We start from the raw sequence: 57,671 nt of genomic DNA, 5'->3' as shown, positions 1-57,671 counted from the left end.
CATTTATTTTATCTAAATGTTTTAACAATTTTTCTGATTTATTTTCTACATCTCCAAAATCTATTAATAGCAATATTTTTTCATCTCCCCATAAATCACAATGCGATTCATAAGAAAAATAGTCATTTTCATAGAAATCTTTTATATTTTTGTCGTTCATAAAATACCTTCGCAATTTGAAATTATTAATTCATTATAAATATAATAATATATTTCGTAATTTTCAACATATTATTATTTTTTTTTATGTCCTATTGCCTCTATTATTATTTGGCATATATCCTCATCTGTAAAATATCCGCTGTCTAATGTAAGATTATAATTTGTCATATTTCCCCAATCTTCTCCAGTATAATATTTATAATAATTAGCTCTGTATTTATCAGTATTTTTTAACACAGTTTCTGCCTGATCCAATTTAACTCCATACTGACTAGTTATTCTTTCTATTCTGCTTTTATCTGGGGCATGTACAAAAATATTAAAACAATTATATAAATCTTTTAATACAAAACTAGCACATCTTCCTATTATTACGCATTCTTCTTTGGAGGCTATGTTTTTTATTACTTCGCTTTGAATTTCAAACATCTTATCCAACGTAGAATATGTAGCTTTAGATGAAAATGGGCTTGAAAAATGATCTTTATGGAATGCACTGAAAAATAGATTATCACTTGTAAATTTTTCTTCTTTTGCCTCAAGATACTCTTTATTTATTCCAGTTTTTTCAGCAACAACATCTATTAATTCCTTATCATAGAAATTAATATTTAATTTTTTTGCCAGCATTTCTCCAATAAACCTGCCTCCGCTTCCATATTGTCTGCTAATAGTTATAATTTTTCTGCTCATATTTTTACCGCAATTAATATATAATTTTTTATTATAATATAAAAAAAAATTTAGTCTATACAATTATGTTTACATATTTTGATAGTTTTTTAAAAAATAGTTTGATTTTTTTTTAACAAATTGATATTATTTAGTCATAATTATTATTATTGTTTATAATAATAATTGTTAGTAAAATCATATTTATTGAGATTTCTTTAATTTTTATTTTGAACATTAAAAAATTATTATTAATTGGAGGGATAATTATGGCTGCTAAAACATTAGAAGAAGTTTTATATTCAATATTTCAAGGTGAATCAAATGCTGCAAATAGATATAGTATGTTTGGAAAAGCATCTAATAATAAAGCTATTCAAAAAGTTTTTTCTACTACATCATTAGCTGAGAAAATACATGCTGAAAAAATGAGAAAACTTGCTTTAAGAAGCGGATTAGACATGAATAAATTTGTACCAGAGATAAATCCTGTAACACCTGGAAGCGACAGAGATAATCTAGAAGCAGGTATAAAGGGTGAGGTTTATGAATCTACAATACTTTATCCTCAATTGGCACAAGTTGCAGTAGAGCAGAAAAATAAATTAGTCAGCGATACAGTAAATTCATTGGGAAAAGTTGAAACAGAACATGCAAAGTTGTTTCAGGATATAATAGATAATTTCTTAAATAAAGATGGAGAAGTTACTTTTTATCTTTGCCCAAGCTGCGGTAATATATACAGGGATAAAGCTCCTGATACATGTGAAACTTGCGGCGGTTCGGGTAAGATGTTCCAAAAATATTAATTAAATTATAAAACTACAAATTTTATTTATTCTTTTATAAATAATGTTATTGACTTTATAATGAAATTATGTTATGTTAATACATAAGTATTGTTTTGTTAAATATTTAATACTGAATAACGGGGTGAATAATGAATATAGGTATAACAATCATCTCCGTTGTAGTTGCTTTTGTTTTTGGATATATAACCCGTTTTGTTATAGCTAAGATAAAGCTTAACTCTACGGAAATAATAACACATAAGTTGCTTCAGAGTGCAAGAGAACAGGCAGATAATGAGAGGAAAACTATGCTTTCTGAGGCTAATTCTGAAATACAAAAAGAGCGTAATAGATTAGAAAGTGAGAATAGAGATAGAAAGGCTGAAATTCAGAAATTAGAAAATAGAGTGCTACAACGAGAGGCTAATCTTGATAAAAAATCTCAATATTTGGAAAATAAAGAACATAATATTGAGAATAAGATGAAAAAGATAAAAGAGCAGGAAGAGAAATTAGAGCATCTTATAGAGGAAGAGGAAAAAGAGTTAGAGAGAATAGCTGGACTTACAAAAGAGGAAGCGAAATCTAATTTAATAAGCGATATAGAGGAAGATGCTAAGAAATCTGCTGCTAAAATAGTTGACAATATAGAGAAGAATGCCATAGAAACAGGGGAAAGAAAAGCAAGAGAAATTATAGTGCAAACTATACAGCGTCTTTCCAGCGAGGTAGCTCAGGAATCTTCTGTTACATCAGTGTCTTTGCCTAGTGAGGAAATGAAAGGCAGAATCATAGGCAGAGAGGGAAGAAACATTAGAATGCTTGAAACACTTACAGGGGTTGATATCATTATAGATGATACTCCTGAAGCAGTTGTAATATCTTGTTTTGATCCTGTTAGAAAGCATATAGCAAAAGTTTCATTAGAGAAACTTATTTTGGATGGAAGAATACATCCTGCTAGAATAGAGGAAGTTGTTGAAAGAACTAGAAGGGAAGTAGAAGATTCTATAATGGAAGCTGGAGAAAATGCTATTGTAGATTTAAATCTAACTACTATGCATCATGAACTTATAAGGCACATGGGAAGGCTTCAATATAGAACTAGTTATGGTCAAAATATGCTTCTTCATAGTAAAGAGGTTGCTAATATTGCGGCAATGATAGCTGCTGAGATAGGTGCTAATGTTGATTTAGCCAAAAGAAGTGCATTTTTGCATGATATAGGAAAGGCTATAGAAACAGAGGGTGAAGGATCTCATGCTATGAGCGGTGCCGATTTGGCCAAAAGATGCGGAGAAAAAGAAGAAGTTGTAAATGCTATAAGAGCTCATCATAATGATGTTGATACTCAGACAGTTGAGGCTGTTATAGTTAAAGCTGCCGATGCTATTAGTGCGGCAAGACCTGGTGCTAGAAGAGAATCTTTTGAAAGCTATATAAAACGTTTGGATAATTTAGAAAAAATTGCTGATAGTATTGAAGGGGTTGAAAAATCATTTGCAATACAGGCTGGCAGAGAACTTAGGGTTATGGCTAAAAGCGATATAGTAGATGATGTTCAGGCTAAACAAATAGCTAGAGATATTGCTAAGAGAATAGAAGATGAACTTAAATATCCGGGAATAATAAGAGTTACTGTTATTAGAGAAACTAGAGCAGTTGAGGTTGCTAGATAATTTATTTTAAAGGGTAAATGTGAAAAATGTCTATAAAGAATATCTTGTGTCTTGGTGATATAGTCGGAGTTACTGGCCGTTATGCTGTAAGAAGGCATTTAGAAGAGATAAAATTAGAGAATGATATAGATTTTGTTATAGCTAATGGGGAGAATGCTGCTAACGGTATAGGTATCACTAGAGATACAGCAAATGAATTGTTTGATTCTGGAATAGATGTACTCACTTCAGGCAATCATATATGGAATAATAGAGATGTTTTTGCTCTAATAGGCAATGAACATAGGCTTATTAGACCATATAATTATCCTAATGATGCTCCTGGACTTGGATATTATATATATGATATGTTGGATTGTAAGATTGGAGTTTTAAATCTTATGGGCAGAACTTTTATGGATCCTTTGGACTGTCCTTTTAAAAAGGCTAATCTTGCAATTAAGCATATTAAAGAAAGAACGAATATTATATTTATAGATTTTCATGCAGAAGCTACAGCTGAAAAAATAGCATTTTCATATTATCTTGAAGGTCAGGTTTCATGCATATTCGGTACTCATACACATGTTCAGACTGCAGATGAGAAGGTATTGTCATCTCATACGGCTTATATATCTGATTTAGGTATGTGCGGAAGCTATAATTCTGTTATAGGAATGAAAAAAGAGCCTGCTATAGCAAGATTTGTTACAAGAATGCCTCATAGATTTGAAGTGGAAACTACAAGCCCTATGATTAATGGTATAGTTGTTCAGGTGGATAGTGCTACAGGAAAGGCTAGTTCTATAAAAAGAATAAATATAGTATATCATAATGATCAGGTAGAAAGACAGGAAAAATAGTTTTCAGAGTTTATAATTATGGATGATAATAATAGTCCTAGAATATTTATTAGGCATTTTATAATATTCTATATTGAAGTTGCAGTTATTCATACTTTTACTTATATAATTTTTGGTATTATATTTTCAAATTTCTTAGATTACAGTACCATTTACAGCAATAGTATTGTTTCAAATTTTATGAGAGGTTTTGAATCTCCATTAACTGTTATAGGTCCGTTTTTACAGCCTATAAGGTCAATATTTATAGCTATAGCTTTGTATCCGATGAGAAAAATTATAGCAACTAGATTTGGATGGTTTATATTATGGCTTATATTTGTATGTATTGGTATAATATCATCACCTGCCGCAGCACCTTCGTCTATAGAGGGTATTATATATACTCAGCTTCCAATAGAGTTTCATCTTATAAACTTACCAGAATTGCTTTTACAAACTCTTAGTTTTTCTATAATATTATGGATTGCAGAGCTTTTACCTCATAGAGAAAAGGAATTTTCAAATAGGGTTTTTTTACTAAAAATTTTCTTTTCTATACTTTTAACTATGATAGGTATATTTTTAACTTCAGTTTCTGGAATAATATTAATGAATTTTCTGGAATTGGATTTTGCTAATGCTAAGCTGGATAGAGGTACAGTGTCGTATCTTACAGCAATATCAATACTAACAATAATAGTTTCTTATGCATTTGGAGATAAGGTTTGTAAAAATAGATTATGGCTTCTTCTTACAATTCCTATGCTTCTGCTTATATATATAGGGTTTCCTTATGGATATAATTATTTATTCAATACAGTTTATAATACAGAGATGGCATTAGTTCCTTATGGTTTATCATCTGTAATAGTATGTATAGTTTATTATTTTATATTTGCAGTACTATATAGAAAAATAAGATGCAGAAATAAGATTGATAATTCTAATGATGAGGGTATAAGTGATGATACAAAACCTGCTGAATTAACAGATAGTGAAAATTCTAATAAATACAATGAATATAATGCAGATGATACAGAAAATAAAAACAATATAGAAAATACAGATAATACAGATAATAACAATTCAAATTAAAATGATTTCTTACATAATCATAAGAAGACATAATAATTAAAATGTTCATTAATTAAGCAACAATAATTATAAAATGTTGTTAAATTTGTATAAAATGTTGTTTAAATTTAATAGAGTAGCTCATTTTTTATTAATTTAACGTAAATTTATTATTAAACTATAAAACAGCATATTTACTTATATGTTTTTTAATATATTATTAATATTAATAATAAAATATTAGAAGATGTGCTTATGATTAATAGATTTATTTTTTACACATTAGTTATATCAGTATTATTTAGCATTACTCCTTTATTTTCAGAAAATGGTGTAGAGAGAGCATCAGATAACCCTAATTTCAGTGCTTCAAAATTTAATAATTGGCTTTTAGTGGCTTCTTTTGATGGAAACAATATTCCTAGTTTTAAATTTATAGAGAAGACTGAAGATAAATATTGGGAATTAAAAAATTCTGAAACTAAAGAGTATACTTATAAAGGTAAAAATTCGAATGCTGGTATATTTTTTATATCAAGCATGCAGTATTATCAATACAGAGGATATAATCCTTTATATACCAAAAAAAGGAACAGAGAAAATGCTGATGCTATAAAACGTTTTTACTTCTATAGATTTACAGGAAAAGGCGGCGGAATAATATCATTAGATAATACTTTGGTGGCAATAGATACACGTACAAAATATGTATATATATATGGTGTTCCAGTAGAGGAGGATAAAGTATTTGGAGTTGAAGTGCCTTTGAAATGGGGACCTTCAGATACTGTTTATTATAAAAATTCACTTCTTCCTTTTTATGAATATGATCCTGTTGGTCATGTAAATGAAGATGGTACGGTTGTTTTATATCCTTCATATCAGAATTCTTTTTTAGATAAAGAGAATCGTTATCAGCCTTTCTATAATAAGAAATATATTTATAGATAATTCATAAATTGAAAAGTTTTATTAACATTAAAGCTATCACTTTAACGTGATAGCTTTTTTATTTTTATCAAAAATCAAAAGTTAATGGATCGCTTCCTATTCTATCTCCATTTTCCAAATTATTTATATTTTCAATATCCTCTCTATCAAGTTTGAAATCGAATATATTTATGTTTTCTTCTATTCTTTCTTTAGTTTTAGATTTTGGAATGACTGATATATTACTTTCTATATTCCATCTTAATATAATTTGAGATGGTGTTTTATTATATTTTTCAGCGATTTTTTTTATTGTTTCATTATTTAATAATTTTCCTCTGGCAAGCGGGGACCATGCCTCTACAACCATATTATGTTTTTGACAAAATTCTATCAGTTCTTTTCTAATTAGATTAGGATGTCTTTCTATTTGATTTAAAACAGGTGCTATATTACAATGAGCAAATATATCATTTAGATGTTTTATTTCAAAATTACTTAATCCTATAGATACAGCTTTTTTACTTTGGCATATATTTTCTAATGCCCTATATGTGTCTAAATATCTTTCTTTATTTTGACCAGGCCAATGAATTAAAAGCAGATCCACGTAATCCATATTAAGTTTTTTAAGACTTTCTTCAAATGATTTTCTTGTAGAATTGTATCCCTGTTTTGTATTCCATATTTTAGTTGTTATAAATATTTCCTCTCTTTTTATGCCTGTTTTTCTTATAGCATTGCCAAGTTCTTCCTCATTATCATAGAATTGTGCAGTATCAAATTTTCTATATCCAGCATCTATTGCCCATTTTACAGCATTTTCAAGCTCTTCTCTGTCAGTCATCTTGTATATGCCAAGTCCTAATATAGGCATTTCTACTGAATTATTAAATTTAAGCTTAATCATATTTATCTATCCTTTTATCAATAGTATTGTTTTACTAATTATATATAAAATTTATAAAAAATTCTAAATTAATTTATCATTATCATACTATTTTTTTATTTTATATAATGTATAATAGTTATGGGGATAACAAAAAATGTTTTATTGTTTTTACCATTTTCCGATAATATTTATATAATTAACATAATATTATATTTGGGGGTTTCAATTGGCTATTAGCAATGGTTACGAAAAATATAAAAAGGTTGATGTAAGCACAGCCTCACAAAATAAACTTATTATTATGCTGTATGACGGTGCTATTAAATTTTTAGAAACAGCTTGTTCTGCTATGGATAAAAAACATGGTACTGAAGAGGCACATAATAATATATTGAAAGCACAAGAGATAATATATGAACTGTTAGCATCATTAAATTATGAAGCTGGAGAAATAGCTGACAGATTAGCATCTATATACACATATATGAATCAAAAACTTACAGAAGGTAATATATCTAAAACCAAACCGCCTCTATTAGAAGTTATAAGATATCTTAAAGAACTTAAAACAGCTTGGGAAGGTGTGGAAGCTCAGTTGTCTAAGGGTAATACTTCAGCATCAGCTCCTAAAAAAGATGAAGATTCTTCAAATACAGAAAGTAAATTAAATATAACAGGTTAAGTAACTATAATGAAAAGAGTAAGTAAATTAATATTATTTTTTGCAGCTTTATTTGCTGTTCTTATATCATGCGGAAATAAAGATTATGAAACTATGGAACAGTATGAAGCTAGAATGAACCGCATGGAGATTCTTAATTATTATAATATACAGGATGTTATGGCTCCGCGTGTAGTGGATGACGGAGTGTTATTTACATTTGCTGAGAATTATGATTCTGTAGAGGTTTCAGGAGATTTTAATAATTGGGAAGACAGCATACCTTTGATTAAAAGCTCTTATGGCGTTTTTTACTATTTATGGCAGACTCCTTTGAAAGCAGGTAAATATTCATATAGATACAGGGTTAACGGAGTTTGGATTAATGATCCTTTGAATTTGGATGTAGATTATGATAATAATAATCAGGCTGTAAGCTACTTTGTATTAACTAATGATATTGGTTTTTATGAGAAAAATCCTATATATAATTCTGACGGTACTGTTACTTTCTTCTACAGTAATAATAATGCTAAAGAGGTAATGTTTACTTCTGATAAATTAGGTTTTGACAGTTTAAGATATCCTATGACATACTCTAATAATTTGTGGGTTATTACTTTAAGGGCTGAAGAAGGTAATTATTATTACAATTTTGTAGTTGATAGAATATGGGAGGTTGATCCTCTTAATATGAATGTTTATAAAGGAAATGACGGCAGACTTCATTCATATACTATGATAAATTACAATCAAACTAACAGAGTAAAATATTAATTAAAAATACATAAATAGAAATAAAGAGATGCTTTTATAAATTGAAAGTATCTCTTTTTTATTGATTATCATTTTCTTTATTATTAGGGTTATTTAATTCATGCAGTCTTTCTCTGATTTCAGAAGTAGTTTTTAAAGGGTCTTTCTCTTTCATTTTTGGCTGTTTGAATACAGAAAGAGTTTGATTTAAAATATTTTTGAAACTATCATCTACAATATTATTTTTTGAATTGATATACATCATTTTTATTTGATCTTTTGTTTCTTTATCTTCTATTTTTGAAAGCAAATTAATATTATGATCTGATATAGAAATCAAATACATGTCATCAACAATTTCTATTATAGAGATATATCTGTTAGCAGCAACAGGAGTGGTGGCAAGTACATTTATAATTTCGCTTGAACCTGATACTTTTCTTGATTTGTTTTTTAAGTACATAAATACTAAATATATGCCTACTAAAGTAACAATAAAACCTATAATAGCTTTAAAAAACATCCAGCCATTACTTACTTCTGCTCTGTTTTCAATATTTCTTATATCCTGAAGTATAGCAGGCTCATTTATATTATTAGTATTTTCTAATTGAGCATTAAAAAAGTTAGTTGCTGTATTTTCTTCATTTGCTGTATTATTTATAGTATTTGTATTAGTTATTTCTGTATTGTTTGTTTCTTGAGTAAAAGCTATATTAAATATGATTAAAGATATAAGAAAAAGTTTTTTTATCATATATAAACCGAATACGGAGAGAGCGGGATTCGAACCCGCGGTAGGGGTTGCCTACGACAGTTTAGCAAACTGCTCCCTTCGGCCTCTCGGGCATCTCTCCAATTATATATTTTTTCAAATAGTTTGGTTATGATAACATAAATATTATTTTTAGTCAAGCATATATATTATTAATTTTATACTATATGTTTTTATATTAAAAAAGGCATAATAATATTGATTTTTCTTAGCATTTGTTTATAATTAAATTAAGATTGTTATTTATGAATTTAAAATCTATATTATGCTAAAATTATGTGATATATTTTTTTAATTACATCTTTTTTATAATTTTATTAAAGGAATAGAGTATAATGAATAATGATGAAATAAAATTAAATTTATTAATTTTGGGAAAAACAGGTACAGGTAAAAGCAGTTTGCTTAATTCATTAGTAGGTAAGCAGGTAGAGGAAACAGGAATAGGCAAACCAGTAACAAAAAGAGGAATTTTTCCGCATGAAACTTCTATTGGAGGTAAAGATGTTGTAATATACGATAGCTGGGGACTTGAAGTAGATAAATCTCAAGAATGGGAAAAAATAATCAAAAATGAATTGGAACAAAGAGGGGTAGATAAAGATATAAAAGATTGGTTCCATAGTGTTACTTACTGCATACAGGCTGGAGGAAATAGAATAGAAGATTTTGATAAAAAAATTATTAAACAGTTTACTGATAAAAAATATAATGTCGTTATAGCATTAACTAAATCTGATCAAATTAGTGAAGAAAAGACTATAGAATTTATTAATATCATTAAAAAAGAAACAAATGTAGAAACTGTCATATCTGTTAGTGCAGCTCCTGAAAAAACAAGATTTATGACAGAAACTCCTGAACCTTTTGGTCTTTCAGAATATCAAGATGCTATATTAGCATCTTGGAAAAAAATATTTCTTGACAGAGTACCTATTTCTATAATTGAAAGATTGAAAAAATATGTAATGGATAAGGGAAAATTCGAATTAAATTATAAATTTAAAGACTGTAATACCATAGGCGATAATTTTCAAGATATTGTATTAAATGAATTTCAAAAATTAATTGAAGAAGAAGCTAATAGATACTTACAGGAATATATAGGCAAATATTATAACATATACGTTGATATAATGTCTTTAAATGTTCATCTTTTCAGAACCTATCATCCAAAAATGGCGTTTCCATTCATGCCTTTTCCTACTGTTGGTGTTTTAATAGCTACTACTATTACTGCTCCTACTATTGCTGATATTCTTTTTAAGCTTATAGCACAGCAAGTAAGATCTTTATTCGCTAAAAAAATTAAAGAAGATACAATCGAAGAAATTGCAAAATTATTATATGAAAAATTATCTGATAAAGATAGAGAAAATTATATAAGAGAAACTTTAAATAAGGTATTAGATGATATAGACAATATAACTTTAAATAATCAATAAATATTTAGGAATAAAATATGTCGGAAAATAATCAGAAGTTTAATTTACTAATTTTGGGACAAAGAGGAGTTGGAAAAAGCAGTTTAATAAATGCTTTAGTAGGTCATGAAGTTGAAATAACTGGTACGGGAAAACCTATAGCTGCAAGAGGTATATTTCCGTATGAAACTTCTATTGACGGTAAAGATGTTGTAATATATAACAGTTATGGGCTTGAAGTAGATAAAATCGAAGAATGGGAAAGAATAATAAGAAATGAATTATATATAAGATGTAATGACATTAAAGATAGATTTCATAGCGTTACCTATTGTATACAGGCCGGAGGATTTAAAATACAGTATTTTGATATAAAAATTATTAAACAATTTATAGAAAATCAATATGATGTTGTAATAGCATTGACAAAGGCAGATCAAATAGAAGAATCTCTTAGAAAAGAATTCATTGATATAATAAAAGAAGAAACAGGTGTTGAACAAGTAATACCAATTGCAGCTTCTCCAGATAAATTAAGAGGTATGACAGAAACTCCTTCTCCTTTTGGTTTGGAAGAGTATAAAAGAACAATTTTCAGAATATGTAAACGTAATGCATTAGAAAATTATATTGAATTAAATATGCTTATACTTGGACAAACAGGAGTAGGAAAAAGCAGTTTAATAAATGTTTTGGTAGGGTATGAAGTTGAAAAAACAGGTGTTGGAAAACCTATAACTAAAAGAGGTATATTTCCGCATGAAACTTCTATTAATGGAAAAGATGTTGTAATATATGACAGTTGGGGGCTTGAAGTTGGAAAGGATAAAGAATGGGAACAAATAATCAAAGATGAACTGAAGCGAAGAGGGGTAGATAAAGATATAAAAGACTGGTTTCATAGTGTAACTTATTGTATAAATGCTGGAGGAGATAAAATACAAGATTTCGATATAAACATTATTAAACAGTTTATTGAAGAGAAATATGATGTTGTAATAGCATTGACAAAAGCAGATCAGATTAGTGAAGATAAAGAAAAAGAGTTTATTGAAATAATCAAAAATGTAACAGGGGTTAAAAAAGTAATACCAATTGCAGCTTCTCCAGATAAATTAAGAGGTATGACAGAAACTCCTTCTCCTTTGGGACTTGATGATTATCAAATTGCTGTATTAGAATCTTGGAAACAGATGTTCATTGAGAGAGTTCCTATTTATATATCTGAAAAAATAAAAAATGATTTAGAAAATAAAAGATATGAACTTATTAATAAATATAAAAAATACAATCTAAATGATAATGTATTAAAAAGCAGTATTACTGAAGAGATAGAGCAGTTTTTTAAAGATGAAATTTTACTATATATTAAAGATACTATAAAAGCATATTATAATATTCAAATAGATATAGTATCTCTTAACAGCGGTATGTTAATTAATAATGCTAGATATAATTTTCATCAATATAGTTTTTACAAAGATAATTTTTTTAATATGGATTTTGAAAATATTTTTGATTTATTATTTAATATTGGATTTTTTAAATTTTTATTTACACTTGGTATATTTTTGCCATTCATAGGATTGCCTTTAGCAATAGTAGGAGGAATATTTACTATATTTGGAGGAAAAATAAAAGAAGCTCAGAGAGAGAAATTCATTAATGAGCTTATAGATAAACTTAAATATCAAATTGTTGGGAAAGATTATATTTTGAATATTAAGAATGCAATTATAAAATGTTTAGAAGAAACAGATAAAAAACTTTCTGAATATTCTCAAAATTAACATAAAAGGAATTAAATATGTCGGAAAATAATCAAAAATTAAATTTATTAATTTTAGGTCAACATGCTTCAGGTAAAAGTGCATTGATTAATTCTTTTGTTGGAAATAATATTAAGGCTTCAGATAATCCTATAGAAGTAAAAGTTGATAATAGAGATGTTGTTATATTTGAAAGTAATACAAATTTTCAAATCTTTTTGGAAAGTGCTGATAAAAATTCATTTGTTATTACTTACTGTGTATCTTCAAATTCAATAGGAATATCTGATGAAGATGCATCAATGATAAAAAAAATTATCATTGATGAATATAGTGTTATAATAGCATTAACTAAATCAGATTTATCAGTAAAAGAACAATTAACGGAATTGGTAAAAAATATAAAAGAAAAAACAAAATGTTACAGAATAGTTACAATATCAAATATTGAAGCAAATAATTATTTCGGCGTTGAAGAATATAAAAAAGCAGTATTTAGAGCATTCAAAAGAAATAATACAGAAAATTATATAGAATTAAATTTATTGGTTTTAGGACAGACAGGTGTAGGAAAAAGTTCTTTACTTAATGCTTTAGTAGGTAAGAAAATAGAAGAAACAGGCATTGGAAAACCTTGTACTCCTGAAGGTATATTTCCTCATGAAGAAACTATAGATGGAAAAGATGTAGTAATATACGACAGCTGGGGACTTGAAGTAGGTAAATCTGATAAATGGTATAATATGATAAAAGAAGAATTAAAATACCGTTCTGTAGACAAAGATATGAAAGACTGGTATCATAGTGTAACTTACTGTATACAGGCTGGAGGAGCTAAGATACAGGATTTTGATATAAATATTATTAAACAGTTTTTAGAAGATAAATATAATGTTATAGTAGCTCTCACAAAGGCAGATCAGCTAAGTGAAGAGAAAGAGAAAGAGTTTATTGAAATAATCAAAAATGAAACAGGTGTTGAAACTGTTATAGCCGTAGGGGCAGCACCTGAAATAAAAAGAGGTATGAAAGAAACTCCTAAGCCTTTCGGATTAGAAGAGTACAAATATTCAATATTAGCCTCTTGGAGAAAAATATTTATTGACAGAATACCTTTGCATATAATAGAAAAGATAAAAATTGATATAAATAAAAAAAGAGATGAATTAAAAAAGAAAGATTTTAAAGAAAATGATTTGAAAAAATTATCTGATTCTATAAAAGAAGAATTTGATACATTAGTAAAAAATAATATGCAAGAATATGTTAAAACAAGCATACAAAAATATTATAAGGTTTCGGAAACATTATATAGTATAAATAAAGATATTGATATATTTTCTGGAAATGATCATGAAATTTATGGTTTTTATTCTTTTGTTGTTGATTTATTTTCTCATCTTCTTATTAGTGATGTAGTTATTGATATAGGGGATGTAATAGGAAGCATTTTAGCAACAATCATCGTATCTCCTGTTGTAATTCTTGCTACGGTGATTGGAGGTTTATTTGATATAGGAAGGCTGATTCATTATAATTTATCTGGAAAAAAAGAAGATATTAATTATTTTATAGATAGGGTTGCTGACGGCATTATAGAAAATATCTCAAGTGAAGAAAATAAAAAATTTGAAAATAATTTGAGAGATGCAATTAATGAAATTTTAGAAAAATCAGACGAAGAACTTAAAAATAGATTAGAAAATAATAAAAAGGAGTAATATTATGTCAATAGAAGAACAAATTAATCAAAAAATTTTAGAAGAATTTGAAAAGTTTAAGAAAGGTGTTAAAAAGCCTAATATACTTTTGGCAGGCGGTACTGGCGTAGGTAAAAGCAGCTTAATAAATAAAATATTTGGTCAAGAATTAGCAAAAACAGGAATGGGAAAGCCTGTAACTGATTCTATAGAGAAGTATGAAGATTATGATGCTGGTGTTGTATTGTTTGACAGTCCGGGTTATGAAGTAGGCACTGAAAAAGCAAAAAAATTTGAAGATGATGTTATTAATACAAAAGAAAATATTCATTTAGTTTGGTATTGTATAGCTTCTTCAGGTCATAAAGTAACTGATTTTGATATTAATACTATTAAAAGATTTAGAGAAAATGGTTTAATAGTAAGTATTTTATTTACAAAATGCGATTTAGTTTCAGAAGATACTATTTTAAAATTAAAAGAAACAGTAAATAAAGAAATCGAGAATATCAATATATATGAAACTTCTTCAATATCTAATGACAGTTTATTTAAAAATGAACTTAATAAGCTTATTACTGATTCAATAAAAAAATTGCCTGACATATTACAGGACGGCTTTATATCAGCACAAAAAGTTTCATTAAAAGAAAAATGGAACAGAGCACATGGAGTTATATTACAGCATTTAGGTTTGGCATTTGGGGTTGGATTTATTCCTGTGCCTTTTGCGGATGCTCCTGCTTTAGTTCTTAATCAAATGGGAATGATAGCTAGAATATTATATATTTATGATTTAAAAGGTTTAGAAAATATTCTTACTTCTGGTACAGGCGGAGGAATTATAGGACAAATAATGACTGTATTAGGAAAATCAGCTGTAGGTCAGTTGTTAAAATTTATACCGGGGTTAAATATCTTTGGAGGAGTTATTAATGGAAGTGTAGCTTCTTTATTAACTTCTGCTTTAGGGGAGGCTGTTAGTGCTGCATGTTATAAATTATATGAAGCTATACTTAATGGTAATACTGATATTGAGGAACAAGTAAAATCATTTGCTGATATAGTATTTAAATATGCTAAAGAATCTATTGAAGCCAAAAAAGATAAAGATGATTATAAATTACCAGAATAATTAATAATACTTTTTATAAAATTAAAGCGGTAATATATTTTTGTAGATATATTACCGCTTTTTATTTCACAAATTAATAATTAAGCATGTGTTACCCATTCATGGTCATAATTATACTCTTTGTAGTTTCCTTTAAATACCACACCTTTTACTATTAGGTTTTCATCTAGTATAACTAAGTCAGCAATATATCCTTCTTTTATTCTGCCGTATTTATCATCTATCCCCATGACCTGAGCAGGGTAGAGTGATGCCATTTTCAAAGCCTCTTCTACAGCAGCACCAACCTGATTAACCACATTTCTAACTGACTGACTCATAGTTATTGCTGAGCCTCCTAAAGTTCCATTATCATCGATAAGTCTGTTGCCGTCCCTATGTATTTTTTTTCCAGCCCAAATATACTCTTTTATCTCTGGTGCAGCAGCAGGAGCTATGGCATCAGTAACTATGCATATATGACCTGTTTTCAATTTGTATGCAAGCTCCACCGAAGCAAAATCGCAATGTACTCCGTCGCATATTAAACCAGCATACATGTCTTTAGTTTCAAGTACCGCTCCAACAGCACCAGGCTCTCTTGAACCCCAAGGACGCATAGCATTAAATAAGTGTGTGGCAAAAGTTATTCCATAAGGTATTTTCTCTTTTATCTCATTGTATGTTCCATTAGTATGACCTACAGACACTACTTTTCCAGCCATAGCAAAATCCTCTATAACCTCTCCTGATACCATTTCAGGAGCAACTGTAACCATTACGCATTTTGAGGCATTGATTTTTTCTATCATATCTTTATTAGGTTCTCTTATAAACTTTTCATTGTGTATGCCTCTTTTTTCATGAGAAATATAAGGACCTTCAAAATGTATTCCAAGAACACCTATTACTGATAAATCTTCTATATTATTAAATAAATCTATGATTTTTATCATATATTCATCGCTGTTTGTAATTACTGTAGGCAAATATGAAGTGCATCCGTATCTTTGACAAACTTCATTCATATTTTTTAATGTTTCTACTGTAGGAGTTGCATTAATATCATATCCGCCTATACCGTTAACCTGCAAATCTATGTATCCAGGGGCAACTATTTTTCCTCCTAAATCTATTCTTGTAATAACAGCATCAACATCTATTTCTTTTTCAACGCTTTTAATAACATTATTTTCTATAACAATACAATGTCCGTCTATAAACTTTTCACCGTCAAATATTTTAATGTTAGTAAGTGCATAATAAGATTTATAAAGCCCTTTAATAAGTTCTTTAGGATGAAGACTTTTGCTTTCCAAACTTTTAGCATATTTATAGGTTTTTACTTTTAAATCGCTGCTGGACTCTTCATCGGCAACAATTATAAGTTTTTTATGTTCCTGAAGTACAGAAGTAGGGTAGAATTGACTTATAGCTCCTTCCACACAATGTGCCAAAGCATCCGATACATCATATCCGTTAGCCATTACAAGTACGTATTTGGCATTGAATGCCTCTTCAAAGCCTAATGTAAATCCTTCTTTTGGGAACATCTCTATAGGCATATTAAATTTTTTTGACTCATAGCTTCTTATAATTTCGCTTATCTTTTTATCTCTTACGCTTCCATCTAATGATGAGCTTGGTGTGTTAAGTAAGAAACTTCCGTCTTCAGCCAATGTATCTATTAATAATGTTATATTTCCCAATTCTTTTATTATATTAGACATTCTCCTAGCTTCTTCCTTTCTATTTGCTACATTTCCGTCAAATAAATGTATATTCTCTTTTGGTATATCTATATATTTTAAGAAATTATCCTCTAAATATTTCTGGGATATATTTGAATCTATATATTCTCCTGATGATACTATATGTATATTTTTAAATGATACTATATTGTCATTATAAAAAGATAGTAGCTTTTGATAATATGTTTTATTTACATGTCTTAAAGGAAAAGACAGTACAAACGGCTTGTTATCTGAATAATCCAATATACATTTTACTGTATAATATGCTGCCCATTCATAAACGCTTTCATTTGTAATAATTATTCTCATGTATATTCTCCTATATTTTTATATGTTCTTTTGTATCTTCATAAATACTGTTTGACTTGATAATCTCAAGGATGATTCATAATCAGCTATTACAGTAACATCTCTATGCTTTTGTAATTTACTTAAAGGCGATGAGTTGCTTATACCATGTTCTAAACAATCTCTTAAAGAACAAGACTTCTCTATTCCAGATGATGTTAATAATACCGTATCAACTATATCAATAAATCCCATTCCCATACTAAATACAGTTGTAGGTACTTCATCATTATTATTTTCAAATCTGCTTTTTATCTCGCTTATAGTGTGTTCGCTTAATGTTTTTATTCTGAATAATGATGATAATGATGACATTCTTTCATTGCCTGCTGAAGTAGAGTCTGCTGTAAGAGAATACCATATAACATCAAATCTTCCTATATTGTTTATGATATCCTGTTGTTTCTGCATTTGGGATTCATCTTTGCTTCCGTCAAATAGAAATATATTTTCTTCTGGTATATCAATCTTTGAAATTAAATTTTCTTTTAGGAAGTATGCTTTACTATTTATATTATTTTGAGTAAGACCTATATATTCTGACTGCTGAAATATAAATATGTTTTTAAAATTAATTTTATAATTTTTTATGTTTTCTATTATAGCTTTATAAATATCTTTTGTATCGTATTCACTTGAAACAGATATATATAATTTGTCCTTCATTTCCTGTTTTTTTTCCAAGAAACGAAGAATATGATTAGCTGTAAAAGAAGTATAGTCTTTATATGAATCGGCAATATATATATTCATTAAATAAGTCCTTAAACTAAATTAATCCGAACTTATTATAACATTTTCCCTATTTTCTGTATATACTATATTGTTTATTTTATTTGTGCTGTCATCATTATCTGTGTTGTTATTTATATTAATGTAGTATTGTTTGTATCCAGATGTAAAATTCAAGTTAGTACTTGTAAAGTTATTTACAGATATATTAGTATTTATAATATTTCTTTTCATACCAATAGGAACATTATTTTTAGGAATAGTAGTTATCATAATCCAAGGTTCAAATTTCTTGATATTTTCTTTTGTAGTAACTTCAGCACTGTAAAGAGCAGTTTGTCCTATATTAGTTTGAATTATATTATAATAAAGTTCATCCTTTGATAAAACGTTTATATATGTATATGAATAATTTCCATCTATTATAAATTGATTATTTTCACTGTCGAATGTAATTGGAAGTTTAGAGTTCACATTCCATTTATATTTATATCCGTAAATATGATATTCTTTTGTTATATCTGGAAGAGCCTCTATATCCTCTTTTATTATTAATATATTAGGCTTAAGATAATAGAATCTTCTGTCATAGTTTTTTAATGTTAAAGAATATGTATATTTTTGATTTGCCTGAGCATGAGCATAAAACATTTTATAATAGTTTGTCGTACTTGCTATATAAGAATAACTGCCTGCACTTTCTTCTATTTTATAATTATCTATAGAAATATTATTATGAAAATCAGAATCAGCAAATGCATTATATTCATTAGTATCAAAATTATATCCTAATTCATCTATAATGAAATCCCCATAATTATAGTATACGAAACTCATTCTGTCATTATGATTTAGCCCAAAAGATGAATGAGCATTTAAGCCTTTAGCATATACTGCAATATAAGGTTCATTTAAAGTTTTTATATTTTCATTATAAATAGCTGTTTGTATTTTCTTAAATAAGCATGTTTCAAATTGGAAAGTAGGGTTAGAAGGTACATTATCTCTAAGATAATAATTGTTCCAAATTAAAACATAAGGCAAATATTTAGTATTAACAGCCTCGCTTTGAGCAAATACTGCATAATTTTTATAAAGCGGATTCATATAAATTTTACTTAATAATTCCATAACAGCATTTCTAGCACCAGTATCAAATCTAAGTTTGCTTCTGTTGTATATAGCTGTATATCCTATAGGCAAAGTATATCCTGAAGGATAACCTACCACAGATAAATATTTTCCTATATTTGAAAATGATTCCAAACTAAATGCATCGAATATGCCTACATTTCTTAATGATAAAGCATAAGTCATTATAGGAAGTATAGTATCAAATGCTTCGCTTATTGAAGATTTAAAACTTCCGTCTTTTTCAAACATAGAGAATATCATTCCATTTGCATAATTCATTGAGAAATAATGCCAATTTAGTATTTGGTCTTGATTTACATTTTCATTAAGCATATTAATGGCTATTAAGCCTAATGTTGTTATATATTTAATGCTGCTTTTGTTTTTATATTCTGAAGGATTTTCTATTATATAATTATATAAAACCTCTCCGTATTTTATGAATTTTTGCTTCATAAGTACTATTTCTTCAGGAGAAAATTCATCATACATCAAATCAAAAGGCATTAACAATGAATTAGCAAGTATATTAACAGCTTCAATATGGCTGTAATTTTCTATATTTGTTTCATCTAATTCTACTATATCTCTTATCATCTGTTTTATTTCATATTTTAGTAAATTATTATTTGGTTCAAATGCACCTTTCAAAGACATAAGCATGCTATGAGAAGGCAGATTTTCAAAATATAATTTATTAGTATCATCAGTATTTGTATATGCTATATTATTAATAGACCATTTTCCCATATTTGATGAAGTGTACAATTTGAATGCATTTATATTTCTAAGCAGAGTTGATGCCTGAAGTCTGTTTTGTGAGTATAGTAAATTATATAAAATTTCAAATGTCTGTTTATCTATAAATACAAAAGGTCTTTTTATATTAAACGTTTTATTTGTAATAGGTATTATTTTTGTACTGGAATTATTTATAAAGAAATTAAATACTCTTCTTAAGTTTGTATCTCCATTTTCATCAAAAGCAATATACCATTTTCCGTTTTCTAATTCATTTGTCATAGAAAAGAAACTGCTGTTTCTTAATGTATATTCATATCTTGATGTAAATGAGGGTTCTTTTGATATTGATACTCTAACTAATGGAGATTTTTTATTTATCATAATAAAAGGAGGATTGCTTTTAGCTGTATGTCCGCTTTCTGGAAGTATCAATGCTATATTTTCTCTCATCCTATTTCTTTCTACATATTCAGAAATAGCCACTTTTACAGTATCTTTTGTATCAGCATTCCCAACAGTTTCTATACTTATAGATAATTCTCTTATTTTATTTTTTTCCAAAGGCGGATTAAAGTTTGTAGCATATAATGTAAGATTTATATTTCTATTAACTAAAGGATTTTCTATTGTTAATCTTTTTTTTACATTATTTTCTTCTGTTTCTATATTTAGCTGCATAGGTATATTATCAGTATCTATGTTGTATGTGAGTGATATGCCGTTATCTACTTTTACAGCTTTCCCATATTTAAGTTTTATAAATTTAGGATACTGCTTGTTATATTCAGGATATGAAATAGTATATGAATTATCACTTTTATCATAAACAGCTTCAATTTCTATATCTGTTATTTTCTTTTTTGAGCATGATAAAATAGGTATTATCATTAATATGCATACTATTTTTATAAAACTTTTCATTATAATATTTACTGTCCTGCAATAATTATTATTCCATTCTAACTCTATGCAAACCTCTTAAGTAGTAAGTAATATCCTGTATATTTTTATCTATCATTTGTTTGTATTCATCAGGTATATTTTGATCTCTTATAAGTTTAAACATTTCAAGTCCTTCCTGAAGGTTGCCGAATAAACTTATTCTAGCGGCATTTCTTAGTATCTTTTTATATTTAGAGTAATAAGTATTTTCAGGCATATTATCAAAACCGTAAGTGATAACAAGTTTCTTCTCATAATCATCAATATCATCTAAGAGCTTCATTCTCATAGTAGGAGTTTCGCTTGCAGGTTTTAATTGAGTTTCAGGTTTAGCCAATTTAGCACTTTCTTTAGGAGCTTCTACTTTTACAGTTATATTAGGCTGCTGTCCTTGAGCCTGCTGAGGTGTTTGCTGTGCATCCTGAGGGGCTGCAGCTATAGTTTGACCGCCTGCTGGAGGAGTGTAGCCTTCATTAATTTCTACGCGGCTGTTTTCTATTTTATCAATAATAGTAAATGGTCTTTTTCCTAAATTTTCATCTTTTGTACTGTCAGAATCTTCCAATCTGTTTTCAACTAAGTTTTCTAATTGTTCGGATGCTTTATTTAATCTGTCTTCGCCTTCAGAAATTATAGGTTTTACTTCAGCTTCTACTTCTTCATCTGCTTCATTAGCTTTTTCTAATTCTTCTCTTTCTTTTTCTTTCTGTTCTCTGTAATCATCCATAGCCGCACATAAAAGAGTAGCCAATTTTGTTATGCCTTCTTCTGTTTTGGCATCCATATTAGAAAGCAAATCGCCTCCGGATTCTGATTCAATATCATCATCATCAGAAGCAACATAGCTCTTTTTCATTGTTGATGCTATATCTTTAGCAGAACTTTTTATATCGCCTCTTATTTCTTTTAACTTTTCTTCCTCTTTTTTTAAGAGTTCTCTTTTTTTATCTAATGCTTTTGATTCTTTTTCTATTTGTTTTAATATTCTTAAATTTTCTTTGTATTGTTCTTTATCTTCTTTTGACAATTTGTTAGTATTTTTTTGAGCATTTTTTAAATCTGCTACAGCTTCTTTTAATTTTGCTTTTAATTCTTTCTTTTCCTGCTCTGATTCTAATAACTGCTGTTTTAATTCTTTTATTTCTTTTAATGATTCTTTATCAGTTTTAATAGTTTTAGCAGTGCTTTCATTTTTGGCTTTTAATGCTTCTTTTGTTTTTTGTTTTAATTCTTCATTTTTTAATTCTATTTTTCTTTTTTCTTCTTCCAATTTTTGATTAGTTTTCTCTAATTTTTCTAATCTTTTTTGAAGTTTAGTAATTTCTGCATTATTGGATGCTGATGATGTTTTTGCTGGGATTGATTTTTTTGATTCTAAATCTTCTATAATTTTTTTATATTTATCTTCTATTTTTTTCTTTTGTATATCTACTACTTTTTTATATTTTTGATTAAGTTCTGCAATCTTTTCTTCAGACTGCTGCAATTTTAATTTTAACTCTTCAGATAATTCTTTGTATGATATTCTTCCCATTTTAGCATCATCCGTTTTAGTTTTTTTTTCATTTGTTTTTGTATCTATTTTTGTTTTTTTAGTTGCCATATAAATTGTCCGCCATATATTATAATCCTTATGAGTATTAACGGAAATATTTAAAAATACAGTAATAAAAAATATTTTTGTATTTTTATATAATAACATATATTTGTAAAAATAAAATAAAATTATATATTTACATATAGCTTAATTTATATTAAAATATTTATCTAATAGGGGGTAAGATTAATTATGAAAAATATTTTTAATAAAATCAATGTTAATAATCCTAATAAATCGATTATACAGGCTATAGATGAATTACTTAGGAGAATATCAAATTTGGTGGCTATAGCAGGCTCCATATTTGCAATATTCGTTCTTCTTATGCAGATAAGACAAATAAGCATTTATAATTTTTACATATATAATTATGATAAAATTATAAATGTAATAACAGTATTTTTCGTACTTATTCTTATAGACCAAATAAGGATAGCACCAAGAAAATTATACATAATAGTTCCAATAATACAAATAGTAGGTCTTCTGCTTCTTAATTTTTTCAGTAAAAAATATTATGATTTATATTCACATAGGATAATATGGACAATATCAGGATCAATACTATTCTTTTTGATTATAGTTATAAACTGGCTTAGATTGTCATATTCTAAATTTACGTTATATCAGATGATTATAGCATCATTTATATTTGTAATAACATTGGGCAGCTTGCTTTTGTATCTTCCTTTAAGTACTGTAGGAGGAAGACTATCTTTTGTTGATGCTTTATTTACAGCTACAAGTGCTGTATGTGTTACAGGGCTTAGCGTTATAGATATATCTAAAGAGTTTACTCTATTTGGGCAGATAGTATTGATAACGCTTATACAGATAGGAGGACTAGGCATTATGTCCATTTCGGCTATAGTGCTTTTATTTTCTGTGAATAAGGGAAGCGTTCAGGATAGGGTTAGAACTTTAGAGATGTTTAATACTCAGAACAAGGATATTATACAATCTACTGTAAAAGTCATTTTTTTATCTACATTTATTATAGAACTGCTTGGAGCTGTTTCTCTTTTTATAGTTATGGATACTAATGATAAATTGTCGATGCGTATATTCTCTTCTGTGTTTCACTCTATAAGTGCTTTTTGTAATGCTGGATTTTCACTTTATACCGACAGCCTCCATAGATATTCAGGAAATATTACGATTAATGTTACTATCATGCTTCTTATAATATTAGGAGGTATAGGCTATCCTGTAATGCTTACAGTATCAAGGGCTTTTATTAATAAAATAAAGGGTAAAAGATATGTATTTGATGTTCAGGCTAGAATAGTTATATATACAAGTGTTTTGCTTATTATAGTAGGAAGCGTATTCATATTTTTCAATGAATATTCCAATGCTTTAAAAGATTTAACATTGAAGGAAAAGATATTAGCTTCCTTGTTTCAGAGTGTAAGCCCTAGAACAGCTGGATTTGAAACAATAGCGTACAATTCTATGAGCAGTGTTACAATAGGAGTAGTAATATTTTTAATGTTTGTTGGGGCCTCTCCTAACAGTACAGGAGGCGGAGTAAAGACTACTACATTGTTTGTATTTGTGTTCTCGGTTATAACAGCAATTTTGAATAGACCGTATATTGTAGTGAATGGCAGGAAGATAAAGGATATTACAGTTAATAAATCTGTTGCTATAGTTACTCTTGCCATATTTATTTCTGTTTTATCTGCATTTATTATTTTTTATATAGAAAAATCTGCAAGCATGCTTCCTATATTATTTGAGGTTATATCTGCTATAAGTACGGTTGGTCTTACTTTAGGAATAACGCCTACTGTTACAGTATGGAGTAAATTAATACTTATAGTTTTAATGTTTATAGGACGTGTAGGCTATCTTACATTATTTATGAGTATAGGCTCTATAGATCAGGGTAAATATGGTATAATAGATTTACCTACAAGCGAAGTTACTATAGGTTAAAATAATTTTATATTTAATTAATAATTAGAAAAATAATAAAAATATTATTAATATATATTATTTTATTTGCAATTTAATATTAAAATTACTATAATGTATAATAACATCTATAAAATAAAAAGGAAAATTTATGAATAGAAGATATATTAAAATAAAAAATTTTAGGAATATAGGAATATCTGATAAATCTCAATCTAAAGAACAAGAACAATTATTATATTTAAATAATTCTCTTGATAAAAAAGATATGGGTGAATTGATAATTATTGTCGGTGAAAATAATGTAGGAAAATCCAATATACTTGATTTAATTGAAAGATTTAAATCTGAAAAATTATTAAATGATATTCCTGATTTTATAGATTATGATAATGAATTGCCTGAAATACAGTTAGTATACAGAGAAAATGAGCATAAAAATTCTTCAAAAGATAAGATACAATTTGATAAAGAATATTTTTATAGATTAAAGCTTGATAATGATAAAGTAAATACAAAACCAGACATTGATTGTATTCCAAAAGATAGTAAAAATACTAATGAAAATAATGTTGAAAAAGAAATCAAATATGATGTATTGAACTTATCTATTCAAGAAGTAAAAAATAAATTAGGTTATATTAGGCATGAAATAAACAGAAACAGTCTTTTTAAAATACTGCCAGAAGAATATATTAAAAAAATTGAAAATATAGAAAAAGACTATAATGATTTAATATCTTCAAATAAGGATGAGGTTGCTAAGTATTCTGAAATAAAAGATATTTATTCTTCTTTAAAACAAATATATGATGACATTAATGTATTTTTACAAAATATTTATTGTCATCAAATTACTTTAACGTTCGATTTTAAGGATTTAGATAAAATTGATATTGAAAATAATAAAAAATTAAATGATAAAGAAGTTAGTACTAAATATAATTCAAATGGCGAAGAAATAAAAAATTATATTAAGGAAAAATATGGTATAAATATGATTCCTAATATATTTTATTATAAAGATAATATTATAAAAAAAGAAGATTTAACAGTAAAAAAAGAAGATATAGCAAAGTCAGAATTTTTCAAATCTTTATTGAATTCTATAGATGAAGAAATAGATATTATAAATGATGCTTATGAAAAATCAAAAAGAAATCCTGCTATAAGAGAACAATATCAAAATAGAATCAATGAAAAAATAAAAAATGTAGTTAATAAAAAATTTAATGAGTTATATTATAATTTAGATAAGAATAATCAGATATATTGTTTTAATATAGCGTTAGGTGATATAGATGTTTCTCTATATACATATAAATATATAGATGATGAAAAGCAGGCTATAGATTTGGATAAGCAGTCTTTAGGTTTTAAATGGTTCTTTAATTTATTTTTTAATTTCCTGCATAAAGATTTACTCAATGCAGGTGATATAGTTTTAATGGATGAACCAGATGCACATTTATCGCTTCCTGCAAGAAGAGATTTAAGGAAGTTTTTAAAGGATTTTGCAAGACTGCATGGCGTTACATTTGTTGTAGCTACTCATAATCCTTCGCTTATAGATGTTAATTTTTTAGATGAGATAAGAATAATAAAGCATAAGGAAAAAGGGGTTGGAGTAGAGATAATCAATGAATTTACTTCTATAAGTAATTCTAGAGAAGATATCGATAAAGTAGATACATTGGAAGATATTATAAATGGATTTGGTGTTCTTCATAGGGATATAATTACAAATCCTAATAATAAAGTTATATTTGTTGAAGGAATTACAGATTATAATTATTTGACTGCATTTAAAATACTTAGGGAATATGAAGAAAATAGAAATATTAATTTAGTTTTCTTACCTATAAATGGACTTGGAAAGGAAAAGAAAAAAGAATCTGATAATTATGTAAAACTTATGAAAAATACAATAAAAAAATTATCTAAGTTCAAAAATGCTGTTATACTTACAGATGGGGATTATGCAGGGGAAAAATTTAATGAATTGAATACTAATTATAATTTAATTTCTATTCAATTAAGTGAAATAATTGATGGTGTAAAAATAATAGAAGATTTATTTTCAGATAATGATAAAAATAATAATAGTAATATAGGAAATAAACTTTTGAGGGCTTCGTCTTTATTAAAAAATACAATTATTCAAAATAAAGACAATATAGATTTAGAAACAAAAAATAATTTCTATAAGATATTTGATTATTTTTTGAAATATAATAGGAATAGTTATAACAATCATAATATTCAAAATAAACAAAATAATAAGCAAAATGATTCAAATAAGCAAAATGATAAGAAAAATGAAGATGATAAAGATAAAAATATTAATATAAATTAAAATTAATCGCAAATATTATTTATATTGTTAATATTGATGTTGTGAAAGTGTAGTAGTTATTTTTTAATGTTTGTATTCTTTATTTTTATTTGCTTTATAATTTTAGTATTATACTTGTTTCAAAAGTATTTTACATATTATATAAAAATTATTTAAAATTATAAATGTAACATTTTATATGTTGTATAAATTATTATTTCAGTATATAAACATGCCGTCCTTCACGCACAGACTGAGGGCTTCTTTTTGTGGAACGACTGGCTAGTGCCATCAATAATAAATAAAATTAGTTTTAAAACAAGTTAATGAACTGTATGTACATTATACTTGTTCATTTCCTACATAATTATAGTCTGATTATATTTGGTAAAATTGAAAGTTATAAAAATTAAATTGTTATTAATAAAATTTATGATATAATATAATGGGATTAATTATGTATAAGAAATTAAAAAATAGAGATGAATTAAATATTATATTGGATGATTTTAGAAAAAACAAGAAAATAATAGTATTTACAAATGGATGTTTTGATATACTTCATCGCGGACATGTTGAGTATTTGCAAAAGGCTAGAGAATTGGGGGACTTGTTGATTCTAGGATTAAACAGCGATTCTTCTGTAAAAAGATTAAAAGGAAATGGCAGACCTATCAATAATGAAATTGACAGAGCCATTGTATTATCTGCTTTAGAATGCATTACTTATATATCTATATTTGATGAAGATACTCCGCTTGAATTAATAAAGATAGTTAAGCCTGACATTTTAGTTAAAGGCGGAGATTATAAAATAGAGGATGTGGTTGGAAGAGAATATTCCAAAGAAACGGTATTAATTGATTTTGTAGATGGATATTCTACTACCAATATAATAAAAAAGATAAATAATTAAATTTAGGAGTTTTATATGATTATTGTAACTGGAGGAGCTGGTTTTATAGGTTCTAATATAGTTAGGGGATTAAATAATTTAGGTATTGATGATATATTAATAGTTGATAATTTGAAAAACGCTTCTAAACATAAAAATTTAAATAGAATTAATTTTAAAGATTATATAGATAAAGAAGATTTCAATTTAGAGATTATTAAAGATATGAAAGCAGATGCTGTATTTCATCAAGGTGCATGTTCTGATACTATGGAAATGGATGGTAAGTACATGATGAAAAATAATTATGAATATACAAAAAATCTTTTTCATTTTTGTTTGGATAGGAAGATAAGATTTTTATATGCTTCAAGTGCTTCTGTATATGGAAACGGAGAAAATGGTTTTGAGGAAAATGAAAAAAATGAGTATCCTCTTAATGTGTATGCTTTTTCTAAGTATCAGTTTGACAGATATGTTAATAAATTATTTAGAGAAAATAGGATTAAGAGCCAAGTAGTTGGGCTTAGATATTTTAATGTTTATGGTCCTCAGGAAAATCATAAAGGAAGAATGGCATCAGTTGCTTTTCATTTATTTAATCAAATAAAAGCTGGTGAAAAAATGAAAATATTTGAAGGAAGTGAGAATTTTTTAAGGGATTTTATACATATTGATGATGTTGTATCTGTTAATAATTTCTTTTTTAATAATGAAAATAAGTCAGGAATATTTAACTGCGGTACTGGTAAGGCTGAAAGTTTTGTTGAGATAGCTAAGGCTTTGAAAGAGGTTTATACTTCTGCTGAGATAGAATATATAGAGTTTCCTGATGCTTTAAAAGGAAAGTATCAGAAATTTACACAGGCTGATTTGAAAAAATTAAAAGATATGGGATATGATAAGCCTTTTATGAATGTTAATACTGGTGTAAAAAAATATGCTGAAGTTTTGGAAAAAAGCGGAGGATATTATTATTAATTTTATAGTACAAGTTTTATCATACTGCGAATTTATAATCGTGCGTTAATAAAAATTATAAATTTAATAAAAGCTAGGGTGGGTGTGCTTTTGTAATTAGGCAGTAAAATTAATTAGAATTCTATTTTTAATAAAAGCAGGGAATTTATAAGGGCGGGGTATGTTATAAGATTTTAAAATTTATTTTCATTTTCCCATACTCTATATTTTCTGCTTTAATATCTTATTTCTGTATTATTTTTCTTTTGGGTTAAAATAGTCATAGCACTGCCCGCCCAAGCATTTTTTTAATTTATTATCAACTCACCACACGCTTAATTGATTTGTGATTATGAATTGAGTAGTATAATTTTGCCTATACATGAAGCGGTATTAACCATGCGTTATATAAATTTTTAATTTACTTACATTCCCCACCCTTGAGATTTAAAATCTAATTTGTTATTTCTGTGGTATTTTTCTTTTTAGTTAAAAATAGTTATAGCACTACCCACCCAAGAATTTTTTAAATTTATTGTCAACTCACCGCACGATTAATTTATTTGTGATTATGAATGAATTAATTATTAGAATTTTATTTATGTATAAAGTGTATTTACCGTGCGTTAAATAAATTTTGAATTTAATTTCCCACCCTTTATATTTTCTGCTTTAATCTGTAATTTCTGAGTTCTTTTTATTTTTAGTTTAAAATAGTTATAGCACTACCCACCCAAGTATTTTTTAAATTTATTGCTAACTCCACGCACGCAGAACGAAGTTAAAAATATATAATTATTTTCAATTCAAATTTATGTTATATTAAAAATTTGGTTTATCGTGCGTTAATGAAAATTCAAAATTTAATAAAAGCTAGGGATGGTGTGCTTTTGTAATTAGGCAGTAAAATTAATTATAATGCGACTTTTAGTAGAAGCAAGAAATTTATAAGGGTTGGGTATGTAACCAAATTCAAAAAATTTACTTACATTTTCCCACCCTTTATATTTTCTGCTTTAATCTGTAATTTCTGAGTTATTTTTATTTTTGGTTAAAAATAGTTAAAGCACTACCCACCCAAGCGTTTTTTTAATTTATAGTTAACTAACCGCACGCAGAATAAAGTTAAAAATATATAATTATTTGCAATTCAAATTTATTTATATTAAAAACTAAGTTCAGCGTGCGTTAATGAAAATTCAAAATTTAATAAAAGCTAGGGATGGTGTGCTTTTGTAATTAGGCAGTAAAATTAATTATAATGCGACTTTTAGTAGAAGCAAGAAATTTATAAGGGTTGGGTATGTAACCAAATTCAAAAAATTTACTTACATTTTCCCACCCTTTATATTTTCTGCCTTAATCTGTAATTTATGTGTTATTTTTATTTTTGGTTAAAAATAGTTATAGCATTGCCCACCCAAGCATTTTTTAAATTTATAGCCAACTCACCGCACGCAGAATAAAGTTAAAAATATATAATTATTTGCAATTCAAATTTATTTATATTAAAAACTGAGTTCAGCGTGCGTTAATGAAAATTCAAAATTTAATAAAAGCTAGGGCGGGTATGCTTTTGTAATTAGTATTGTTATCATTATTATGAGTTAGGTTAAAGCTTTAATCATGGTAATTTTTTATCGTTTTTTCATTAGCTTGCTTCCTCTCATTTATTATCAATACTTTGTCATAATCTTTTTTTATGCCTTTGTCTATTGCTCTGACAAGTGCCTCAATTTTTACCGAAGGCACTCCTATGGCGTATTTGACAAAATATTATCAATGCTGAATAAATTATTTTCACCGACGCTCTGCGTTCCGTAGGCAAGGTGCCTTTCGGCAAAGAAATATTTTAATATTCTTTTTGCTGTATCAAATAAGCTAAGCATAACTACAGTATAAAATCAAACAATGAAAAAAGATTTATACTATAGTTAGTTTATCGCTGTTTAATATTTTTTTACTTTTGTATTGACTTATCATAAAACTTTGTTAAACTAAATATATAGAGTTAGTACGAATGGTAGAAAATCGTGCTCGACTGCCGCTTACTTGACTTTCAAGTACTGCGATGGAGGGGATATGCGTCCTCCTGTTCTAGTTCTTTTTAAGTTTTTTTAGACTTTTTTATTTAATCTATAAAAATGTACTATTTCATAATTTTTTTATTTATTTTCTTCCATATCTGTTATTTTATCAAGTACGATTTTTTTTGAATATAACCCAACACTCATATCATTTTCCTGAGCATGTTTTTTTAAAAGCTCATTTTCTTCATCGCTTATTCTAAAAAATATAACATGAGTATTTTTTTTGTTCTCTTTTTTCTTTCTGCCAGCACCTGCTCTAGCACCGCCGTGCGTGTTTTTTACTTCATTATCCATTTTTTATCACCCATATAATTAATGATACAGCAATAATTAACTGACTAATAGATATTATTAAATCACAAATGATATGCAATTTTTTTGAGTTTTCTTTGTTATACATATTGACCTCCATAATTTTTTATTCTTTGCTTTCTATTCTATTTATTATCATTTGCTTTAAATATTGGCTTATAGTTTGATTTTCGCTTTCAGCAATATTTTCTAATTTATCATATAGTTCATTTTCTAATCTTACATAAACTACTTTTGATATTGGTTTAGCTTTATTTTCAGGGGCAATTTTTTTACGTCCTGCACCCTCTCTTGCTCCGCCTCTTGACATAATATTATCCTTTAATTATAAAAGCTACTGATAAAATTATTACAGATAAAGATAATATAATAAAACTAGCAAATCTTATATTCTCAATTATTTTGTTATTCATATATTGACCTTCATTTATATCGTTATTTTTGCTTAGATGTTTTTATAATCATAATTAAATTTATTATGCTTAAAATTAAAGCTGAAATTGATATTATATAAGTAATAGTTTTTAACATTTTTAATCCTGATATTAGTAATTATTTATATTGTATATTATTTTTCTATAATGTTAATAGCATATTAAAGAAAAGTTATATTATGTGTATAGGCATTATTATATATATTACGATTAATATTCTTTTTTATTAATATTAATTTTTTGTATTTTTTTGCTGATAAAAATAGATATTTTGTTATATTTATAAAATAAAGAATAAATTTATAAAAATCATTTACTAAAAAATCATTTTATTGTATAATATTTGCAACAAATTTTTATAAGGAGTAATATTCATGAAGGTTGAAGATTTAAAACATGAGAAGCTAAAAGCTTGGATTAAAGAAGTAGCAGATATGTGTCAGCCAAAAGATATATATGTATGTGACGGAACTAAAGAAGAATATGACAGCTGCATGAACGGCTTAGTAGAATTAGGTTTAGCAAAACCTTTAACTAAAAGACCTCATAGCCACTCTTTCAGAAGCGATCCTTCTGACGTAGCACGTGTTGAAGATAGAACTTTTATCAGTTATCCAGATAAAGAAGATGCAGGTCCTACTAATCACTGGATGGCTCCAGATGAATTAAAAGGCACTATGAAAGAATTATACAAAGGCTGTATGAAAAACAGAACTATGTATGTAATTCCTTTCTCTATGGGACCTGTTGGTTCTCCTATTGCTAAAATAGGTGTAGAAATTACTGACAGCCCTTATGTTGTTTGTAATATGCATATAATGACTAGAGTAGGTACTAAAGTATTAGAAGTATTAGGTTCTAACGGCGAGTTTATACCTTGCTTACACTCTGTAGGTGCTCCTCTAGCTGACGGTCAAAAAGATACTAAATGGCCTTGTGCTCCAATAGAGAAAAAATATATTTCTCACTTCCCTGATGAGAATTTAATTTGGTCTTATGGTTCTGGTTACGGCGGAAACGCTTTGCTTGGTAAAAAATGTTTTGCTTTACGTATAGCTTCTGCTATGGCTAGAAGAGAAGGATGGATGGCAGAACACATGCTTATCTTACGTCTTACTAACCCAGAAGGTAAAAGATTCCATATCGCTGCTGCATTCCCAAGTGCCTGCGGTAAAACTAACCTTGCAATGTTGCAGCCTACAATCAAAGGTTGGAAATGTGAAACTATAGGTGATGATATTGCTTGGATGAAAATTAATCCAGATGACGGAAGACTTTATGCTATTAACCCAGAAGCTGGTTTCTTCGGAGTAGCACCTGGTACTTCTTATGATTCTAACCCTATGGCTATGGAATCTATAAAAGAAAATACAATATTTACTAACTGTGTAGAAACAGATAACGGTGATGTATGGTGGGAAGGTATGGGACCAGCACCTAAACATGGTATAGATTGGAAAGGTAATGACTGGAGTCCAGAAAGCGGAGAAAAAGGTGCTCACCCTAATGCTAGATTTACTGCTCCTGCTAGACAATGTCCTGTAATTTGTCCAGATTGGGAAGACCCTAAAGGTGTACCTATAGATATATTCATCTTCGGAGGAAGAAGAGCTTCTGTTATGCCTTTAGTACATGAATCTTATAACTGGGACCATGGTGTATTTATGGGTTCTACTGCTGCTAGTGAAACTACTGCTGCTAATATCGGTGCTGTTGGTGCTTTAAGATTTGATCCATTTGCTATGCTTCCATTTGCTGGATACAATATGGGCGATTATATGAATCACTGGCTTGAAATGGGAGATAAATTAGGTAATAAAGCTCCTAGAATCTTCTATGTAAACTGGTTCAGAAAAGATGCTGATGGTAAATGGTTATGGCCTGGATTCGGTGATAACTCAAGAGTATTAAAATGGATGTGTGAAAGAGTTGAAGGTAAAATTGATGCTGTTGACACTCCTATTGGTAAAATGCCTAAAGAAGGCGATTTAGACCTTACTGGTTTAGATATTCCTGAAGCTGATTTCAAAGAACTTATGAGAGTTGATGTTGAAGCTTGGAAAGATCAGGCTAAACAAATAGAAGATCATTATGCTAAATTCGGTTCAAGACTTCCAGCTAGACTTAAAAAACAATTAGAAGAATTAAGAGCTAGATTAAGCAAATAATTTTAGTTAATAGTTTTTCTTAAAAGAATATAAGCCGATAGTTTAATTAATATTAAGCTATTGGCTTTTTTATTGTTATTAAAACTATATATAAGTTTATAATAATTGACTTTTATATTTATTGAATTTATAATAAATAACAATTTTATAATTTACTATAATGGGGTTTATGAGATTATTATTATAGTATTCAAAATAATAATACGAATGAGAAAATAAATTTAATAAATAATATAAACAGTAAAATAGACAAAATATTAGAAAATAATTTAATATCAAATTTAATTATTATTGCTATAGGTTTTGCTGCAGCATTATCAATTAATACATATTCTTTTATAAAGATTGTTAACTTAATTAATAATATTAATTTTTTAGTAATTTTATAATTAGGTTTTGCTTTTATACATTTTATTTTTTCTATTTTAGTTTGATATTCAATATTAATTCAAAGTTTAATTAAAAAAATATTTTTATAATATTTTATCTTTTTTTATCATTTTAGGCACTGTTTTATTTGATTTATTTTATGTTACAATTTTTAATATTGGATACATATATGCATATTCGCAGTTTTATAATATAAAATATATATTTTCTGTTATCACATTTTTTATAATAATGGCTTTATCATATAATGGTTTTCAAGTATTAAATTCCAAAAGCATTTCAGAGTTTTTTGCCTTTTCTGCTAATATATCTATATTTTCTATTTTAATATTAGTTATACTATTAAGATCATTTGGAAAATATATAGCAATAATTGTATTTTTTATCAAATTTACTATTGGTAGATCATATGATGATATTATATTCTTAATTATTAATATCTTTTTTAAGTTCAATATTTTCTTTTTTGCTGTATATATATTAATAGGAAGATTAAAATTAATATTTCTATATATTTATCAAGAATATTAATGTTTTTTAGTTTATTATTTAATTTGAATAATAAAAAAATACATTTATAACTTTTTCTCTATTTTTGATTATAGGCATTCTTAGTGTTCTTATGCCTTCCTCGGAATTTACATTTAAAGATATAATGTCCGCTGATAATAATTTTATTTTTTTGTTTATACTATTTTAAATAAAAATCTATTTTTAGATATTATATTTTTTATAATGACTGCTTTATAATTTAATGAATATAAAAAATAAAAATTATAAAAATATTTCTGAAGTATTTACTTTCTCTGCCAATATGATTATATAGATCAAAATGATTTAGAAGAATTAGATGATAATTTTGAGATTGACTCTATATATCAAGATATATCTCTTGTAATTGATCAATTATCTTATATTATAGAAAAGATAAATAGTATAGTTTATTATTGTAATGAAGAAGAGTTAATTTCTTCTATAGAAAACAGCTATGATATATGGGAATTTTTTGGAGATGCTTTGCAAAATAATGATTATTATAAATCTTCTGACAAAAGATATGGAGATGATTATATACCTGATTATGATATGGATGCAATAGATATAATTTTTGATAGAGATTTTAAATAAAAAGTTTTAATAAACTATTAATTATATGATAGTTTAATTAATTTTAAACTGTCGGTTTTTTTATGGTTTATATAATTTATTATTTAATGATATTGAATAAAATGCATTAATATGTTAGTATTAAAAACTATTATATTTTTTAGGAGTGTTTTTTATGTTAAATATACAGGAAAAATTTATAAACCTTATGATTGATTTAAAAGTTATATCAGAAGAATCTGAGATTGATAGTTCAAATATAGAATCTTTAGAAAATATTATAAGAGAAACGAAATTATTAATACCTGTTGTAGGTGATTTTAGTTCAGGTAAAAGTACTCTTTTAAATAAATTTATAGGTAAAAATATATTGGCTGTTAATGTATTGCCAGAAACTTCTATTCCTGCTGAACTATATTATAGTGAAAGAGAATACAATATTGCTGTTGATAAAGATGGTAATGAAATAGAAATAGATGATCTAAGTACCGAGAATATACAGAAATATTCTTATGTAAGAAGATATATAAATAGTGATAATTTGAAAAAATAGATCCTATTATATTGGTAGATATGCCGGGGTTTGATTCTCCTTTAGAAAATCACAATAAATCTATAATGAGTTATTTAGATAAAGGTGTTTATTATACGGTGCTTTCAGCTATAGATGCTGGTACTATAAGCAAATCATTGATGACGCAGATAAAAAATATTAGAGGATTTAAAAAAGATTTCTCAATGTTTATAACTAAATCAGAACTTAGAAGTAAAGAAGATTTTAATTCTATTAAAGAAGAAATGATAAAAACTTTAAAACAGGTTTCTTATGATAAAGATATATATAGTATAAGCAGTAAGGATATAAATTTATTTAATGAAGTTATTACTAAATTAGACCCTGAAAATATATGTAAATCTATTTATATTGATTCAATAAAAGAGTTAATATATGAATTAAAATCTTCAATTAATGTTAGAATATCAGCTTTGAAAAAAGATAAAAAAGCAAATGATAAAATTATAGATGATTTAAAAGAGGCTATAAATAAAATAGAATTGAAAAGGGCAAGATTGATAGAAGATGAAAAAAATAAAAACTATGATTCTGAAGTAAATAGTATAGTGCAGGAAGTAGGAAAAGAACTTAATAATAATTTGGATTCATTGGTTAATGCTGCTATGAGAGGAGATTCAGAAGGTTTAAAAGAAGAGATGCTTAATATAATACAGCCTATTATTATAGAAAAAACAAATATTGCTTTGGATAATATTAATGTTAATATAAGCAGAGAAATTTCAGCAGATGTTAAAAGTTTAGATTCTATATTATCAGAATATAATATACCTAATTTTATTCAGAAAATAGAATACAATATAGAGAAATACAAAGATAAAATAAAAATTCCTAAATTAAAAAACACAGGCACAAGTTCAAATACCGTATATAAAACTGTTATGACTACTGCAGCAATATTAACAAGTGTTGTAAATCCGATTATAGAGATTTTAGTAGTATTTTTACCAGAAATAATCAATGTGTGCTTTGGATTTTTAAAAGAAAGACAGCAAAAAGAAGAAATTAAAAATCAGATTATAAGTCAGATTACACATATAAAAAGAGAGCTTAAAGTACAGATAACACAGATATTTAAAGAAAATGCTTCAAAATCTATAGAGGCTATATCAGAATCTTTTGATGAAGAATTAAATAAGAAAAAAGAAGAAATAGAACAAGCTCAGGAAGAATTATCAAGTAAAAAAGATTTAGATGCTTTAATATCTAAACTTCAGGATAATTTGAAAAAAATAGATGAAGTATCAAATGTATTATATAATGAATAAAAAAATTAGGAGTTAATATTATGAATGATATTATTCAAGCAAAAAATAAAATTATAGATATTAAGAAGGCAATAGATAAATTGGCTGATAAGCATAGTGATGACATAGAGTTCGTAGATACTATAAAAAATATAGCAAATGAATGTAAATTTGGAAGTATAGAATCTATAGAGAATGATTTTAATGATACAGTTAATATGGATAGAACTTTAAGAGTAGGTATTGTAGGAAGAGTAAAAGCAGGTAAGTCATCTCTTCTTAATTCTTTATTATTTGACGGAAAAGATATTTTACCTAAAGCAGCTACTCCTATGACAGCAGCTCTTACATATATGCAGTATTCTGATAAAAATTATATTGAAGTGGAATTTGTTACAGAAGATGATATTAAAAACTATAAAAAAGTGCATGATAAATTTGAAGAGCTGCTTAAAGATAGAATCAATAAATTAAAAAATGAATTTAATCAAAATTATATTTCAAATAGTTATTCTTCTGATGAAACTAATATTGAGGAAAGAGCCAGAGAAGAACTTATGCAAGAGAATGGATATTTGGCATCAGGGTATGATAATTATAATGATATAGCAAATACAAGTAAAAGTATATATAATGAAGTTTTATCTAAAGGGGTTGAAAAAATTGATTTTAATAATGTTGAGGATATAGCAGGAAAACTTCAGGATTATGTAGGGGTGGCTGGTAAATATACGCATTTTGTAAAAAGTTTAAATTTGCATATAAAGATAGAAGAGTTAAAAGAGGTGAGTGTTCTTGATACTCCGGGTTTCAATGATCCTGTTGAATCAAGAAATAGAAAAGCGTCAGAACTTCTGCAAAAATGCGAAGTAATATTTATATTAATGCCTTCCACACAAGCATTTACAGCTACAGATAAAGATGTAATTAATAAGATATTAAAAAAAGAGGGTATACAGGAAATATATGTTATTTTAAGCAAGATAGATGATACTTTAAATGGTTCCGATAATTCATATAAGGCAAACGGTGATTTAGAAAAAGCGGTAAAATCTCTGCTTACAAGTCAGTATCAGTATATAAAAAAGAATTTTAAAGATATGGCAGCAAATAATAATGATACTTTTGACTGTATAATAAAAGATATTGAAAACAGAGTATTATATTCTTCAGGTATATGCGACAGTCTTGTAAAAAAATGGGGTAATTGGTCTCAAAATGAAGATACTGTTTTTAAAAATTTTTCAGAGTCTTATCCAGATTATTTTAGCAAATCTGAAAAAGAAACAAGCATACATTGGCTTAATTATTTAGCAAATATTGATAAAGTAAAATCTATATTAAAATCAGTTGCAGATAGAAAAGAAGATATATTAAAGGCTGCTTTAGATAAGTTTGAAGAAAAATATATGAATAATGCTGAAGAGATAAAATCAGAATTAAAAGAATATGTTAAAACAAGAGAAAGAAGATTAAATACTATGGATATAGATGTATTATCTAAGCAGATAAGAGATTTAGAAAAAAAATGCGTAAACTTAGAATCAGATATAAATTATGTGGCTAAAAATACTATTGATACTTGGAAATACGAAGCTATTGACAACGGATTAAGAATATTAAATGATTTTTTTAATGAGGCAAGCGGTAAAATAGAAGGTGCTAAAGGAGAAGAAACTAGATCATGGACTACTGGTATCTTGTGGTGGAAAAAAACTCATTATGATACATATGCAACTGTTAATACAAATCAGGTAATTAATTCTATAAACCTATATAAAAATAAATTTAATGAGCAGATGTATATAACTTTAGGTAATATGTATATTGAGTTTAGAGAGTTAATTATAAGTAAGATATACAATGTTTTTGCAGATAATGGTTTGGAAATGAGAGAAAGTGATATATCCAGATCTGTAAGTGCTATAATCAATGAATATTTAGATAAAAAAGTTACATATACTGAAAATACGCCTCTTGCTCCAAATGGAACTGTATCAGGATATTCTGCAGAGCAATTTATAGCTGAAGCTGACAGATATTTGCAGAAAATGAGAGAAGATTTCAGAACTGTATTTGCTGATGAAAATATCAGCAGTTTGGCTAATAAATTAAAATCCATTGATTTTGGTAAAGAAACTTTAGAAAAACAAAAGTCTGAATTGGAAACTAAAAAAGATGAGGTTCAAAATAAAAAAAGAGCCGAAGAAAAGTGGATTATAATAAAATCTGAAATAGTAAAATTATTTTAAATTAGGATACTCTATATATGAATAATATAATATATATATTTTCTGCTGTAATAATATTTTTGTTAATATTATTGGTATTTTTTTCATTGAAGATGAGAAAATTATCATATTTGAATAATTTAATATCTCAATTAAATAATGATTTAGAAACTAAAAATAAAGAGATTAGTAATTTAAATGCTGATATAGAAAATAAAAGTCAGGATATTGCTAATCTTAATGCTAATTTGGAAAGCAAGAATAAAGAGATTAGTGATTTAAATGCTGATATAGAAAATAAAAGTCAGGACATTGCTAATCTTAATTCCAATTTAGAAAATAAAGATAAAGAGATTAGTAATTTAAATGCTGATATAGAAAATAAAAGTCAGGATATTGCTAATCTTAATTCCAGTTTAGAAAATAAAGATAAAGAGATTAATGATTTAAATGAGGAATTAGAAAATAAAAAGAAAAGTATTCATCAGCTGAATGAAGATTTAGAAGATTTGGAGAATGAAAAAAATAAGTATAAAAAAAATGTTAAAGAATTAAATAGCAAAATTTCAGAATTAGATACAGAAAAACAATCTTTTGATGAAAAATTAAAGAAGGCAGAGAGAGAGTTAGACGATACCAAAGATGAATTAACAGAAGAAAAGAAAGAAAAAGAGAGTATTGGAAATATATTTAAATCTGTATTAAGTATTTTGAATTCCAAATCAGAAGAGAATAAATACTTAAATGAGTTTAGAAATCTAATTGCAAAACCTGATTATAAAAATATGGGTTTGCTATTTTATGAATTAAAAGATATAGAAAATGAATTAGATGAGATAGCAAAAAATCCTATTTTATATACAAGAAATATAGTTTCTATAGGAGGGGCTTTTAGTTCAGGTAAATCATCATTTATAAATACACTGTTTAGCAATGGTAATTATTTTACTTTACCTACAGGAGATGTTCCTGTTACTTCTATACCTGCATATATAATTCACAGTGAAGAAAGCTATATAGAGTGTTTAACTTTAGATAATAAAAAATCAAAGGTTGATAAATCTATATTTGATTTTATATCTGTAAAAAATAGCGTAAGTGAAAATATTGAAACCAGTTTTAATCCTAAAAATGTGATAAAGTATTTTTATATTAATGATAAACTTAAAGTGAGTGTACGTAATATATGTTTTGTTGATACACCAGGATATAATCCTCCCAATGAATCTAAAGAAGATAGAGAAATATCTAAAAAACATATTGTAAATACAAATACACTTATATGGCTGATAAATGTAACAGAAGGAACTATAACAAAAACTGATATACAGTTTTTAAAAGAAATATTATCTATTAATCCTAAAATTAAAATGTTTATTATTATTAACCGTTCTGATACTAGAGATGATAAACAAATAAAAGAAATATGTAATCAAGTTGATAAAGAATTACAAAAGCATAAAATAAGCGTTGTAGGAATATCACCTTATACTTCGCATTATAAGAAATTAGAATCCAATGAGCATTATTACCATAATTTTAAATATGGTATATCATTACCTGATTTTTTGAAAGATTTAAATAAAAAAAATAATGATAAATATGAATCTATTAAAAACAATATTGATAATATTTTTATTAATTATAGAGAGAAATTTCAATATGATATAGAAATATTAAATAATTATAAAAAGGAATTATTATCTGTGAATAATAAATATATATCAAATATGTCTTATGTAAAAAGTTTAGTTTCTAAATATAGAGGTTTAGTTCCTTATGAACGTATAAAAAATGATAAAGGCATTGACACTAATATTAGAGAAAACACTAAAGATATTAATGAAAATATTAATAATATCAAAAAAAATGTAGAAAATAAAATTAAAGAGTATGAATTGTATATAAATAATTCCTATAAAATTTATTATGATATAATAAAATGTATAAATAATATATTTTCTATTAAATCATAATTTTTTCTTATAATATTTTTTTACTATATTAATCATTTTTTTATCATGCATAGCTTCAGCATATTCTAAAACATTGTAGCTTTCTTTTATACTTCTGCCATAGTCATTATCAGGTTTCATTTTTATATTTAAATCAACACCATTTTTAAATAAATATTCAGCAACTTCATAAGAGCCTTGATCTATAGCATGATATATTGCAGTGTAGTTCATATCATTAGGATAATAGTTCACATCAGCACCATTTTCAACTAATGCCTTAACTATTTCTAAATTACCAACGCTTGCAGCAATTGCTATAGGAGGATCATCATCAGCAAATTTTGTATCCAAATCAGCACCATTATCTTTTAAAAGTTTAACTACTTTAGGAACAGAGCCTGCAAGTATAGTAGCAGGAGCAACTCCGCTGTTATTTGTAGCATTTACATCGGCACCATTTTCTATTAAAAGTTTTGAAGCTTCATAAGGATTTTGTCCTGTAACAGCCCAAAGTAATGGAGTATCCCCATTATCATCGGCTTTTCCATTAACATCTATTCCGTTATCTATTAAATATTGCATTATATTAATATTGCCTTTTTCAGAAGCATAAATAAGTGCAGATGCTCCCCAAGACGATTTTTCATTTATATCTGCATTATTTTCTAGTAATAGATTAAACATTTCTTCATTGCCATTTTCGCATGCAATCATAATCATATTTTTGCCGTCTTTATTTTTTATATTTATATCAGAATTATTTTCTATTAATAATTTTGCTATCTCTATATTATCAGTTCTTACAGATTCCATTAAAGCATTAAATCCGTCGCCTGCTCTTAAATTAACCAAAGCCCCATTATCAATCAATGCTTTTGCTATATCATAATGCCCATATGATGAGGCTATCATTAAAGGAGTTGTATTAGTATAATGTGTAATATTGCCTATGAGAATTTCATCTTTTGACTGAGCATTTATACCGCCGTCATTTATTAATTCAATTATCTCAGCGATGCCTGTTTTATTTTTATTCTTTTCTAATAGTTTTGATAATTCATCACTTGGCATTCTTATTTCATTTGTCATTGATGTGTTTTTTAATTGTATATTATCTTTTATTTTGTCATTATTGCTTTCATTTATTTGATTTGAATATAGTGATGTAATTACTGTCAATAATATAATTATAATTTTATTTTTCATTTTAAACCTCTTAAAAATATAGAGTATTATAATATCATAAAACTTATAATTATCAATAGGGATATATGGTATAATAGACTTGTTTCATAATTAATTTTTTGAGTAAATATTTTAAATTTTTTAGCCATGATATGAAGCTTTATACAAATTATTCTGTATACAATATCTATGTGTAATCGTTATAAGAATAACAAACATTGCATATTATTATGAAACAAATCTAGTATCCTTAATTATAAAGCTGCATTTAAAGAATCTATATCGAATACAGGGAATGTTTCAATATCAGGAGTTATTTTTTTACTCATTCCTATTAATACCTTACCAGGACCGCATTCATATATTTTTGTAATGCCTTGTTTTTGCATATTAATCATGCTGTCATACCATCTTACAGTTGAAAACATTTGTTTATATAGATTATCTTTTATTGAATCAAACACATGCACTTCAGCTGTAACATTAGACATTACTTTATTATCATTATTATGAAACTCTATTTTTTCTAAAAATTCTTTTAGGCTTTCAGCTGCAGGCTTCATAAATGGAGAGTGAAAAGCCCCAGAAACTTTTAGAGGCATAACTCTTTTAGCACCAGCTTCCTGAAGTTTTGGAGTAACAGCCTCTATAGCACTTAATAAACCAGATATAACTATTTGATCTTTTAAATTGTAATTAGCAGCAACAACCTCTTTATTTTCAGGCATACATTTAGCAACGTCATCATAACTTAATCCAAGTACTGCGGCCATTCCGTAAGGAGCATCCGCACCTGCTTTAGCCATTAAAAGTCCTCTAGTTCTTGCAATCTTTACTGCATCTTCAAATGATATATATCCTGCAGCAGATAGAGCAGTAATTTCTCCTAAACTATGTCCTGCAAATAGATTTCCTTTTACTCCTTTTGATTTTAATGCCTCATAAGCAGCCATACCTACTGTTACTAGAGCAGGCTGAGTATTTTCTGTTTTTTTAAGATCTTCTTCGCTGCCTTCAAAACATAATGCTTTTATATCAACATCATCTAAAATATTAGCAGCTTTATCAAATATTGCTTTGGATTCAGATACATTATCATATAAAGACTTTCCCATACCTACGCATTGAGAACCTTGACCTGGAAATAGAAATGCTGTATTTGACATATTTATTCTCCTTTTTTATACTATATTTTTTAATTAACTTAGTTAACAGAATATTAACAAAAAAGTTAAGTTTTATCAAGTATTTAATTTTATTTTGATGAAGCGAATATAAGTTATATAATTTTATTAAAAGTTACAATATTCTAATCTGTAAACAACAATTTATATTTGAATGATTGACATTTTATTTTAAATTCATTATCCTTTTGCAGTAAAAATTAAATAGTTTGGGGTAATAAAATGAATATCAGTAATGAAAAAAAATCTAAATATATGATAATAGAAGGAATAGTATCTGTTATTATAAATGTATTATTATTTGCTTTTAAATATATAGTAGGACTTTTGACAGGTTCATTATCTATTATGGCTGATGCTTGGCATTCATTAAGCGACTGTATAAGCAGCATTATTGTTATAATAGGCGGTATTTTTTCAAAAAGACCTCCAGATAAAGAACATCCTTTTGGACATGGAAGAATAGAATTGATAACTAGCTTTATAGTGGGTATTATGCTTGTATTTATTGGATACAGTTTTTTCTCTGAAGCTGTAAAAAATATTATGAATAAAAAAACAGCTTCATTTACTATGATAGCTATAATTGCTATGATAGTTTCTATTTTGATTAAAGAAATCTTAGCTCAGTATTCATTTTGGGGTTATAGAAAATCAGGTTCTAAATCTTTATATGCTGACGGATGGCATCATAGAAGCGACAGTGTTACATCTATAATAATATTAGTCGGAATATTGTTTGGAAAAAGTTTTTGGTGGATTGATGGGGTTCTAAGTATATTGGTTTCGCTTGTAATATTTTATGCTGCTTTTGATGTTATAAAGTCTAGTATAAAACCTCTTATAGGGGAGTATCCTTCAGAAGATGTAATTAAAAATATTAATGATATAGCAAAAGAACTTAATATTAATAATGATTCTATTAATTTACATCACTTTCATATACATACTTACGGAGATCATAGCGAAATAACTTTTCACATGCGTTTCCCAAAAGACATGACTGTTTTTGATGCACATGAAAAAGTTACAGTTTTTGAAAATGCTATAAGAACTAAATTGGGAATAGAACCCACTATACATATAGAGGCTTATAGATAATTTTTATTATATTGGTCTTTAATAGTACTATTCTTCTATATCATAATTAAATAATTTTTGTGTTATAAATAATATATTTTTTATTTATAATACAAAATTGTTTAATTAAAACATATAAAAAAATATATAAAAATCATGTCTAGTTAACATACTTAATAAATTTATAATACAAACTTTCGATAATATTCTTATATAATTTTTAATATATTTACAAAGGCTTTATTATGTATAATGATACTTCTGTTAAAAACAAATTTTCTGATTTTCTTGAAGAGTTTTGTGATTATTTGCAGACTTTAAATTTTGCGGCACATACTATTAACAGCTATAATAAAGATTTAAAAGAATATGTGAAATTTTTGGAAATTAAGAATATATCAATAGAAGAAGCGGATCATTATGCAGTAAGAGATTATTTGAGATTTTTAAAAAATAAAGGATTAACTAATTCAACTACTTCAAGACACTTATCTTCTATAAAGAAGTTTTATAAATATTTAATAAGAAACGGATTTTCTGACAAAAGAAGAATAGTTGATATGAAAAGTCCCAAGAGGGAAGAGCATATAGCAAAATTTTTATCTATATCAGATATAGATAGTATATTAAATATAGATGATAATGGAGAGTTTACGCTGCTAAGAGATAAAATGATGGCGTTATTTATGTATACTATAGGATTAAGGGTATCTGAATTGGCTTCTTTAAGACTTAGTATGATAAAAAAAGGCTCTGAAACTTTAAGAGTATGCGGCAAAGGCTCTAAGGTTAGGGATATTCCTCTTCTTCCAATAATATACGAAAATTGGGATATATATATGGAAAAAAGAAGAGTGATTCAAAAAGAATATGGTGAAACTAATGATTATATATTTATAAACAGATTCGGAAAACCTATAAGTGATAGAAGTATAAGAACATCTATGAAACGCTTAATTAGAAATTCTAATATATCAATAGATTTTTCTCCTCATACATTAAGACATACATTCGCTACACATCTGCTTAATAATGATGCTGAAATTAGAGGTGTTCAGGAATTATTAGGGCATGAAACAATAGCAACTACCCAAAGATATACTCATGTTACTAATTCAAGATTATTTGAAGTTTATAATAAATTTCATCCTCATTCAAATAATTAAGTATAATTAATTATTTTTATACTTTTTTTGATTTTTAATACTTCTAAGATGAAGATAAACAGTGTGATGGGATATATGCAAATAATTCGATACAATCTGCACAGCTTCTTTAAACTCAAATATTCCCTGACTGAATAATTTTTTTATTATTGTTTTATTATAAACAGAAACTCCAACTTCTTCTCTGTCTACTCCTATAATAACCTTTTTTATAGCTTCTAATATTATTTCTTCAGATCTATTATTAGATTTCTCTTTACTTGTGCTTATATTTTCTGGTATGAATGCATTAAATATATTAATTACAGATATGTCAAAATGCCAATTAATGCACATCATCCCAATAGGTACTCCATAACTATTTTTTACTATTGTGTAATTTAATTTATTGCATTCTCCAGTTACTGATTGTATGAAATTGTTTTTATAATTTTCATTACTTGATAGTATTTCAAGCATTACGGTTTTATCAATATCAGATATTTGAGAGCCGACTCTTTTATTTGATAGATGTTCATTTACTATATGAATAATACTGCATTGTTCATTTTCAAAAGAGTATAAGATAATTTCTACATTTGCACCTAAATAACTAGCTAAAGACTGAGATAATATTTTATAAGAGTTAAGTATAGCAAGATCTTCTTTGGTGTATTCGTAGTTGTTATCCATCTTTCCTCCGCTTTCTTTAAATATATTACTATCCATATTTATAAATATAATAATTTTTTTGGTTTTTCCAACATTTTTTACTGTAAAATCTTTCATTTATTCTATTTATTATATATAATATCAAATAGAATGGATTTATTATATTTACGGATTATTTATGGAAATAAATTTAGATAATTATTCGGAAATAGAATTAGAAAAACTTAAAAATTATAAAGAATTATTTTTCAAAGATAAAATAGAAATAATTTCTAAAAATGAGAATGGTGTTATAAGTGTAATACCATATAATAAAATAGACTTTATTTTTGATAATGACATTCAAAATAATATTTTATTTAATAATTCAAAATATTATATATACAGTTCATATCTTGAAATGATAAAATTTTTTATAAATCCTTCAGAACTTAATAATAAAGATTATTTTTATTCTATTTTCACAAACTGCAAAGATTCTATAAAGGAAGTTTCGGATAAAGAAGGTGCAATGATAGAAGAGATTTTATCAATTACGCCTTATGAAAGAGTTGAACATATAAAGAAGTTAATAAAATCTCTTGAAGCAGAAGAATCTAGAGAGAAATTTACATGCAAGGCTGCTGGAATTATAGGTGAGATATTAATAAAATTGGGATTGATAAATAGGATAAATGTTATTGGGGATATTAATAATGATTCTAAATTTGACAGTAAGGTATATAATATAAATTATGAAGATTTAATAAGAAGTGCGGCTGAAAGTGTTTTTGTTATGCTTAATAAGAATTATGAAAAGGATAATATATTTAGAGATGTTATCGGATTTACTGGATATAATATAATAGATCACAGCAATAGACTTTTTATTAACACTATGGAATTTATGATATTTTATAATAAAAATATCAATATGGGAATGCTTTCAAAAATAAGAGCAAAATGGAAAAATGAGTTTATGCCTTATTATCTTAAAATCGCAAAAAAATATAAATTTATTAAAGATATCAGCAAATTAGATAATATATTTAAATTGGGAATAAGACAGTTTGATAATATGGAAATAATCAATATGTCAATAGCCGCATTACTGCATGATATTACTTTAACTGAAACAGTTAATTATTTGCCTATAGAAAGTTTTAATATTAATAATGAATTATATTCGCATTCAATAAAATCATATAACTATCTAAAATATTCTATATCTCATAATCAGGATATAAATTTATCTGTTGGAGTTCATCATGAATATTATGGATACGGATATGGTTTGGCTATGACTTTATATGAAGCAATGAAATCTAAAAGACCTAATTTTGAATATCAGTATTTAATCAGTTTTGATTCTAAAGATGTATTAAATTTAACTGCATCTGTGTATTATCCTGCTAAAATTTTAGAGATATTAGATATATATGATTTGCTTAAATATAAATATGAAGTTTGTTTTAATGAGATTAATACTAATATTGATATAGTTAATTATATGTATGACAATTTCTTAAAAGATGAAGTTAAGATAGATTATATATTATTTACAATTTTCCAAAAATATTTAACAGATTTTAAAGATTATTAATTTTTAAAGGTTTTTATTTATGAAACATATATTTTTTGTTTTATTTATTTTTAGTATTATTATATTTTCTGCATCATGTTCTAAAAATAATAATAAATCCGATATTGTTCCAGTAGATTCTCCAAAATCTTTTTCTGTATTGGGATTCTGTGTTACAGCTCCTGATAATTCCCTAAATGTTAAATATGCAATTGTTAATAAAACAGTAGCAGAGGTAAATTTTGATTATATGAATGATAATTATTATTACAGAGCAGCTAGAAATTTGGATGAATTATTATCTTTTTATGAATATATTAATGATGATGATAAAATAATTTCTGATGAAGAAACTGGTATTAAAATTACAATAAAAAGAAATAATGAAAATAATTCAATTGCATTTTGGAATGTTAATAATATAAATTATTCTTTATATAGTGATAATAAAGATGATAATATAGAGGCTTTATCTTTAGAACTTATGAAAAGTAAAGCTATAAAGTAAATTAATATTTAATTAACTCTTCCAGATTCAAGCAATCTTTTAATATTTTCATTAGTTGAATTTTTTACTAAATTTATTGCATTATTATCCATTGAAGCATTATTTGTTATAAGCATTCTGCATATTTCATAATTATTATTTTCTATAGCCATGCATAAAGGTGTATATCCTTTTTCTGAATCTTTAATATCTATATATACATTATTTGATAATAGGTTTTCAAGTATTGATATATTATTATTTTTTACAGCAATATGTATAGGAGCATATCCGTTATGAACATTGTCTAAATCTGATTTTGCGTTTATGAGTATATTTGCTATATCAGTATTATTATTTTCAACTGCAATATTTAATGCATTCTGATTATCATTATTAAGTATATTTACATCAGCATTATTTCTTATTAGATTGTCTATAATACTGATATAATCTTTGGATTTATGAGCATTCATTACAGCCAAATGCAAAGCTGTATTGCCGTTTTCATCTTTTATATTAGGATTGGCTCTTGCCATAAGTAAAGAATTTACACTTTCTTTAATTCTGTATGAATTATTCTCTATAGCATAATGCAGAGGAGTTTTAAAATTTGAATTTGTATTATTAACATTTGCCCTTAATTTTATAAGTTCATTAAGTGCTTCAACAGAACCCTCTCCAACAGCATAATGCATCATTGTATTTGTATCTTTAGTGTCAACATCTATACCTAGGTTTTTAACTAAATAATTTATATTTGCTACATTATTTCCTAACACAGCGGATTTTATTAATGATATAACATCTTCGCTGTTCATAAGCAAATATATATTTTTGTTTAAGTATAATTCTAAAATTCTAGGATTTGAATATTTTGAAGCTATGAATTCACTTTTTGTTTTGTTCATCATTTGAAAATTTATATTAGCTCCGTATCCAATTAATAGCTTTACAATATCAAAGTTATTATTTACAGCTGCAATATCCATAGCAGAGTAATATGAAGCATCTATAGAATTATTATTAGGCATATTCATTTTTGCATTGCTTGGTAAAAGTATATTAAAATCTGTGTATGGAGAATTCTTCAAAGCCTTTATAGAATCTATTTTATTATTTTCAGCAGCTATATGTATAAGAGAGTAGCCTCTTTCATCTGTTATGTTAGGACTTACATTTTGATTAAGAAGAGCCTGAATTTTTTTTACGTCGCCGTATTTCACTGCTAATATCATACTATTTTCATTTTCTGTTGCAGCATATATAGATGCTGATATGATATTTAATATAAGTGTAAATATAATAATTTTTTTTATTGTCATTTTTAATCATCCTATTTATTTTTATAGTATCATATATAATAATCGTTTTTATATTCCATATAATTATAACTTTTTTGTGATAAATTAGTGTTATTATTTTTTAAATAAATGTTAAAAATATTGAAAAATAGAAAAATATAATATATACTTATTCTAATCCTTAGGAGGTTTTTTAATGGCTAGTATAGATAGAGAAAGAGCATTAGAGTTATTTAAGAAATATAATGATGAACATTCTTTATTTAAGCATGCTTTATCAGTTGAAGCTGTTATGAGATATTTTGCTAAAAAGAGCGGAGAAGATGAGGATGAATGGGGAATGGTAGGATTTCTGCATGATATGGATTATGAAAAATACCCTGATGAGCATTGCATTAAAGTTAAAGAGATACTGGAGTCTGAGGGGCTGCCTGAAGGTTTTATAAGGGCTATACAAAGTCATGGCTATGGATTATGTACTGATATAGAGCCTATAACTAATATGGAGAAAACTTTATATGCTGTTGATGAGCTTGCAGGTTTTATTACAGCTTGTGCTTTAGTCAGACCTTCAAAGAGTTTAGATGATTTGGAAGTAAAATCGGTTAAGAAAAAATTAAAAGATAAGGCATTTGCAGCAAAGGTAGACAGAACAGTTATAAATAAAGGTGCTGAGATGTTGGGAGTGCCTATTGATGATTTAATAAAAGAAACTATAGAAGCTCTTATTCCTGTACAGGAGAGTATAGGGCTTAAAAAAATTTCATAAATTTAAAGTATTGATGGAATTGAATTATGAGCAGAATAAAAATACTTACAATAGTAGATATGCAAAATGATTATATGGAAGGCGGTCCTATGGCCGTTAAGGGAGCCAGTAAACTTGTTCCAGTGATAAACGATCTTATCAAGAACGGCGAATATGATGCTATAATTGCAACACAGGATTGGCATCCGTCCAATCATATATCTTTTGCTTCTACTCATGGAAAAGAACCTTTTTCTAAGGTAAAAGTTATAGATCAGGATACTGGAGATGAAGAGTCTTTAACTTTATGGCCTCGTCATTGCGTTGCTAGAACTTATGGTTCTGCAATAGTTGATGGTTTAAGAAAAAAGAGGGATTATATATATGTTCAGAAGGGCGTTGATCCTGATGATGAGGGTAATTCTGGTTTTTCTTATATGCATAAAGAATTTATAGATGCCGCCAGAGAAAATAAAGAAACATTAATATTAGATTTTGTAGGAGTTTCTCTTGATTACTGCGTATTTTATACGGCTAGAGATACGGCAGAATATGTAGCTTCTATTGATGCTGAGTATTTAGTAAGTGTTAATGTTCTTGAATATGCTTCCGTTGCTGTTAATCCTGAGGCTATAGAAGGTTTGTATTCATCTTGTCCTATTATTAATCTTAAAAAGGTTAAACTGTGAATATAGTAAGGCTTGATAAAAAAGAAGATAATGATAAGGCATATATATATAAAAGCCCAATAGGTGATTTGATACTTTCAGTTGATAATACTTCAAAATATATTACTTCATTAGGTTTTCATATAATAGATAATATAAAAATTTTATATGATGAACCTTCTGTTATAAAAAAAGCAAAAAAAGAATTAGATGGGTATTTTTCAAAAAGATTGAAACTATTTTCTATTCCTTTAGCATTGTACGGAACAGATTTTCAATATAATGTTTGGCTTGAAACTTATAAAATACCTTTTGGAAATATTGTAACTTATTCTGATATATCCAAAAAAGTTTCTGATAGCAGGGGAAGCATATCGCGTGCTGTTGGAAATGCTGAAGGAAAAAATAATATAGCTATAATAATACCTTGTCATAGGGTAGTGGGGGCAAATAAAAAATTAACAGGATATGCAGGCGGATTGGATAAGAAAGAATATTTATTAAGGCATGAAGGCTTTAATATTATAAATTCTAAAATTAAATAGGTTTTTATATGCTTAAAAAAACTTATAAAACTAACAGACTATTTCTTGTACAGCCTAATATTAATATGGCTGAAGAAATAGTTAATTTTTACAGCAGAAATAAAGATTTTTTTATAGATTTTGATCCTTACAGAGCAGATGCATTTTATAAAGTTTCTACTCATAGAGATATTATTAAAAGAGAGCTTGAAGAAATTAAATGCGGAAGAATGTTAAAATTTTGGATATACAAAATAGAAGATAAAAATAGAATCATAGGAATGATTAACTTTGCAAATATTTTTAAGGGTGCTTTTTTATCATCTACAGTAGGCTATAAATTAGATGAGTATGAACAGCATAAAGGATATATGACAGAAGCCTTGCATGCAGCAATAGTAATAGTATTTAAGGAAATTAAGCTTCACAGAATAGAGGCTAATATAATGCCGCATAATAAACCTTCAATAGATCTTGTTAAAAGATTAGGTTTTGAATATGAGGGGCTTGCTAAAAAGTATTTAAAAATAAACGGCAAATGGGAAGATCATATTCACATGACTATATTAAATGATGAAATTTAAAAAGGCTTTGCTTTTAATTAAAAGCAAAGCCGTAATTTTTATAATTATTTTAACCTATGCATTCGCAAAGTACATCAACAGCTTTTTTTAATTCTTTATCTGTAATAGTTAGAGGAGGAAGAAGTCTTATTTTATTTTTAGCAGTTAAAGGTACAACACCTTTTTCTATACATTTTTCTACTATTTCTCTTGCATTTAAATTCTCTTTAAGACCGATTCCAAGCATTAAACCAATTCCGTCCACACTTACTACATTATCTAATTTTAATAATTTGCTTTTTATATATTTAGATTTCTTTTCTACACTTTTAAGCAGTTTTTTATCTATTATCTTTAGCACCTCCAAAGCTCCGCTGCAAACTACAGGATTAGCACCGAATGTTGAAGCATGATCCCCAGCTACAAATACATCAGAGCATTTTTTATTCATGAGCATTGCTCCTATTGGAAGTCCTCCGCCTAAACCTTTTGCTAATGTTGTTATATCAGGTTTGATATTGAAATGTTCCGAACACAGAAATTTACCTGTTCTTCCAACTCCAGTTTGAACTTCATCGATTATAAAAAGTATATCATTTTTTTCGCAATATTTTCTTACATTTTGTACATACTCCTTATTGAGAGGTATAACTCCTCCTTCTCCCTGTACAAGCTCCATCATTATAGCACAAGCATTATTTTTGAGCTTTGATACAGTATCTTCATAATTATTAGCTTCAGCAAATAAAAATCCTTCCAAAAATGGGAAAAAGAAATTATGAAAAACTTCCTGACCGGTTGCAGAAATTGTAGCCATAGTTCTTCCATGAAAAGAATTTTTTAATGTTACTATATTATATCTTTTATAATCAGCATTCTTTCCGTATTTATTAAATGAATATTTTCTTGCACATTTTATAGCAGACTCATTAGCCTCAGCACCTGAATTGGCAAAGAATACTTTATCGTATTTAGTCATAGTGCATAGTTTTTTAGCTAATTCTATGTATGGTTTGTTATAATAAAGATTTGAAGTATGCTGTAATGTTTTTAGCTGTTTAGTAACAGTATTAATCCATTTTTTATTTCCATATCCTATACTATTAACACCTATACCGCTTCCTAAATCTATATACTCCTTACCATCAATATCTTTTAATTTTGCATCTTTTCCTGATGCTAGTACCAAATCAAATCTAGCATAGGTATTTGCTACATATTTTTTACTATTGTTAATACATTCTTTTTTTCTTTTAGATTCCTTTTTTTTATTAACAGATTTTACAGATTTTTTTGCAGGCATTTTATTCTCCAATTTTTTATATTATTTTTAATTATTTATTAATAGAACATTGTACCTATACCTTCATCGGTAAACATTTGTATTATCATAGAATGAGGCACTCTTCCATCCATTATAAATACTTTTTTTACACCGTTTTGTACAGCATTAATACAATGTTTAACTTTAGGTATCATACCTCCTGAAATAGTTCCGTCTTTTAACAATTTATCTAAATCATCAACTTTTATTCTTTGTATTAAAGTTGATTCATCATCCTTATCTTTCAATAATCCAGGTGTATCAGTCATAAACATTAAAGTTTCGGCTTTAAGGCTTTCAGCTATTTTGGCAGCAGCTGTATCAGCATTTATATTGTATACATTGCCTTCACTGTCGCATCCAATAGTTGCAACTATCGGTGTATATTTATTCGTTATAATAGTTTCTAATAAATGAGAGTCTACTTCTTCAACATCTCCTACAAAACCTAAATCATCATTAGATTCATATTTTTTTATTTTAAACATATTTCCATCTATACCGCATATACCAAGGGATTTGCCTCCGCAACTGTTAAGTATCCCTACAAGTTCCTTATTTACTTTTCCAGCAAGCACCATTTTTACTATTTCAGCCGTTTCTTTATCAGTATATCTAAGCCCGTTTATAAACTTTGATTCTATACTGACTCTTTTTAGCATTTCTGTTATTTCTTTTCCGCCGCCATGAACAACTATTACTCTTATTCCTAATGTTGATAGCAGAGCAATATCGCTCATAACAGATTCTTTCAATTCATTGTTTTCCATAACACTTCCGCCGTATTTTACAACGATAGTTTTATGCTGGTATTTTTGTATATAAGGCAATGCCTGATTTAAAATATATGCCTTATCTTTATTTGATATATTTGTAATACTCATAATATTTATCCCTATTTTAGCTTCTGTAGGCACTATTAATTTTTACATAATCATAAGTTAAATCGCATCCCCAAGAAACGGATTTTACACCATTATCTTTTTGACTGTTCATATTAATCATTATTTTTATTTCATTTTCTTTAAGTATTTTTAGAGCCTCATCTTCATCAAATTCTAATCCGTATCCATTTCTGAATACCTCTATAGAACCGAAGCTGGATGCAATCGTTACTATAATTTTATCTATTTCAATATTATCAGCTTCAGTGTATCCTATAGCACATAATATTCTTCCCCAGTTCATATCGCATCCAAATATAGCAGATTTTACAAGACTTGACTGTATAACAGATTTAGCTATTTTTCTTGCAGTATCTAAATCATAAGCATTTATAACTTCGCATTCTATTAGTTTTGTAGCACCTTCTCCGTCTTTTGCTATAAGTTTTGAAAGATGCATATTTAACTTATTTAAAGCACGGCAGAATAGTTTATAATCATCATTATCAGAGTCTATTAATTTATTATTAGCCTCACCGTTAGCAAGTATTACACACATATCATTTGTTGATGAATCTCCATCAATACTAATCATATTATATGTATTTACAACATCTTCACTTAAAGCCTTTTGAAGCATTTGAGGGGTTATATTAATGTCTGTTGTAATAAAAGAAAGCATTGTAGCCATATTAGGATGAATCATACCGCTTCCTTTTGCTATACCGCCTATACTGATTGTTTTACCATCCAATTCAAAAGAATATGCTGATTCTTTTGTAAATGTGTCAGTTGTTAATATAGCCAATGCTGCATTTTTAGAATATTCAGCAGTATTTTGTGCATTATCTATTAAAGTTCTGATATTATTTTTTATAGGCTCTATAGAAAGAGGCATACCTATAACGCCAGTTGAAGCTACAGCAACATCCTGTTCATCTATATTCAAATGCATAGCAGTATATTTACACATTTCTTTTGCTACTTCAACTCCGTCCTTATTACATGTATTGGCATTTCCAGAATTACATATAATAGCTTTAGCATGACCATTTTTTAAATGTTCTCTGCTTACTATAATATTTGCTCCGCATACCTTATTTTTTGTATATACAGCAGCAGCAGAACACATACTTTTGCTGTATATGACACCTAAATCTTTTTTTTCTTTTTTCTTTTTTATTCCCGCATATACTCCGTTTGCAAAAAAACCTTTAGCAGCACATACGCCGCCTTCAACTTTTTTTATGTTATCATTATTTTCTGTCATTCTTACTCTCCCAAATAAATTTTTAAATCTTAAAACGCTGGAGGAATCATATTTAATCCAGTGTCTTCATCTAACCCTAATGCTATGTTCATATTTTGAATAGCCTGTCCTGCAGCTCCTTTTACCATATTATCTATGGTTGATACTATTATCAGCTTGTTTGTCCTTTTATCTATATGTAATGATATATCACAGTAATTTGAGTATTTTACGTTTTTTAAATTAGCAATATTTCCTATATTAAGTACACGTACAAACTTTGAATCCTTATAGAACTCAGTATAAACTTTATGTATATTTTCTAATGAAATATTTTTATCTTTTAACTTAGTATATATTGTTGAAACTATTCCTCTATTAAGAGGCAGCAAATGAGGTACAAAAGTTACTTTTATATTTTCTCCATATATGTTTGATAAAGTTTGTTCTATTTCAGGTGTATGTCTATGTTCAGCTATTTTATATGGGGCAAATGCTTCATTACATTCTGTGAAATGAGTATTTAATGTTAATTCGCGTCCTGCTCCAGTAGCTCCTGATTTAGAGTCTATTATTATATCATCTTTTTCTACTAATTTATTAACTAATGCAGGAGTCAATGCCAAAGCTATAGATGTTGGATAGCATCCTGGATTTCCTATGATTTTAGCATTTTTTAAATCTTTTTTGTTATATACATTATCATATTTAATTATTTCTGGTATTGAATAAACAGCAATATCATGCAGATTTTTATATTTGTATTCTTTTTTATACCAATTTTTATAATCTTCTTCATTGCTAAGTCTGAAGTCAGCACCTAAATCTATAAATAGAATATTTTTTTCATAACATTTATTTGCTATTTCTTCGCTTAAGCCATGCGGCAATGATGCAAATACTGCGTCTGTTTCTTCAAAAATACTATTTTCATCTATTAAAGTTTTACTGCAATTTTTATTTAGATTTGCGTATATTTCATCTATTGTTTTGCCAATAAAACTTTTTGAAGATAAATTTTGTAATTTAACTTTTGGATGTGATAATAGAAGTCTGATTAACTCTACACCTGCGTACCCTGTTGCTCCTATAACTGAAACTCTTATCATTGATAAACTCCATAATAAAGATTTGTAATTAATAAGTAGAATGATTTGAACTGAAATATGAATTAAACTAAAGAATTACCTGGTATGAACAAATAATGTAGCAATGAATATATACATAGCGATAATCCTAATCTATTTACTGTTGCCAATAATAATATTTTATTTTTTTAAAAATGTCAATAATTTTATAATTATTTTCTTTTGATGGGTATAACTAATATTTTGATGAATGCTATCTTAAAAATAAATTAGAAAGAATATATATTACTGAAGCAGCAGAAATAGTTTACAGCATTAGATTAAAATGAATTTTATTTAAGATTAAATAAAATATGACAGTAATATTATACATGTTGATACAATAATCATAGATTGATTTCTTAGATAATACATATCACAATCAAAAATATTGTATCAAGTAAAGTTAAACATATATAGCTATATGACATTTTGAAATATGTATAATAATTGTATTTAATATTAAGTATTAAAAATAATAATAAAAAATACATGAAAATCTTTTAATTATTGATATATAAAAAATATAAATATTTTAGAATATTCTAACATTTTTTATAAAAAATACTGTAATTTAAATTTGTAATATTTCTATATTCATTGTATAATATTTACATTAAAATTTGAAAATTAAATATTTAAGAGGAAAACTACAAATATGGCTGCTGCAGAAAAAACATATAGCTCGAAGAATATTCAAGTTTTGGAAGGGTTAGACCCTGTTAGAAAGCGTCCCGGTATGTATATCGGTTCTACAGGTTCTCAAGGTTTGCATCACTTAGTATATGAGGTTGTAGACAATAGTATAGATGAAGCTATGGCAGGATATTGTAAGAATATAACTGTTACTATCGAAAAAGACAATATA

Annotated in this window: 48 protein-coding genes and 1 tRNA gene (2 of these 49 cut by a window edge); 29 read left to right on the top strand and 20 right to left on the bottom strand. The window is 26.8% G+C overall.

The features are described from left to right. Both Q0J69_RS03950 and Q0J69_RS03945 read right to left on the bottom strand, forming a co-directional pair. Positions 1–160: the beginning of a DUF2262 domain-containing protein gene (locus Q0J69_RS03950; protein WP_297204510.1), read on the bottom strand. It extends 341 nt beyond the left edge of the window; only the first 160 of its 501 coding nucleotides appear in the window; its start codon is at positions 158–160; the stop codon falls past the left edge of the window. Positions 161–234: 74 nt separating this feature from the next. Beyond that, entirely contained in the window at positions 235–855 is a 621-nt protein-coding gene (locus tag Q0J69_RS03945) for a cytidylate kinase-like family protein (protein WP_297204509.1), read from the bottom strand. Between the two features lie 248 nt (positions 856–1,103). Between Q0J69_RS03945 and Q0J69_RS03940 the strand changes: the two genes are divergently transcribed. The 5 genes from Q0J69_RS03940 (at position 1,104) to Q0J69_RS03920 (ending at position 6,153) form a co-directional block, all read left to right on the top strand. Continuing rightward, complete coding sequence (locus Q0J69_RS03940; protein ID WP_297204508.1) at positions 1,104–1,643, top strand: ferritin family protein; 540 nt, start codon at positions 1,104–1,106, stop codon at positions 1,641–1,643. A 131-nt stretch (positions 1,644–1,774) separates the two neighbouring features. Then, positions 1,775–3,304 carry a ribonuclease Y gene (gene rny / locus Q0J69_RS03935; protein WP_297204506.1) on the top strand — a complete coding sequence of 510 codons (1,530 nt, stop codon included), beginning with the start codon at positions 1,775–1,777 and terminating at the stop codon, positions 3,302–3,304. A 26-nt stretch (positions 3,305–3,330) separates the two neighbouring features. Further along, positions 3,331–4,146 (top strand): TIGR00282 family metallophosphoesterase, encoded by an 816-nt coding sequence (locus Q0J69_RS03930; protein ID WP_297204505.1) that lies wholly within the window; start codon positions 3,331–3,333, stop codon positions 4,144–4,146. Positions 4,147–4,164: 18 nt separating this feature from the next. Beyond that, positions 4,165–5,223, top strand: coding sequence for a hypothetical protein (locus Q0J69_RS03925; protein ID WP_297204504.1), 1,059 nt, complete (start codon positions 4,165–4,167; stop codon positions 5,221–5,223). A gap of 234 nt (positions 5,224–5,457) precedes the next feature. Then, positions 5,458–6,153 carry a hypothetical protein gene (locus tag Q0J69_RS03920; protein WP_297204503.1) on the top strand — a complete coding sequence of 232 codons (696 nt, stop codon included), beginning with the start codon at positions 5,458–5,460 and terminating at the stop codon, positions 6,151–6,153. 67 nt (positions 6,154–6,220) lie between these two features. Here the strand turns inward: Q0J69_RS03920 and Q0J69_RS03915 are convergent, their stop codons facing one another. Further along, entirely contained in the window at positions 6,221–7,042 is an 822-nt protein-coding gene (locus tag Q0J69_RS03915) for an aldo/keto reductase (protein ID WP_297204502.1), read from the bottom strand. 208 nt (positions 7,043–7,250) lie between these two features. On the opposite strand from Q0J69_RS03915, the gene fliS reads away from it, so the two are divergent. Both fliS and Q0J69_RS03905 read left to right on the top strand, forming a co-directional pair. Next, on the top strand, positions 7,251–7,706 hold the full coding sequence (gene fliS, locus Q0J69_RS03910; protein ID WP_297204501.1) for a flagellar export chaperone FliS: 456 nt from the start codon (positions 7,251–7,253) through the stop codon (positions 7,704–7,706). A 9-nt stretch (positions 7,707–7,715) separates the two neighbouring features. Further along, the gene (locus Q0J69_RS03905) at positions 7,716–8,462 is read left to right on the top strand and encodes a protein kinase (protein ID WP_297204500.1); all 747 of its coding nucleotides are present in this window, start codon (positions 7,716–7,718) and stop codon (positions 8,460–8,462) included. 58 nt (positions 8,463–8,520) lie between these two features. Here the strand turns inward: Q0J69_RS03905 and Q0J69_RS03900 are convergent, their stop codons facing one another. After that, positions 8,521–9,198, bottom strand: coding sequence for a flagellar biosynthetic protein FliO (locus tag Q0J69_RS03900; protein ID WP_297204498.1), 678 nt, complete (start codon positions 9,196–9,198; stop codon positions 8,521–8,523). 14 nt (positions 9,199–9,212) lie between these two features. Next, positions 9,213–9,298 (bottom strand) — tRNA-Ser (locus tag Q0J69_RS03895). A 253-nt stretch (positions 9,299–9,551) separates the two neighbouring features. Here Q0J69_RS03895 and Q0J69_RS03890 point away from each other — a divergent pair. Genes Q0J69_RS03890 through Q0J69_RS03875 form a run of 4 tightly spaced genes read left to right on the top strand, consistent with a single transcriptional unit; the run spans position 9,552 to position 15,244 of the window. After that, positions 9,552–10,661 (top strand): GTPase domain-containing protein, encoded by a 1,110-nt coding sequence (locus Q0J69_RS03890; protein ID WP_297204496.1) that lies wholly within the window; start codon positions 9,552–9,554, stop codon positions 10,659–10,661. A gap of 17 nt (positions 10,662–10,678) precedes the next feature. Beyond that, positions 10,679–12,430, top strand: a complete 1,752-nt coding sequence (locus Q0J69_RS03885) for a GTPase (RefSeq protein WP_297204494.1) — start codon at positions 10,679–10,681, stop codon at positions 12,428–12,430. A 17-nt stretch (positions 12,431–12,447) separates the two neighbouring features. Then, positions 12,448–14,130, top strand: coding sequence for a GTPase (locus Q0J69_RS03880; RefSeq protein ID WP_297204492.1), 1,683 nt, complete (start codon positions 12,448–12,450; stop codon positions 14,128–14,130). Between the two features lie 4 nt (positions 14,131–14,134). Then, a complete protein-coding gene (locus Q0J69_RS03875; RefSeq protein WP_297204491.1) occupies positions 14,135–15,244 on the top strand; it encodes a GTPase in 1,110 nt (369 codons plus the stop codon). Positions 15,245–15,324: 80 nt separating this feature from the next. On the opposite strand, the gene nagA is transcribed toward Q0J69_RS03875, so the two are convergent. Genes nagA through Q0J69_RS03855 form a run of 4 tightly spaced genes read right to left on the bottom strand, consistent with a single transcriptional unit; the run spans position 15,325 to position 22,480 of the window. Next, on the bottom strand, positions 15,325–17,286 hold the full coding sequence (gene nagA / locus Q0J69_RS03870) for an N-acetylglucosamine-6-phosphate deacetylase (RefSeq protein WP_297204490.1): 1,962 nt from the start codon (positions 17,284–17,286) through the stop codon (positions 15,325–15,327). 18 nt (positions 17,287–17,304) lie between these two features. Beyond that, positions 17,305–18,078: a glucosamine-6-phosphate isomerase gene (locus Q0J69_RS03865; protein WP_297204488.1), complete on the bottom strand. Its 774-nt coding sequence runs from the start codon at positions 18,076–18,078 to the stop codon at positions 17,305–17,307. Positions 18,079–18,099: 21 nt separating this feature from the next. Continuing rightward, entirely contained in the window at positions 18,100–20,856 is a 2,757-nt protein-coding gene (locus Q0J69_RS03860; protein WP_297204486.1) for an RNA polymerase subunit sigma-70, read from the bottom strand. 28 nt (positions 20,857–20,884) lie between these two features. Then, positions 20,885–22,480: a hypothetical protein gene (locus tag Q0J69_RS03855; protein WP_297204483.1), complete on the bottom strand. Its 1,596-nt coding sequence runs from the start codon at positions 22,478–22,480 to the stop codon at positions 20,885–20,887. A 186-nt stretch (positions 22,481–22,666) separates the two neighbouring features. On the opposite strand from Q0J69_RS03855, the gene Q0J69_RS03850 reads away from it, so the two are divergent. From Q0J69_RS03850 to rfaD, 4 genes are all read left to right on the top strand, one after another. Next, positions 22,667–24,418 carry a potassium transporter TrkG gene (locus Q0J69_RS03850; RefSeq protein ID WP_297204481.1) on the top strand — a complete coding sequence of 584 codons (1,752 nt, stop codon included), beginning with the start codon at positions 22,667–22,669 and terminating at the stop codon, positions 24,416–24,418. Positions 24,419–24,548: 130 nt separating this feature from the next. Continuing rightward, positions 24,549–26,753, top strand: coding sequence for an AAA family ATPase (locus tag Q0J69_RS03845; protein WP_297204479.1), 2,205 nt, complete (start codon positions 24,549–24,551; stop codon positions 26,751–26,753). A gap of 436 nt (positions 26,754–27,189) precedes the next feature. Then, on the top strand, positions 27,190–27,648 hold the full coding sequence (gene rfaE2, locus Q0J69_RS03840; RefSeq protein WP_297204477.1) for a D-glycero-beta-D-manno-heptose 1-phosphate adenylyltransferase: 459 nt from the start codon (positions 27,190–27,192) through the stop codon (positions 27,646–27,648). A gap of 15 nt (positions 27,649–27,663) precedes the next feature. Then, positions 27,664–28,608 (top strand): ADP-glyceromanno-heptose 6-epimerase, encoded by a 945-nt coding sequence (gene rfaD, locus Q0J69_RS03835; RefSeq protein WP_297204474.1) that lies wholly within the window; start codon positions 27,664–27,666, stop codon positions 28,606–28,608. Between the two features lie 2,144 nt (positions 28,609–30,752). On the opposite strand, the gene Q0J69_RS03830 is transcribed toward rfaD, so the two are convergent. Both Q0J69_RS03830 and Q0J69_RS03825 read right to left on the bottom strand, forming a co-directional pair. Beyond that, the gene (locus tag Q0J69_RS03830) at positions 30,753–30,971 is read right to left on the bottom strand and encodes a DUF6290 family protein (RefSeq protein ID WP_297204472.1); all 219 of its coding nucleotides are present in this window, start codon (positions 30,969–30,971) and stop codon (positions 30,753–30,755) included. 124 nt (positions 30,972–31,095) lie between these two features. Further along, complete coding sequence (locus Q0J69_RS03825) at positions 31,096–31,299, bottom strand: hypothetical protein (protein WP_297204471.1); 204 nt, start codon at positions 31,297–31,299, stop codon at positions 31,096–31,098. A 498-nt stretch (positions 31,300–31,797) separates the two neighbouring features. On the opposite strand from Q0J69_RS03825, the gene Q0J69_RS03820 reads away from it, so the two are divergent. Further along, positions 31,798–33,591 carry a phosphoenolpyruvate carboxykinase (GTP) gene (locus Q0J69_RS03820; protein ID WP_297204469.1) on the top strand — a complete coding sequence of 598 codons (1,794 nt, stop codon included), beginning with the start codon at positions 31,798–31,800 and terminating at the stop codon, positions 33,589–33,591. Between the two features lie 644 nt (positions 33,592–34,235). Here Q0J69_RS03820 and Q0J69_RS03815 read toward each other — a convergent pair. Continuing rightward, a complete protein-coding gene (locus Q0J69_RS03815; protein ID WP_297204467.1) occupies positions 34,236–34,370 on the bottom strand; it encodes a hypothetical protein in 135 nt (44 codons plus the stop codon). Positions 34,371–35,263: 893 nt separating this feature from the next. On the opposite strand from Q0J69_RS03815, the gene Q0J69_RS03810 reads away from it, so the two are divergent. The 4 genes from Q0J69_RS03810 to Q0J69_RS03795 are packed head-to-tail and all read left to right on the top strand — an operon-like array spanning position 35,264 to position 41,116. After that, entirely contained in the window at positions 35,264–35,641 is a 378-nt protein-coding gene (locus Q0J69_RS03810) for a dynamin family protein (protein ID WP_297204465.1), read from the top strand. 20 nt (positions 35,642–35,661) lie between these two features. Next, a complete protein-coding gene (locus tag Q0J69_RS03805) occupies positions 35,662–36,930 on the top strand; it encodes a hypothetical protein (RefSeq protein WP_297204463.1) in 1,269 nt (422 codons plus the stop codon). A 20-nt stretch (positions 36,931–36,950) separates the two neighbouring features. Further along, the gene (locus Q0J69_RS03800) at positions 36,951–39,161 is read left to right on the top strand and encodes a dynamin family protein (protein WP_297204461.1); all 2,211 of its coding nucleotides are present in this window, start codon (positions 36,951–36,953) and stop codon (positions 39,159–39,161) included. Between the two features lie 17 nt (positions 39,162–39,178). Then, positions 39,179–41,116, top strand: coding sequence for a dynamin family protein (locus Q0J69_RS03795; RefSeq protein WP_297204459.1), 1,938 nt, complete (start codon positions 39,179–39,181; stop codon positions 41,114–41,116). Here the strand turns inward: Q0J69_RS03795 and Q0J69_RS03790 are convergent. After that, positions 41,111–42,304 (bottom strand): ankyrin repeat domain-containing protein, encoded by a 1,194-nt coding sequence (locus Q0J69_RS03790; RefSeq protein WP_297204457.1) that lies wholly within the window; start codon positions 42,302–42,304, stop codon positions 41,111–41,113. The two genes, Q0J69_RS03795 and Q0J69_RS03790, sit on opposite strands and share 6 nt — an antisense overlap. A gap of 233 nt (positions 42,305–42,537) precedes the next feature. Beyond that, positions 42,538–43,449 carry an ACP S-malonyltransferase gene (gene fabD / locus Q0J69_RS03785; protein ID WP_297204455.1) on the bottom strand — a complete coding sequence of 304 codons (912 nt, stop codon included), beginning with the start codon at positions 43,447–43,449 and terminating at the stop codon, positions 42,538–42,540. Between the two features lie 240 nt (positions 43,450–43,689). Here fabD and Q0J69_RS03780 point away from each other — a divergent pair, with 240 nt between their 5' ends. Together Q0J69_RS03780 and Q0J69_RS03775 are read left to right on the top strand one after the other, a co-directional pair. After that, entirely contained in the window at positions 43,690–44,568 is an 879-nt protein-coding gene (locus Q0J69_RS03780) for a cation diffusion facilitator family transporter (RefSeq protein WP_297204453.1), read from the top strand. A gap of 224 nt (positions 44,569–44,792) precedes the next feature. Next, positions 44,793–45,713, top strand: a complete 921-nt coding sequence (locus Q0J69_RS03775; RefSeq protein WP_297204451.1) for a tyrosine-type recombinase/integrase — start codon at positions 44,793–44,795, stop codon at positions 45,711–45,713. 6 nt (positions 45,714–45,719) lie between these two features. Here the strand turns inward: Q0J69_RS03775 and Q0J69_RS03770 are convergent, their stop codons facing one another. Further along, positions 45,720–46,481 carry a PAS domain-containing protein gene (locus Q0J69_RS03770; RefSeq protein ID WP_297204449.1) on the bottom strand — a complete coding sequence of 254 codons (762 nt, stop codon included), beginning with the start codon at positions 46,479–46,481 and terminating at the stop codon, positions 45,720–45,722. A gap of 61 nt (positions 46,482–46,542) precedes the next feature. Between Q0J69_RS03770 and Q0J69_RS03765 the strand changes: the two genes are divergently transcribed. Together Q0J69_RS03765 and Q0J69_RS03760 are read left to right on the top strand one after the other, a co-directional pair. Then, a complete protein-coding gene (locus Q0J69_RS03765; protein ID WP_297204447.1) occupies positions 46,543–47,946 on the top strand; it encodes a hypothetical protein in 1,404 nt (467 codons plus the stop codon). 19 nt (positions 47,947–47,965) lie between these two features. Then, positions 47,966–48,433: a hypothetical protein gene (locus tag Q0J69_RS03760; protein WP_297204445.1), complete on the top strand. Its 468-nt coding sequence runs from the start codon at positions 47,966–47,968 to the stop codon at positions 48,431–48,433. Positions 48,434–48,441: 8 nt separating this feature from the next. Here the strand turns inward: Q0J69_RS03760 and Q0J69_RS03755 are convergent, their stop codons facing one another. After that, the gene (locus Q0J69_RS03755) at positions 48,442–49,731 is read right to left on the bottom strand and encodes an ankyrin repeat domain-containing protein (protein ID WP_297204723.1); all 1,290 of its coding nucleotides are present in this window, start codon (positions 49,729–49,731) and stop codon (positions 48,442–48,444) included. Positions 49,732–49,912: 181 nt separating this feature from the next. On the opposite strand from Q0J69_RS03755, the gene Q0J69_RS03750 reads away from it, so the two are divergent. The 4 genes from Q0J69_RS03750 to Q0J69_RS03735 are packed head-to-tail and all read left to right on the top strand — an operon-like array spanning position 49,913 to position 52,240. Further along, positions 49,913–50,485 (top strand): HD domain-containing protein, encoded by a 573-nt coding sequence (locus Q0J69_RS03750; protein ID WP_297204443.1) that lies wholly within the window; start codon positions 49,913–49,915, stop codon positions 50,483–50,485. 26 nt (positions 50,486–50,511) lie between these two features. After that, positions 50,512–51,153, top strand: coding sequence for an isochorismatase family protein (locus Q0J69_RS03745; RefSeq protein WP_297204442.1), 642 nt, complete (start codon positions 50,512–50,514; stop codon positions 51,151–51,153). Then, positions 51,150–51,677 (top strand): methylated-DNA--[protein]-cysteine S-methyltransferase, encoded by a 528-nt coding sequence (locus Q0J69_RS03740; protein WP_297204441.1) that lies wholly within the window; start codon positions 51,150–51,152, stop codon positions 51,675–51,677. The genes Q0J69_RS03745 and Q0J69_RS03740 overlap by 4 nt, the downstream gene beginning before the upstream one ends. Before the next feature lie 8 nt (positions 51,678–51,685). Continuing rightward, positions 51,686–52,240, top strand: coding sequence for a GNAT family N-acetyltransferase (locus Q0J69_RS03735; protein WP_297204440.1), 555 nt, complete (start codon positions 51,686–51,688; stop codon positions 52,238–52,240). Positions 52,241–52,289: 49 nt separating this feature from the next. Here Q0J69_RS03735 and Q0J69_RS03730 read toward each other — a convergent pair whose 3' ends face one another. From Q0J69_RS03730 to argC, 4 genes are read right to left on the bottom strand one after another with little or no spacing between them, the layout of a single operon-like run. Then, positions 52,290–53,522, bottom strand: coding sequence for an aspartate aminotransferase family protein (locus Q0J69_RS03730; RefSeq protein ID WP_297204439.1), 1,233 nt, complete (start codon positions 53,520–53,522; stop codon positions 52,290–52,292). A gap of 38 nt (positions 53,523–53,560) precedes the next feature. Further along, positions 53,561–54,421, bottom strand: a complete 861-nt coding sequence (argB, locus tag Q0J69_RS03725) for an acetylglutamate kinase (RefSeq protein ID WP_297204721.1) — start codon at positions 54,419–54,421, stop codon at positions 53,561–53,563. A 22-nt stretch (positions 54,422–54,443) separates the two neighbouring features. Beyond that, entirely contained in the window at positions 54,444–55,697 is a 1,254-nt protein-coding gene (argJ, locus tag Q0J69_RS03720) for a bifunctional glutamate N-acetyltransferase/amino-acid acetyltransferase ArgJ (RefSeq protein WP_297204437.1), read from the bottom strand. A gap of 29 nt (positions 55,698–55,726) precedes the next feature. Further along, complete coding sequence (gene argC / locus Q0J69_RS03715) at positions 55,727–56,785, bottom strand: N-acetyl-gamma-glutamyl-phosphate reductase (protein ID WP_297204435.1); 1,059 nt, start codon at positions 56,783–56,785, stop codon at positions 55,727–55,729. 676 nt (positions 56,786–57,461) lie between these two features. Here argC and gyrB point away from each other — a divergent pair. Continuing rightward, positions 57,462–57,671, top strand: the 5' end (the start) of a protein-coding gene (gene gyrB / locus Q0J69_RS03710) for a DNA topoisomerase (ATP-hydrolyzing) subunit B (RefSeq protein ID WP_297204433.1). The gene runs 1,704 nt beyond the window's last position; only the first 210 of its 1,914 coding nucleotides appear in the window; the start codon lies at positions 57,462–57,464; the stop codon falls past the right edge of the window.

Source organism: uncultured Brachyspira sp., from assembly GCF_944388875.1.
In the GTDB taxonomy this organism is placed as follows: domain Bacteria; phylum Spirochaetota; class Brachyspiria; order Brachyspirales; family Brachyspiraceae; genus Brachyspira.
The sequence above is the reverse complement of the archived record's forward strand: the minus strand, read 5'-3'. Positions and strand labels throughout refer to the sequence as shown.

What these genes read in the sequence shown, in the direction of transcription:
- Q0J69_RS03810 (WP_297204465.1), top strand. Translation starts at nt 35,264, where the DNA reads ATGTTAAATATACAGGAAAAATTTATAAACCTTATGATTGATTTAAAA.
- Q0J69_RS03795 (WP_297204459.1), top strand. Translation starts at nt 39,179, where the DNA reads ATGAATAATATAATATATATATTTTCTGCTGTAATAATATTTTTGTTA.
- Q0J69_RS03890 (WP_297204496.1), top strand. Translation starts at nt 9,552, where the DNA reads ATGAATAATGATGAAATAAAATTAAATTTATTAATTTTGGGAAAAACA.
- Q0J69_RS03885 (WP_297204494.1), top strand. Translation starts at nt 10,679, where the DNA reads ATGTCGGAAAATAATCAGAAGTTTAATTTACTAATTTTGGGACAAAGA.
- Q0J69_RS03915 (WP_297204502.1), bottom strand. Translation starts at nt 7,042, where the DNA reads ATGATTAAGCTTAAATTTAATAATTCAGTAGAAATGCCTATATTAGGA.
- rfaE2 (WP_297204477.1), top strand. Translation starts at nt 27,190, where the DNA reads ATGTATAAGAAATTAAAAAATAGAGATGAATTAAATATTATATTGGAT.
- Q0J69_RS03765 (WP_297204447.1), top strand. Translation starts at nt 46,543, where the DNA reads ATGGAAATAAATTTAGATAATTATTCGGAAATAGAATTAGAAAAACTT.
- fabD (WP_297204455.1), bottom strand. Translation starts at nt 43,449, where the DNA reads ATGTCAAATACAGCATTTCTATTTCCAGGTCAAGGTTCTCAATGCGTA.
- Q0J69_RS03875 (WP_297204491.1), top strand. Translation starts at nt 14,135, where the DNA reads ATGTCAATAGAAGAACAAATTAATCAAAAAATTTTAGAAGAATTTGAA.
- Q0J69_RS03855 (WP_297204483.1), bottom strand. Translation starts at nt 22,480, where the DNA reads ATGGCAACTAAAAAAACAAAAATAGATACAAAAACAAATGAAAAAAAA.
- argC (WP_297204435.1), bottom strand. Translation starts at nt 56,785, where the DNA reads ATGATAAGAGTTTCAGTTATAGGAGCAACAGGGTACGCAGGTGTAGAG.
- Q0J69_RS03780 (WP_297204453.1), top strand. Translation starts at nt 43,690, where the DNA reads ATGAATATCAGTAATGAAAAAAAATCTAAATATATGATAATAGAAGGA.
- Q0J69_RS03845 (WP_297204479.1), top strand. Translation starts at nt 24,549, where the DNA reads ATGAATAGAAGATATATTAAAATAAAAAATTTTAGGAATATAGGAATA.
- Q0J69_RS03865 (WP_297204488.1), bottom strand. Translation starts at nt 18,078, where the DNA reads ATGAATATATATATTGCCGATTCATATAAAGACTATACTTCTTTTACA.
- Q0J69_RS03880 (WP_297204492.1), top strand. Translation starts at nt 12,448, where the DNA reads ATGTCGGAAAATAATCAAAAATTAAATTTATTAATTTTAGGTCAACAT.
- rny (WP_297204506.1), top strand. Translation starts at nt 1,775, where the DNA reads ATGAATATAGGTATAACAATCATCTCCGTTGTAGTTGCTTTTGTTTTT.
- argJ (WP_297204437.1), bottom strand. Translation starts at nt 55,697, where the DNA reads ATGACAGAAAATAATGATAACATAAAAAAAGTTGAAGGCGGCGTATGT.
- Q0J69_RS03825 (WP_297204471.1), bottom strand. Translation starts at nt 31,299, where the DNA reads ATGTCAAGAGGCGGAGCAAGAGAGGGTGCAGGACGTAAAAAAATTGCC.
- Q0J69_RS03735 (WP_297204440.1), top strand. Translation starts at nt 51,686, where the DNA reads ATGCTTAAAAAAACTTATAAAACTAACAGACTATTTCTTGTACAGCCT.
- Q0J69_RS03760 (WP_297204445.1), top strand. Translation starts at nt 47,966, where the DNA reads ATGAAACATATATTTTTTGTTTTATTTATTTTTAGTATTATTATATTT.
- Q0J69_RS03830 (WP_297204472.1), bottom strand. Translation starts at nt 30,971, where the DNA reads ATGGATAATGAAGTAAAAAACACGCACGGCGGTGCTAGAGCAGGTGCT.
- Q0J69_RS03750 (WP_297204443.1), top strand. Translation starts at nt 49,913, where the DNA reads ATGGCTAGTATAGATAGAGAAAGAGCATTAGAGTTATTTAAGAAATAT.
- Q0J69_RS03940 (WP_297204508.1), top strand. Translation starts at nt 1,104, where the DNA reads ATGGCTGCTAAAACATTAGAAGAAGTTTTATATTCAATATTTCAAGGT.
- Q0J69_RS03730 (WP_297204439.1), bottom strand. Translation starts at nt 53,522, where the DNA reads ATGCCTGCAAAAAAATCTGTAAAATCTGTTAATAAAAAAAAGGAATCT.
- Q0J69_RS03920 (WP_297204503.1), top strand. Translation starts at nt 5,458, where the DNA reads ATGATTAATAGATTTATTTTTTACACATTAGTTATATCAGTATTATTT.
- Q0J69_RS03945 (WP_297204509.1), bottom strand. Translation starts at nt 855, where the DNA reads ATGAGCAGAAAAATTATAACTATTAGCAGACAATATGGAAGCGGAGGC.
- Q0J69_RS03775 (WP_297204451.1), top strand. Translation starts at nt 44,793, where the DNA reads ATGTATAATGATACTTCTGTTAAAAACAAATTTTCTGATTTTCTTGAA.
- Q0J69_RS03805 (WP_297204463.1), top strand. Translation starts at nt 35,662, where the DNA reads ATGCCGGGGTTTGATTCTCCTTTAGAAAATCACAATAAATCTATAATG.
- Q0J69_RS03790 (WP_297204457.1), bottom strand. Translation starts at nt 42,304, where the DNA reads ATGAAAAATAAAATTATAATTATATTATTGACAGTAATTACATCACTA.
- Q0J69_RS03745 (WP_297204442.1), top strand. Translation starts at nt 50,512, where the DNA reads ATGAGCAGAATAAAAATACTTACAATAGTAGATATGCAAAATGATTAT.
- Q0J69_RS03925 (WP_297204504.1), top strand. Translation starts at nt 4,165, where the DNA reads ATGGATGATAATAATAGTCCTAGAATATTTATTAGGCATTTTATAATA.
- Q0J69_RS03905 (WP_297204500.1), top strand. Translation starts at nt 7,716, where the DNA reads ATGAAAAGAGTAAGTAAATTAATATTATTTTTTGCAGCTTTATTTGCT.
- Q0J69_RS03850 (WP_297204481.1), top strand. Translation starts at nt 22,667, where the DNA reads ATGAAAAATATTTTTAATAAAATCAATGTTAATAATCCTAATAAATCG.
- rfaD (WP_297204474.1), top strand. Translation starts at nt 27,664, where the DNA reads ATGATTATTGTAACTGGAGGAGCTGGTTTTATAGGTTCTAATATAGTT.
- Q0J69_RS03860 (WP_297204486.1), bottom strand. Translation starts at nt 20,856, where the DNA reads ATGAAAAGTTTTATAAAAATAGTATGCATATTAATGATAATACCTATT.
- Q0J69_RS03800 (WP_297204461.1), top strand. Translation starts at nt 36,951, where the DNA reads ATGAATGATATTATTCAAGCAAAAAATAAAATTATAGATATTAAGAAG.
- Q0J69_RS03770 (WP_297204449.1), bottom strand. Translation starts at nt 46,481, where the DNA reads ATGAAAGATTTTACAGTAAAAAATGTTGGAAAAACCAAAAAAATTATT.
- Q0J69_RS03930 (WP_297204505.1), top strand. Translation starts at nt 3,331, where the DNA reads ATGTCTATAAAGAATATCTTGTGTCTTGGTGATATAGTCGGAGTTACT.
- Q0J69_RS03820 (WP_297204469.1), top strand. Translation starts at nt 31,798, where the DNA reads ATGAAGGTTGAAGATTTAAAACATGAGAAGCTAAAAGCTTGGATTAAA.
- nagA (WP_297204490.1), bottom strand. Translation starts at nt 17,286, where the DNA reads ATGAGAATAATTATTACAAATGAAAGCGTTTATGAATGGGCAGCATAT.
- Q0J69_RS03900 (WP_297204498.1), bottom strand. Translation starts at nt 9,198, where the DNA reads ATGATAAAAAAACTTTTTCTTATATCTTTAATCATATTTAATATAGCT.